Source organism: Methylomonas koyamae, assembly GCF_006483455.1.
Lineage (GTDB): Bacteria > Pseudomonadota > Gammaproteobacteria > Methylococcales > Methylomonadaceae > Methylomonas > Methylomonas koyamae_B.
In genome coordinates this window covers 1-57671 of the sequence record NZ_PPPU01000007.1, presented here as the reverse complement: position 1 = coordinate 57671, position 57671 = coordinate 1, and the positions used below count along the sequence as shown (strand labels likewise).

At 52.9% G+C, this 57671-nt stretch carries 59 protein-coding genes (1 of these 59 running past the window's edge); 27 read left to right on the top strand and 32 right to left on the bottom strand.

What is annotated here, in order from left to right; all coding sequences use genetic code 11:
• The 8 genes in view from C2U68_RS04105 to C2U68_RS04070 are tightly spaced (at most 26 nt apart) and all read left to right on the top strand, a layout consistent with a single transcriptional unit that may run on beyond the window.
• Positions 1–50, top strand: the end of a protein-coding gene (locus C2U68_RS04105; RefSeq protein WP_140911240.1) for a prepilin-type N-terminal cleavage/methylation domain-containing protein. The gene continues 364 nt to the left of window position 1, outside the view; the window shows 50 of its 414 coding nt (coding positions 365–414); its start codon lies beyond the left edge, outside the window; its stop codon occupies positions 48–50.
• On the top strand, positions 50–745 hold the full coding sequence (locus tag C2U68_RS04100) for a prepilin-type N-terminal cleavage/methylation domain-containing protein (protein ID WP_260839204.1): 696 nt from the start codon (positions 50–52) through the stop codon (positions 743–745). Before C2U68_RS04105 ends, C2U68_RS04100 begins: the two co-directional genes overlap by 1 nt.
• A gap of 25 nt (positions 746–770) precedes the next feature.
• Complete coding sequence (locus C2U68_RS04095; protein ID WP_260839203.1) at positions 771–1703, top strand: general secretion pathway protein GspK; 933 nt, start codon at positions 771–773, stop codon at positions 1701–1703.
• Positions 1684–2847: a PilN domain-containing protein gene (locus C2U68_RS04090; RefSeq protein WP_140911238.1), complete on the top strand. Its 1164-nt coding sequence runs from the start codon at positions 1684–1686 to the stop codon at positions 2845–2847. The genes C2U68_RS04095 and C2U68_RS04090 overlap by 20 nt, the downstream gene beginning before the upstream one ends.
• Complete coding sequence (gspM, locus tag C2U68_RS04085) at positions 2840–3418, top strand: type II secretion system protein GspM (RefSeq protein ID WP_140911237.1); 579 nt, start codon at positions 2840–2842, stop codon at positions 3416–3418. The genes C2U68_RS04090 and gspM overlap by 8 nt, the downstream gene beginning before the upstream one ends.
• Positions 3415–4026: a hypothetical protein gene (locus C2U68_RS04080; RefSeq protein WP_140911236.1), complete on the top strand. Its 612-nt coding sequence runs from the start codon at positions 3415–3417 to the stop codon at positions 4024–4026. The genes gspM and C2U68_RS04080 overlap by 4 nt, the downstream gene beginning before the upstream one ends.
• On the top strand, positions 4016–6304 hold the full coding sequence (gene gspD / locus C2U68_RS04075) for a type II secretion system secretin GspD (RefSeq protein ID WP_140911235.1): 2289 nt from the start codon (positions 4016–4018) through the stop codon (positions 6302–6304). The genes C2U68_RS04080 and gspD overlap by 11 nt, the downstream gene beginning before the upstream one ends.
• Positions 6305–6330: 26 nt before the next feature.
• Positions 6331–7077, top strand: a complete 747-nt coding sequence (locus tag C2U68_RS04070; protein WP_140911234.1) for an MgtC/SapB family protein — start codon at positions 6331–6333, stop codon at positions 7075–7077.
• Positions 7078–7116: 39 nt separating this feature from the next.
• On the opposite strand, the gene C2U68_RS04065 is transcribed toward C2U68_RS04070, so the two are convergent.
• The 3 genes from C2U68_RS04065 to C2U68_RS04055 form a co-directional block, all read right to left on the bottom strand.
• A complete protein-coding gene (locus C2U68_RS04065; protein WP_140911233.1) occupies positions 7117–7326 on the bottom strand; it encodes a hypothetical protein in 210 nt (69 codons plus the stop codon).
• A 176-nt stretch (positions 7327–7502) separates the two neighbouring features.
• Positions 7503–8744 carry a M20 aminoacylase family protein gene (locus C2U68_RS04060; RefSeq protein WP_140911232.1) on the bottom strand — a complete coding sequence of 414 codons (1242 nt, stop codon included), beginning with the start codon at positions 8742–8744 and terminating at the stop codon, positions 7503–7505.
• Between the two features lie 102 nt (positions 8745–8846).
• Positions 8847–10259, bottom strand: a complete 1413-nt coding sequence (locus tag C2U68_RS04055; RefSeq protein ID WP_140911231.1) for a sigma-54 dependent transcriptional regulator — start codon at positions 10257–10259, stop codon at positions 8847–8849.
• Positions 10260–10495: 236 nt separating this feature from the next.
• Here C2U68_RS04055 and C2U68_RS04050 point away from each other — a divergent pair, with 236 nt between their 5' ends.
• Positions 10496–11746, top strand: a complete 1251-nt coding sequence (locus C2U68_RS04050; protein ID WP_140911230.1) for an HlyC/CorC family transporter — start codon at positions 10496–10498, stop codon at positions 11744–11746.
• A 200-nt stretch (positions 11747–11946) separates the two neighbouring features.
• Here the strand turns inward: C2U68_RS04050 and corA are convergent, their stop codons facing one another.
• The 3 genes from corA to xrtA form a co-directional block, all read right to left on the bottom strand.
• The gene (gene corA / locus C2U68_RS04045; RefSeq protein WP_140911229.1) at positions 11947–13224 is read right to left on the bottom strand and encodes a magnesium/cobalt transporter CorA; all 1278 of its coding nucleotides are present in this window, start codon (positions 13222–13224) and stop codon (positions 11947–11949) included.
• Positions 13225–13334: 110 nt separating this feature from the next.
• On the bottom strand, positions 13335–14735 hold the full coding sequence (locus C2U68_RS04040) for a mannose-1-phosphate guanylyltransferase/mannose-6-phosphate isomerase (RefSeq protein ID WP_140911228.1): 1401 nt from the start codon (positions 14733–14735) through the stop codon (positions 13335–13337).
• A 115-nt stretch (positions 14736–14850) separates the two neighbouring features.
• Positions 14851–16365 carry an exosortase A gene (xrtA, locus tag C2U68_RS04035; RefSeq protein WP_140911227.1) on the bottom strand — a complete coding sequence of 505 codons (1515 nt, stop codon included), beginning with the start codon at positions 16363–16365 and terminating at the stop codon, positions 14851–14853.
• Positions 16366–16579: 214 nt separating this feature from the next.
• Between xrtA and C2U68_RS04030 the strand changes: the two genes are divergently transcribed.
• From C2U68_RS04030 to C2U68_RS03970, 13 genes are all read left to right on the top strand, one after another.
• Positions 16580–17821, top strand: coding sequence for a hypothetical protein (locus C2U68_RS04030; RefSeq protein ID WP_140911226.1), 1242 nt, complete (start codon positions 16580–16582; stop codon positions 17819–17821).
• A gap of 18 nt (positions 17822–17839) precedes the next feature.
• Entirely contained in the window at positions 17840–18787 is a 948-nt protein-coding gene (locus C2U68_RS04025; protein WP_140911225.1) for a glycosyltransferase family 2 protein, read from the top strand.
• Positions 18788–18835: 48 nt separating this feature from the next.
• On the top strand, positions 18836–20065 hold the full coding sequence (locus C2U68_RS04020) for a glycosyltransferase family 4 protein (protein ID WP_140911224.1): 1230 nt from the start codon (positions 18836–18838) through the stop codon (positions 20063–20065).
• A gap of 31 nt (positions 20066–20096) precedes the next feature.
• Positions 20097–20708, top strand: a complete 612-nt coding sequence (locus C2U68_RS04015) for a tetratricopeptide repeat protein (RefSeq protein WP_140911223.1) — start codon at positions 20097–20099, stop codon at positions 20706–20708.
• Positions 20709–20735: 27 nt separating this feature from the next.
• Positions 20736–21554, top strand: coding sequence for an ABC transporter permease (locus tag C2U68_RS04010; protein WP_140911222.1), 819 nt, complete (start codon positions 20736–20738; stop codon positions 21552–21554).
• A 44-nt stretch (positions 21555–21598) separates the two neighbouring features.
• Entirely contained in the window at positions 21599–22840 is a 1242-nt protein-coding gene (locus tag C2U68_RS04005; protein ID WP_140911221.1) for an ABC transporter ATP-binding protein, read from the top strand.
• A gap of 5 nt (positions 22841–22845) precedes the next feature.
• Positions 22846–23508 carry a class I SAM-dependent methyltransferase gene (locus tag C2U68_RS04000; protein ID WP_140911220.1) on the top strand — a complete coding sequence of 221 codons (663 nt, stop codon included), beginning with the start codon at positions 22846–22848 and terminating at the stop codon, positions 23506–23508.
• 7 nt (positions 23509–23515) lie between these two features.
• Entirely contained in the window at positions 23516–24391 is an 876-nt protein-coding gene (locus C2U68_RS03995) for a glycosyltransferase family 2 protein (protein ID WP_140911219.1), read from the top strand.
• A 57-nt stretch (positions 24392–24448) separates the two neighbouring features.
• A complete protein-coding gene (locus C2U68_RS03990; RefSeq protein ID WP_140911218.1) occupies positions 24449–25657 on the top strand; it encodes a glycosyltransferase family 4 protein in 1209 nt (402 codons plus the stop codon).
• Between the two features lie 5 nt (positions 25658–25662).
• On the top strand, positions 25663–27000 hold the full coding sequence (locus tag C2U68_RS03985) for a glycosyltransferase family 4 protein (RefSeq protein WP_140911217.1): 1338 nt from the start codon (positions 25663–25665) through the stop codon (positions 26998–27000).
• A 144-nt stretch (positions 27001–27144) separates the two neighbouring features.
• Positions 27145–28116, top strand: a complete 972-nt coding sequence (locus tag C2U68_RS03980; RefSeq protein ID WP_222101862.1) for a glycosyltransferase — start codon at positions 27145–27147, stop codon at positions 28114–28116.
• Positions 28117–28122: 6 nt separating this feature from the next.
• Entirely contained in the window at positions 28123–29211 is a 1089-nt protein-coding gene (locus tag C2U68_RS03975) for a glycoside hydrolase family 99-like domain-containing protein (RefSeq protein ID WP_140911215.1), read from the top strand.
• 30 nt (positions 29212–29241) lie between these two features.
• Positions 29242–30210, top strand: coding sequence for a glycosyltransferase family 2 protein (locus C2U68_RS03970; RefSeq protein WP_260839202.1), 969 nt, complete (start codon positions 29242–29244; stop codon positions 30208–30210).
• A gap of 235 nt (positions 30211–30445) precedes the next feature.
• On the opposite strand, the gene C2U68_RS03965 is transcribed toward C2U68_RS03970, so the two are convergent.
• From C2U68_RS03965 to C2U68_RS03915, 11 genes are all read right to left on the bottom strand, one after another.
• A complete protein-coding gene (locus C2U68_RS03965) occupies positions 30446–31261 on the bottom strand; it encodes a GlcG/HbpS family heme-binding protein (RefSeq protein ID WP_140911214.1) in 816 nt (271 codons plus the stop codon).
• Between the two features lie 193 nt (positions 31262–31454).
• Positions 31455–31952, bottom strand: a complete 498-nt coding sequence (locus C2U68_RS03960) for a phosphatidylglycerophosphatase A (RefSeq protein WP_140911308.1) — start codon at positions 31950–31952, stop codon at positions 31455–31457.
• Positions 31936–32871, bottom strand: a complete 936-nt coding sequence (thiL, locus tag C2U68_RS03955) for a thiamine-phosphate kinase (protein WP_140911213.1) — start codon at positions 32869–32871, stop codon at positions 31936–31938. Before thiL ends, C2U68_RS03960 begins: the two co-directional genes overlap by 17 nt.
• Positions 32871–33317, bottom strand: a complete 447-nt coding sequence (nusB, locus tag C2U68_RS03950; RefSeq protein WP_140911212.1) for a transcription antitermination factor NusB — start codon at positions 33315–33317, stop codon at positions 32871–32873. The genes thiL and nusB overlap by 1 nt, the downstream gene beginning before the upstream one ends.
• Positions 33317–33805 carry a 6,7-dimethyl-8-ribityllumazine synthase gene (gene ribE / locus C2U68_RS03945; RefSeq protein ID WP_140911211.1) on the bottom strand — a complete coding sequence of 163 codons (489 nt, stop codon included), beginning with the start codon at positions 33803–33805 and terminating at the stop codon, positions 33317–33319. Before ribE ends, nusB begins: the two co-directional genes overlap by 1 nt.
• A 38-nt stretch (positions 33806–33843) precedes the next feature.
• Positions 33844–34956 carry a bifunctional 3,4-dihydroxy-2-butanone-4-phosphate synthase/GTP cyclohydrolase II gene (ribBA, locus tag C2U68_RS03940; RefSeq protein ID WP_140911210.1) on the bottom strand — a complete coding sequence of 371 codons (1113 nt, stop codon included), beginning with the start codon at positions 34954–34956 and terminating at the stop codon, positions 33844–33846.
• Positions 34953–35609, bottom strand: coding sequence for a riboflavin synthase (locus tag C2U68_RS03935; RefSeq protein WP_140911209.1), 657 nt, complete (start codon positions 35607–35609; stop codon positions 34953–34955). The genes ribBA and C2U68_RS03935 overlap by 4 nt, the downstream gene beginning before the upstream one ends.
• 35 nt (positions 35610–35644) lie before the next feature.
• On the bottom strand, positions 35645–35899 hold the full coding sequence (locus tag C2U68_RS03930; protein WP_140911208.1) for a hypothetical protein: 255 nt from the start codon (positions 35897–35899) through the stop codon (positions 35645–35647).
• An 11-nt stretch (positions 35900–35910) separates the two neighbouring features.
• Positions 35911–37008: a bifunctional diaminohydroxyphosphoribosylaminopyrimidine deaminase/5-amino-6-(5-phosphoribosylamino)uracil reductase RibD gene (ribD, locus tag C2U68_RS03925; protein ID WP_140911207.1), complete on the bottom strand. Its 1098-nt coding sequence runs from the start codon at positions 37006–37008 to the stop codon at positions 35911–35913.
• A complete protein-coding gene (gene nrdR / locus C2U68_RS03920; RefSeq protein ID WP_140911206.1) occupies positions 36998–37456 on the bottom strand; it encodes a transcriptional regulator NrdR in 459 nt (152 codons plus the stop codon). Before nrdR ends, ribD begins: the two co-directional genes overlap by 11 nt.
• Before the next feature lie 66 nt (positions 37457–37522).
• Positions 37523–40903, bottom strand: a complete 3381-nt coding sequence (locus C2U68_RS03915) for a mechanosensitive ion channel domain-containing protein (RefSeq protein WP_140911205.1) — start codon at positions 40901–40903, stop codon at positions 37523–37525.
• Positions 40904–40949: 46 nt separating this feature from the next.
• Here C2U68_RS03915 and C2U68_RS03910 point away from each other — a divergent pair, with 46 nt between their 5' ends.
• Both C2U68_RS03910 and grxC read left to right on the top strand, forming a co-directional pair.
• Positions 40950–41603, top strand: coding sequence for a class II aldolase/adducin family protein (locus C2U68_RS03910; RefSeq protein ID WP_140911204.1), 654 nt, complete (start codon positions 40950–40952; stop codon positions 41601–41603).
• Positions 41604–41638: 35 nt separating this feature from the next.
• Positions 41639–41893 (top strand): glutaredoxin 3, encoded by a 255-nt coding sequence (gene grxC, locus C2U68_RS03905; RefSeq protein WP_140911203.1) that lies wholly within the window; start codon positions 41639–41641, stop codon positions 41891–41893.
• A gap of 32 nt (positions 41894–41925) precedes the next feature.
• Here grxC and C2U68_RS03900 read toward each other — a convergent pair whose 3' ends face one another.
• From C2U68_RS03900 to smpB, 14 genes are all read right to left on the bottom strand, one after another.
• Positions 41926–42504, bottom strand: a complete 579-nt coding sequence (locus C2U68_RS03900) for a PilZ domain-containing protein (RefSeq protein ID WP_140911202.1) — start codon at positions 42502–42504, stop codon at positions 41926–41928.
• Between the two features lie 75 nt (positions 42505–42579).
• Positions 42580–43770, bottom strand: a complete 1191-nt coding sequence (locus C2U68_RS03895) for an O-succinylhomoserine sulfhydrylase (protein WP_140911201.1) — start codon at positions 43768–43770, stop codon at positions 42580–42582.
• A gap of 1 nt (position 43771) precedes the next feature.
• A complete protein-coding gene (gene purF, locus C2U68_RS03890; RefSeq protein ID WP_140911200.1) occupies positions 43772–45280 on the bottom strand; it encodes an amidophosphoribosyltransferase in 1509 nt (502 codons plus the stop codon).
• A gap of 12 nt (positions 45281–45292) precedes the next feature.
• Complete coding sequence (locus C2U68_RS03885) at positions 45293–45811, bottom strand: CvpA family protein (RefSeq protein ID WP_140911199.1); 519 nt, start codon at positions 45809–45811, stop codon at positions 45293–45295.
• 32 nt (positions 45812–45843) lie between these two features.
• Entirely contained in the window at positions 45844–46644 is an 801-nt protein-coding gene (locus C2U68_RS21715) for an SPOR domain-containing protein (protein WP_140911198.1), read from the bottom strand.
• Between the two features lie 11 nt (positions 46645–46655).
• Positions 46656–47921 carry a bifunctional tetrahydrofolate synthase/dihydrofolate synthase gene (gene folC, locus C2U68_RS03875; RefSeq protein WP_140911197.1) on the bottom strand — a complete coding sequence of 422 codons (1266 nt, stop codon included), beginning with the start codon at positions 47919–47921 and terminating at the stop codon, positions 46656–46658.
• An 11-nt stretch (positions 47922–47932) separates the two neighbouring features.
• On the bottom strand, positions 47933–48865 hold the full coding sequence (gene accD / locus C2U68_RS03870) for an acetyl-CoA carboxylase, carboxyltransferase subunit beta (protein WP_140911196.1): 933 nt from the start codon (positions 48863–48865) through the stop codon (positions 47933–47935).
• A 24-nt stretch (positions 48866–48889) separates the two neighbouring features.
• Positions 48890–49693: a tryptophan synthase subunit alpha gene (gene trpA, locus C2U68_RS03865; RefSeq protein ID WP_140911195.1), complete on the bottom strand. Its 804-nt coding sequence runs from the start codon at positions 49691–49693 to the stop codon at positions 48890–48892.
• Positions 49690–50910 (bottom strand): tryptophan synthase subunit beta, encoded by a 1221-nt coding sequence (trpB, locus tag C2U68_RS03860; protein ID WP_313901397.1) that lies wholly within the window; start codon positions 50908–50910, stop codon positions 49690–49692. Before trpB ends, trpA begins: the two co-directional genes overlap by 4 nt.
• Before the next feature lie 5 nt (positions 50911–50915).
• Complete coding sequence (locus tag C2U68_RS03855) at positions 50916–51536, bottom strand: phosphoribosylanthranilate isomerase (RefSeq protein ID WP_140911194.1); 621 nt, start codon at positions 51534–51536, stop codon at positions 50916–50918.
• 114 nt (positions 51537–51650) lie between these two features.
• On the bottom strand, positions 51651–52439 hold the full coding sequence (locus C2U68_RS03850) for a DUF2231 domain-containing protein (protein ID WP_140911193.1): 789 nt from the start codon (positions 52437–52439) through the stop codon (positions 51651–51653).
• Between the two features lie 33 nt (positions 52440–52472).
• Positions 52473–53501 (bottom strand): FAD:protein FMN transferase, encoded by a 1029-nt coding sequence (locus C2U68_RS03845; RefSeq protein WP_140911192.1) that lies wholly within the window; start codon positions 53499–53501, stop codon positions 52473–52475.
• A gap of 21 nt (positions 53502–53522) precedes the next feature.
• Complete coding sequence (locus C2U68_RS03840) at positions 53523–54089, bottom strand: hydrolase (RefSeq protein ID WP_140911191.1); 567 nt, start codon at positions 54087–54089, stop codon at positions 53523–53525.
• A gap of 3 nt (positions 54090–54092) precedes the next feature.
• Positions 54093–54578, bottom strand: a complete 486-nt coding sequence (smpB, locus tag C2U68_RS03835; protein ID WP_140911190.1) for an SsrA-binding protein SmpB — start codon at positions 54576–54578, stop codon at positions 54093–54095.
• A gap of 98 nt (positions 54579–54676) precedes the next feature.
• On the opposite strand from smpB, the gene C2U68_RS03830 reads away from it, so the two are divergent.
• Genes C2U68_RS03830 through C2U68_RS03820 form a run of 3 tightly spaced genes read left to right on the top strand, consistent with a single transcriptional unit; the run spans position 54677 to position 56744 of the window.
• On the top strand, positions 54677–56035 hold the full coding sequence (locus tag C2U68_RS03830; protein ID WP_140911189.1) for a sodium-dependent transporter: 1359 nt from the start codon (positions 54677–54679) through the stop codon (positions 56033–56035).
• Positions 56036–56473, top strand: a complete 438-nt coding sequence (locus C2U68_RS03825; RefSeq protein ID WP_222101861.1) for a type II toxin-antitoxin system RatA family toxin — start codon at positions 56036–56038, stop codon at positions 56471–56473.
• The gene (locus C2U68_RS03820) at positions 56463–56744 is read left to right on the top strand and encodes an RnfH family protein (RefSeq protein ID WP_140911188.1); all 282 of its coding nucleotides are present in this window, start codon (positions 56463–56465) and stop codon (positions 56742–56744) included. Before C2U68_RS03825 ends, C2U68_RS03820 begins: the two co-directional genes overlap by 11 nt.
• A gap of 229 nt (positions 56745–56973) precedes the next feature.
• On the opposite strand, the gene C2U68_RS03815 is transcribed toward C2U68_RS03820, so the two are convergent.
• Positions 56974–57639, bottom strand: a complete 666-nt coding sequence (locus C2U68_RS03815) for a hypothetical protein (protein WP_140911187.1) — start codon at positions 57637–57639, stop codon at positions 56974–56976.
• Positions 57640–57671 lie beyond the last annotated feature (32 nt).

Genomic DNA, 57671 nt, shown 5'->3' with positions numbered 1-57671 from the left:
GCCGTAGCGTGGAATTGACAACATTAAAACTGCAGCAAGGCCAGGGATAGTGTTTCCCCGCCAATCTAACGGCTTTACCTTGATCGAAATGCTGATCGCGATCACGCTGCTCGGCGTGATGGTGACCTTGCTGTTCGCCAGTTTGCGGATTGCGGCGCAGAGTTGGCATAGCGGCGAAACCAAAATCGACCAAGTCAACCGTAAAGCCGTGGTCTACCAATTTTTCAAACACCATTTGAGTGCGGCCCGGCCGTTGCCTGAGTTCGTCGCTGCCGAGCGCGACGACCTTCAAGCCACCCCCGAGCCGGAACTGCCCAAACTTAGTTTTCAGGGCCTGCCGCAAAGCTTGCGCTTCGTTGCCGCGCTGCCGGCCGCTTCGGCGCGTAAAGGTCTGCAAATCTTCAGCATCGAACCGGCCCGCGATCGGACGTCTACATTGAACGTCACCTTGACTCCCTACCGGCGGCAAGTGGATGCCGAGCCGGAGCCGGTGGTGTTGCTGGAGGACGTCCGCAGCTTCCGCATCAGTTACTTCGGCGCCAAGAGTCCGAACGCTGGCGACGCTCCGGTCTGGCAGGACGACTGGCTGGACGCCGAAAGTTTACCGAGCCTGGTCAAAATCCATATTGCGCTCAATGACGACAGCTTTTGGCCGGATATGATCTTTCCGCTGCGGATCGACGCCGCCGCCCCGGCCGGCGATAACATCGGCCAGCAAACCTCGCTGCCCCCCGATGCCGAGTAATCCGTCCCGGCCACGCCAAACCGGAATGGCGCTGGTGATCGTCATTTGGATTTTGACGCTGCTCAGCGTGATGGCGGGCAGTTTTACGCTGACCATGCGGCGGGAAAGCGGCGTTAGTTCGGCTATGGTCGGCAACGCCCGCGCCTCGGCGCTGGCGGAATCCGGTTTGAATTTGGCCGCACAGGGCCTGCGTCAACCCGATCCGGAACAACGCTGGCGGGTCGACGGCGCGATTTACCGGTTGGCTGGCGCCGATAGCGAACTGCGAATTCGGGTTTTGGCCGAATCGGGCAAGGTCGATATCAATGCAGCCGGCGAAGAATTACTGCTGGCGGTACTGTCCTATGCCGTCGAAGATGATAACCGGCGGCAACAACTGATGGATGCGATCATCGATTGGCGCGACGCCGACGACGAACCGCGGCCGAACGGCGCCGAAAAGAAACACTACCGCCAGGCGGGCAGATCATACCCTCCGGGCAATGCCCCCTTTCAATCGCTGGAAGAGTTGCAAATGGTACTGGGCATGGACGAAGCCATATTCGAACGGATCCGGCCCTGGATCACGGTCTATTCCGGTCAGCCCGAGCCGAACAAAAGCCTGGCGCCGCCCGAGTTGCTGCGCATCATCGATGCCCGGCTGAAGACACAAAATATTCATGATGTATACTTGGAGCGACGTCTGGCCAAACAAACCGGCGATAACGCGCCGGACGGCAATCAAACCGAGGCCGGCTTGGCGGATCAGGAACAAACCTTTACCATTAGCTGCGAAACACTGCTGGCGGACCAGTCAACCGCGTCGATTACGGCCGTGGTGAAGTTTGAAAACCAAGATATCGGACAAGCGCCCTACCGCATCCTGGATTGGCAGCAGGGTCGACAAGAATCGTCGTTATTCGACCCGGAAAAGGAACCCCAGTTAATCACTGTGCAAGATGAGCTTACTAACAACTAACGACGTCGATCTGAAGCGGTTTTGGCAATGGTGGAGCGGAGAGCTGGCTGCTCTGCTGCCGACCGGCCTGAAACGGCTGCTCAGCGACCGCAGCGGCGTCGCCATCTTCAGCCCCGACCACAGCAATTTCCGAATCGATTTTCATCGGGAAACTGCAAGCGAAAACACCGTAATCTGGCAACTCGATTCCAATGCCGCGGACGCGTACCGGAACCTGAAAAATCTGAATCCCGAACTGGACAAGGCCGAGTGCCTGCTGCGGTTAAACCCGGGCCAAGCCTTGCAAAAACGATTGTTTCTGCCTGCCGCCGCCCAAGAAAATCTGCAACAAGTCGTCGGCTTCGAACTGGACCGCTACACCCCGTTCAGCACCGAGCAGGTTTATTTTGCCGCCAACGTGCTAGGCAAAACCGAATTCGGCCAAATCGAAGTGTTGTTGGTGTTAACACCGAAACCGCTGCTGGACGATTGCCTGGCCCGGCTGCAGGCGCTTGGCGTACAACCGGCCGCAGTCGATTTCAGTCCGGCGGCGACGGTTTATCCCGCTAACGTCCCGCGTTACACCTTGTTGCCGGAACAATACCGGCCCCGGCCAAATAACTGGGTGCGCACGGTACATTGGAGCCTGAATGCCTTGTTACTCCTGTTGCTGGTCGCCGCCTTGGCTTGGCCGGTCTGGCAGGAAGGCGAAGCCGTCGATACCTTGAAACGCCAACTGAAGACATTGGAGAAAGAAACCACTCTGATCGAAGCCCAGCAAAGCGAAATAGACGCGCTCCGCGAGCAGACCCAACGTCTGATCGGCATTAAATCCGATTCGCCATCGCTCGTTGCGGTTTTAAACGAACTCAGCGTCTTGTTAAAAGACGATACGTGGTTAACCCACTACCAATACGCCGAAAAACGTTTACAAATACAAGGCCAGTCGCCGGCCGCATCGTCGCTGATCGGGGTACTGGAAGCCTCGCCCTACTTCAGTAACGTCAGTTTTGTCTCGCCGTTGACGCAAGACAAGGCAACCGGCCGCGAACGGTTTCAAATCAGCATGGATGTCGCCGTGCCGAAGCCGGAAGACACGGCAGCAGACGCGGAAACGCCCGCCGCCGCGGAGGGCGACAACTCCGAGGAGCCACAGCATGAATGAAGCCCGCTATCAGCGTTGGCTGGCGTTGGGCCTGTTGGCTGCAGTGGTGCTGGTTGTGGTGTTGGCCGCCCTGTTGCCGCTGTTCAACACCTGGCTGGATTACCGGGAGCAGAAGGAAACCTTGTTATTCCGCCTGCAACGCCAGCAAACCATTGCTGCCCGCCGCGACAGCGTGGCTCAAAACCTGGATTTTCTGCATCAACAGTTTCAACAGCAAGGCTATTTGAGCGATAGCGATACCGAATCGCTGGCATCGGCGGAATTGCAAAACATCATCAAAACTGCCGTAACCGACGCCGGCGGCCAATTGACCAGCACTCAGGGATTACCTGGCAAAACTGAAGACGGTTTCATGCGGATCCTGGTCAAAGTCCGCATGAGCTGCAGCATGGAGGCCTTACGCGCCGTGTTATACGCGTTGGAAACCAACGTCCCGCTGTTATTGGTCGACCAGCTGGACATTTCGCCGGTACGCGGCGCGCGCAACCGCAGCAATAACAAGCTGGAGCCGAGCTCGCAATTGAATGTCAGCTTTCAAGTCGTCAGCTTTATGCGGGCCAAGGCGTCATGAATCGTAAGTTGTTACGCTTGCAATTGCTGACTTGCGCCGCACTCGGCACCGGCCTCGGCGGCGAGTGGCTTGTCAGCCGTTATGCGGCGCAGGAACTCGACGGCCAGCTGGCGGCCCGAGACCAAATCGGATTCGAGGCCGAACAACTACCCGCTATCGCTGATGCCCCGCGCCCTATCGACAGTTACAACGATATCGTCGAGCGGCCGATTTTTATCGAGGGGCGCCGGCCGCTGGTCGAAACCAAAGCCAACGACCCCATGCAGAACAGCGACACCAGCCAGATCGACGACTGGTCGCTGATCGGTATTTACGATAAGGGCGGCAAACCGACCGCGCTGTTCAGCAAGCGTAACGAAGCGCGGAAATTCCTGAAGATCGGCGAAGAACAAAGTATATCCGGCTGGCAATTGAAACAGATTCTGGCCGACCGGGTCATCCTGCAACAAGCCGGCCAGGACAAGCCGGTCATGTTGCGCAAACCGCGAGCACAAATCAAACCGCCGCCCGGTAAACCCGCGCCCCGGCCCCCGGCGCCGGCCAACGTCAATGCCAGACCGATTGAACAAGCACCCAATGAAATACCCGAGACACTCAATGACAACTAACAAAATTGGCGTTCCCCCGATGTTGGTGTTGGCGCTGTCCATGGCCGGCTGCGAGTATATCGGCCCGCAGTTGCACCAAAAATTGCCGATTGCCGACAACCAGCGGATCGGCGACGACCAGCCCATTCCGGAACTGGCGAATGCGGATAAATCGGCCGAGAACCGGACCACCAAAGTCGAATTGTTCCCGAACGGTGAAGCCAGCATTACCGCCCACAATACGCCCAGTACCGCCGCCAAATCCGGCACCAAAGGCGAATACAGCCTGAATTTCGACGATGCCGACCTCGGCGAAGTCGCCAAGGTGATCCTGAGCGACATCATGGGCCGCAATTACACGATCAGCCCGCAAGTCACCGGCAAGGTCACTCTGCAAACCTCGAAGCCGCTGACCAAGGACGAGCTGCTGCCGACTCTGGACATGCTGCTGGGTTTGAATAACGCCGCGTTGACCGAGCAAGGCGGAATGTATCTGATCAAACCGGCCAACGAGGCCTTGTACAGCAGTTCGATCAACTCGCTGACCAGCGCCAAGATGCCGAACGGCTATCAGGTACGCATCATCCCGGTGAAAAACGTGGCCGCGACCGAGCTGTCCGAGATCCTGAAGCCGCTGATGCCGGAAAAGTCGGTTCTGCATGTCGACCCGAGCCGCAATATTTTATTGGTGGCCGGTTCCGGTAACGAAGTCGCCCGTGCCATGGAAGTGGTCAATACTTTCGATATCGATATCATGAAAGGCCGCTCCTTTGCATTATTCACCCCGGCCAATGTCAGCGCCGGCAAGATTATCGAAGAACTGGAACAGATTTTTAACAACAAAAAAGCCAAGGACGAAGAAGCCAGTTTCTTCCGTTTCATCGAAATCGAACGCCTGAACGCGGTATTGGCTATCACTCATCAAGCCAATTACCTGAAAGACATTGAAAACTGGGTGTTGCGGCTGGACCGGATCAATCCGGCTGCGGCCGGCGGCGTCAACGTCTACCGTTGCCAGCACGTCAGCGCCGGCGATCTGGCCGACACCTTGAGCGGCATTTTCGGTAGCGGCGTGCAACGCAGCAGCAAAGCCTCGATCGCTTCGGGCCGCAAATCCCTGTCGGCGACCAACAAAAGCTCCAGCGGTACCTCGTCCAGCACCAGCAGCATGGGCGGCAGCACCGGCACTAACCGGCAACAGGATTCCGCCAGCGAACGAACCTTGAGCGACCGCACCGACCGTTCCGCCAACCGCAGCTCCGGCGCACTCGGCGGCAGTTTGAGCGGCGGCAGCGGCAGTGGCGGCGGCAACAATAACGATATGCCCAACGTCAAAATCCTGGCCGACGAAGGCAATAACGCGTTGATTATCGTCGCTACGGCGCAGGAATATGCCGTGATTCAGCGTGTGTTGAAGCAACTGGACGTGTTGCCGTTGCAGGTGATGATTGATGCGACAATTGTGGAGGTAACTCTCAACGATCACCTGAAGTACGGCCTCCAATGGTATTTCAGTCACGATAACGGTGGAACCAATGTAATAACTGGAGGAGCCGACAACGGGCTGAATCTAACACAATTAGCAAAAGATGCAGCTGAGGGAGTAGCCACGGGAGGTTTTTCTTATGCCTTTTCAAGCAATTCTAAAGATATTAACGCGGTACTGAGCGCTAGCGCCACAAAAGGAAACATTAATGTTATTTCTTCCCCTTCATTGATGGTGTTGAACAATCAGGAAGCATCAATAAAAGTCGGGGATTCGGTACCGATTCGCTCTTCAGTTTCCACCAATTTAACAGCTGGCGGAGCCAATAGCACCCCGATTCAGACCAGCTCAATTCAGATGATCGATACTGGAGTCAACCTTTCAGTGAGGCCAAGGGTTAATTCCAGCGGATTAGTACTAATGGATATTTTACAAAGTGTTAATGAAGCCACGGAAACAACCACGAGCAAAAACATCGATTCTCCAACTATTCAGAAAAGAGAAATTGAAAGTAGCGTTGCAATTCAGAGCGGTGAAACAATTGTTCTAGGCGGGCTTATCAAAGATAAAAACAACTATTCACGTGATGGAGTCCCTTTTTTTCACGAGCTACCGTTGATTGGCCCACTATTCGGAGGCACGTTAAGAAATAACGACAAAACAGAACTGGTGGTACTGCTTACTCCTAGAGTCATGAAAAGCCGCCAGGACGCACAAGATATTACGCAAGAATTCAAACGCAAGTTGTCAGGCATTTATTTCGAAAAACCTTTCGAAGCTGAGGTCGAGAAAGTCGAGCCCAGTGAGCAATAACGCTACCGCATAGCGGCAATCGCTTTATGAATCCGATCTCTGCCGACCGCTTGATCTCGTTTTGGTCTGCCGCCCAGCTCGAGGCCAGCGCAGTGATACTGATGAACATCGTCGGCGCGCTGTTGTTGGGCATGGTGGTCGGTTACGAACGCTCCTACCACGGCCGCGCTGCCGGCATGCGCACCTACGGCTTGGTCTGTATGGCCTCGGCGGCGGTTACCGTCATCGTCGGTTACCCGCAATTCTGGTTCGGCGGCTTATTGCCGCTGACGGCGACGGCCGATCCGACTCGGGTGATTCAAGGCATCGTCACCGGTATCGGCTTTCTCGGCGCCGGCGTCATCATGAAGGAAGGCCTGAATATCAGCGGGCTGACCACCGCAGCGTCGATTTGGGCCTCATCGGCGATCGGCATCCTATGCGGCGCCGGCTTTTATCTGGCAGCGATCCTACTGGCCTTGATCGCGTCGGCGACGATGATCTGGGGTGGCTGGATCGAAACCGTACTCCCCTCCAAGCACGCCATTGCGGTTTTGCTACGTTTCAAACCCGGCCACCGCCCGCGGCAAACCGATTTGGAACAGTTGGCCCAGACCATGGGTTACCGGCTGGCGGAAGGGTCGATTTCGATGAGCAAAGACCTGCACGGTGAAGAATGGCATTTGGTGCTGATTGCCACCGACAACCGAAAGGTATCGATTCCCGCAATCAGCGAGACGCTGGAGCAACAGGTGTTTCTGGCCGGTTACCAGTTGTCTTTTGCCCGCAACTGATTTGCTAGAGCAGCTGCGGCCAACACCACGCTGCGATTTTTACTTCAGTACGTCTTTCACGCATTGCCTGATGAAGGCTTCTATCGGCAGATTGTCGTTGACATAATTGTTGAACAAACCGCTGACATCGACCGGATCCAAGTAGGCGTAGACGCCGCAGCCGGTGGCGGCAATAAATTGGTGGCTGAGGTTTTCAATGAACATGGTCCGGGCATAGCCAAGTTCGGTCATTTCGTTCAATGCTTGCATGGCGCTCACCGTTGGGTTGATGGAACTCACCAACGCTGCAGCATAGGCTGGGCCAAACGCTCAAGTTTTATTGGCTTTCAACCATTTGCAGCCGGTCTGACGCGCCGAAGAGACCGCAGTTCTTCGAGACTCCTGCCACAATTGTCAGACAGCTTACACACTGTGGCAGCCAACTGTCAGGCGAACGCCAAGCAGGTTTCGGCCAATCTGACCCAGTAACTGGCGCCCAACGCCAAAATGGCGTCGTTAAAATCGTAACTGGGATTGTGCAACGTACACGGACCGGCGCCGTGGTCCGCTAACCGGTGACCGCCGTCGCCGTTGCCGATGAAGCAGTAACTGCCGGGTACGCGTTGCAGCATGAAGGCAAAGTCCTCGGCCCCCATGGTGGGCTGTTGTTCGAAAACCTGTTCTTCGCCAACGATGCCAGCCATGACTTGCCGGGAAATTACGACTTGCTCTGCATGATTTACCGTTGGCGGATAGCTGCGGGTTAATTCGAAATCGCCGGTCATGCCGTGCGCCAAACAGGTATGGTGGACGATTTCGGCCATGCGCGCTTCTATCATATCCAGCAGTTCGGCGGAAAACGTCCGCACCGTACCGGCCAGTTCACAACGTTCGGCAATCACGTTGGTAGCTTCGCCGATGTGCATCATAGTCACCGAAATCAGCCCCGCCGCCAACGGATTGGTGTTACGCGTCAGAATAGTTTGCAGCGCTAAAATAATTTGCGCGGCAACCGGTGTCGGGTCCAGACCCAAATGCGGCAGCGCGGCGTGGCAACCTTTGCCATTTATCGTGATCCGGAAGGTATTTAATGAGGCCATCACCGGCCCCGGGCTGACGGCAAAACTGCCGGCCGGCAAACCCGGCCAATTGTGCATGCCGAACACGGCCTGCATCGGGAAACGCTCGAACAAGCCGTCGCGGATCATGGCGTCGCCGCCACCGCCGCCCTCCTCTGCCGGTTGAAAAATCAGATACACGGTGCCGTCGAAGTTGCGCTGCTTGGCCAAATAGCGTGCGGCGGCCAGCAGCATTGCGGTATGGCCGTCGTGGCCGCAGGCGTGCATTTTGCCGGGATAAACCGAGGCATGGGCGAAGCGGTTTTGTTCCTGGATCGGCAATGCGTCCATATCGGCTCGCAGGCCTATCGCATTTTCCGAAAGACCGGACTTGACGATGCCGACTACACCGGTTTTACCCAAGCCGCGGTGGATGGGTATCCCCCATTCCGTTAATTTTTCTGCGACGAAATCGGCAGTGCCAAACTCCTGAAAGCAAAGTTCAGGATGAGCATGGATACGCTGCCGCCAAACGCTGATTTCGCCGGCATAGTCGAAGATTTCGGCAACGGCACCGCCATATCGGCCGTTTCCGTTACTTGGATGGGTCGAGTTATTCGATTCTGGCATGGTTATGAAGGCTGCTGCAGTGGCAAAGCCTTAGTCTAACACTTGGCCGGGGTTGGATTGCTACCGCACAAATCTGGCGGCCGGACAAAAAACCGCCGCCGCTTAGGCGGCATCCACTTTGCGCAGTTTTTCCACTAACGTGGTCCTGCGCATGTTCAGCAATTTGGCGGCATGGGCGACCACGCCATTGCACTCTTCCAAGGCTTGGCGGATCAGTTCGTTTTCCAAGTCGGTCAAGTATTCTTTTAAATCGATGCCTTGCTCCGGCAATTGCACCGCGGCCGCGCCCTGTATCGGCTTGGCCAGCGCTTCGCGTGCGGCTGGACGGACCACATGGATATCAGGTTCCGGCAGCTGCAATTGAACCGTGTCGGGCACTTCGTACGCTTGGAATTTTTCCGGTAAGTCGCCGGCATCCACGGGTGAATCCGGGCTGATGATCGCCAAGCGTTCGATCAAATTCGACAACTCGCGCACGTTGCCCGGCCAACTGTGTTGCATCAGGACGGCAACCGCCCGCGGCGTTAAGCTGACGCTGCCACGGTTCGCCGCTTCCATGCGGGCAATCAAATCGTTGATCAGATACGGGATGTCTTCAGCCCGCTCCCGCAACGCCGGCACTTCAATCGGAAATACGTTCAGCCGGTAGAACAAATCCTCCCGAAAACGTTTTTCGATAATCTCCTGTTCCAGATGGCGGTGGGTGGCGGCGACGATACGGACGTCACAGCGGATGGTTTTATTGCTGCCGACCCGTTCGAAGGTCCGTTCCTGCAATACGCGCAAAAGCTTGACCTGCATCGGCATCGGCATGTCGCCGATCTCGTCGAGAAATAAGGTACCGCCCTCGGCCATCTCGAATCGGCCCTGGCGCGATGTCAAGGCTCCGGTAAACGCCCCTTTTTCATGGCCAAACAGTTCGCTTTCCAACAGTTCGCCCGGAATCGCTCCGCAATTGACTGGCACAAACGGCTTGTCCCTGCGGGCGGATGCCCGATGCAGGGCTTGGGCGACAACTTCCTTACCGGTCCCCGACTCGCCGAGAATGAGTACGGTCGCATCGGATTTGGCGACTTGATCGATCAGTTCGCGGGTTTTCTGTACTGCTTTACTGATTCCGGCCAAGCCTTTATTGGTTTGCGGCTTGTGCGCAGTCGATTCTGGTTTGGGCAATTCGTCCAATATGTCGATGAGTGTCGGATAGACCGTCGGCCATTCCACGACTTTACTGACCAATTGTTGAATAGTACTCAGCAACTGCTGCCCGTTACCGGGCTCCGCTAGCAGAATGATCGGCGTATCCCCCGTCGCGTCGGCTATCGCTTTAATCAGGCTGGCTTGGCGATCGCCACTACCGACAAACACCGCGCCGAAAGCATCTTGCCCGGCCAATACCGATTCGTACTGATTGCCGCTGACCGTAATCACCCGGTATTCCAAAAACCGGAGCACCGTTTCGACTTGTTGTGCGCGATTAAGGTTATCGTCAACCAGCAAAATTTCCGGCAATGCCATGCGTGTGTTCTCTGAAACTACTTGGATACGAAGGGAGGGAACAATCGAATTTCAAGTTAAGCATCGAAGTCCGGGATTGTCAAAATCGCCGGATTTCAGCCGATTGCGCCGTCTAGTTGATGTAGTTTAGTTCAATCTCCGGCAAATGCTTCGGATCGGCACGCGGTTTTCAGCTTGACAAATTTTGCCCAGCATAGAAACTAAGCTCTTGTTACACAACCCAGAGTACGTTTGTTTTGAACGAAATTTCCCTAAGTATACTATTCGGTATACTGGCGGTATTATTGTTGATATCCGCATTTTTCTCGGGCTCTGAAACAGCGTTGATGACGCTTAACCGCTATCGGTTGCAGCATCTCGTCAAAAAAAAACATAAAAGCGCCGTTAAAACCCATCGCCTGCTAAAACGGCCGGAACGCGTGCTTGGCCTGATTTTAATCGGTAACAATTTCGTCAATATTCTGGCTGCTGCGCTGACGACGGTGATTGCAATCCGGATCGGCGGTAATCAGGCCATTCCTGCCGCGATGGGACTATTGACCGTCGCCATTTTAGTATTCTCCGAGGTTACCCCGAAAACTCTGGGCACACTAAAGCCGGAATTGCTGGCATTCGTTTCGGCATGGATTTATCCCCCGTTATTGAAACTGTTTTACCCGGTGGTATGGACCATCAATTTGATATCGAGCGGCCTGTTACGCATTTTCGGGATCAAACGTAAAAAATTGGGCGAAGTTGCCGAGCCTTTGAATAAGGACGAGTTGAAAAGCCTAGTGTCTCAAGCCAACCACCAACTGCCGGCCCGCTACCGCAATATGCTGATGAGTATTCTGGATCTGGAATCCGCCAGCGTGACCGATATCATGACCCACCGTAACGAGATCGTCGGTATCGATTTGGAAGAATCGATCGAAGATATCATTCGCCAGCTCCAAGCCAGTCCACATACCCGTCTGCCGGTTTACAAAAAGAATATCGACCGGGTGATCGGATTTTTGCATATTCGCACCGCCCTATCCCGCATTAGCCACGCCGATTTAGACAAGCAAAGCATTGTCAACAGTTTGGCCAAGCCGTTTTTTATTCCGGCCAGCACGTCGATTCATAAGCAAATGCAGATTTTCAAGGCGGAAAAATTGCGGATCGGCTTGGTAGTCGACGAATATGGGGACGTATTGGGACTGGTTACGCTCGACGATCTGTTGCAGGAGATCGTCGGCGAGTTGGCGATAGAAGAACCGGATATTAAAGCGCAAAAAGACGGTAGTTACTTGGTCGATGCCGGTGTTAGCATCCGTGAGCTAAACCGCGTCACTCAATGGGATTTGCCGACCGAAGGTCCAAAAACCCTCAACGGCTTAATTATCGAATATATGGAAACCATCCCCGAGCCCGGCACCAGCATTAAGCTCCACGGCCACGTCATTGAGATCGTCAAGCGCGACGATAATGCAATCAAGTCGGTAAAATTCAAACCGGTCAGTTAATTTCTTCGGGCAAAAAAAAGGCGATTACCAGTGGATAATCGCCTCAGAGCAATAGGAAGAAATATAACGCAACTTTTAGCTGTCAAACCAAACCGAAAAAGTTAGGTTAATGATAGTTGGCGAATTGTCGATTTTAAATGTGACATATTGTCGCAGTTTGTGGTTTTGAGCCAACAAACTGTGACGCACTCCGTGATTTTTTATCTAAGCCAGCCTTTGCGTTTGAAATATACGTAAGGCAATAGCACAGAAACAGTCATCAACCCCAACGCAAACGGGTAACCCAACATCCATTTCAATTCGGGCATATACTCGAAATTCATACCGTAAATGCTGGCGATCAAGGTAGGCGGCAACATTGCCACCGAAGCGACCGAAAAGATTTTAATAACCTTGTTTTGGTTGATATTAATAAAACCGACGGTTGCGTCCATCAAGAAATTGATTTTGTCGAACAAAAATGCCGTATGGCTATTCAAGGACTCGATATCGCGCAAGATTTGCTGTGCATCTTCCAACTGGGTCGGATTCAACAATTTACGCCGGATCAAAAACGACACGGCGCGTTGGGTATCCAGCATATTGCGGCGGATACGGCCATTCAAATCCTCTTCTTCGGCAATATCGGTCAATATCTCGGCAGCTTCTTCGTCGCTGATATCCTGGCTTAATACTTTTTTACTGACGCTCTCCAGTTGCTCGTAAATATTTTCCAGCGCGTCGGCCGAATATTCAGCCTCGGCACCGTACAAATCCAGCAGCATATCCTTGGAATCCGTGACAAAACCGGGCTGAGTTCTCGCCCTTAAGCGCTGGAGCCGAAACACCGGCAACTCCTCGTTGCGTACCGAGAACAGCATGTCGCCCGACAAAACGAAGGCTACCGGCACGCTGCGCGACTTCCCCTCCCTGTCCAACAGAAAATCCGAATGGATATGGATTTCATGCTGGTCTTCGACATAGAACCGGGCGCTAGCCTCAAGATCGGTCAAATCCAGCGGATCGGGCAATTCCAAGCCGAAATGCTGGCCGATCAGTTGGCGCTGGGCCTTGGTCGGCGCCAATAAGTCGATCCAGATCGGTTTGATTTCGTACAAATCGTGGCGACAGGTGATGGCCACTTTGGATAACCGGCCCTCGACCAGTTCGAATGCGCTCATTTGGCCGACGCCGCAATGCGGCTCTCGGTCGCCGACCAATTGTTCGCGTAAGGTATCGGAAAGCTCCCACAACACGTCATCCTGCCGGTTATCCTCCACCTGCTCCCAGACCAGGCGGGCATCCTCCAATTCCAAGGCGTGCAAGATCTGGCCGATTTCGAGTGCCGTGAGCCGCGCCAACAGGCTGCGCAATTCGACCATGTGCTGCTTTTGCACCAGCGCAGTGATCAACTTGCGCCGCGGCATCGGCTGGTTATGCAACATGCCCTCGACGAGCTTGTGTTTTTTCAAAAGGTCGTTGACCGTTTGCAGAGACAAGGGCAACTCCGGGGAAACGATTACCGAATGTTATCGGATGTTAGGCAGGTCGCCGCGCCAAGCCGGCGCGGCGTTGATCGGAAGTTTAGCGTGACTATTACCGAATGGCGCTAGATCCGCCCGTACTGATCTTCGTAGCGCACAATATCGTCTTCGCCCAGATAGCTGCCGGATTGGACTTCGACCATTTCCAGCGGAATCACGCCCGGATTCTCCAAACTGTGAATCACGCCGAGCGGGATGTAAATCGATTCGTTTTCCGACACCAGAACTTTTTCGCCATTTTTCTCGACCCAGGCGGTCCCTTTCACCACCACCCAATGCTCGGCGCGATGGTGATGTTTCTGCACCGACAATTTTGCACCGGGCTTGACCACGATGCGTTTGGTTTGGTGCCGGTCGCCGCTGTCGACCAGGTCGTAGTGACCCCAAGGCCGATAAACCTTGCGGTGCACGTTGGCTTCACTGCGTTTGGCTTTTTTCAGTTGGTCGACGACATCCTTGACGTCTTGCACCCGGTCTTTGGCGGCAATCATCACTGCGTCGTCGGTTTCGACCACGATCAGATTATCGACGCCGATCACTGCCACCAATTTGTTGCCGGAATGGATGTAGGAATTACGGGTATCGACAGTCAAGACGTCGCCTTTGATGGCATTGCCGGTTTCGTCCTTGGCGGTGACATCCCATAGTGCCGACCAGGAACCGACGTCGTTCCAGCCCGCGTCCAACGGAATCACCGCGGCTTTGTCGGTTTTTTCCATCACCGCGTAGTCGATCGAATCGGAAGGGCATGTCGCAAATATTTCCTTATCCAACCGCACAAAGTCCAGGTCCGGTTTGGCCGCTTTCAATGCTTCCCGGCAGACTGTCAACATTTGCGGATTGAATTTTTCCAGTTCGCGCAAGAAACAACCGGCTTTGAACGCGAACATGCCGCTGTTCCAAAAATACTCGCCACTTTCCAGATAGCGTTGCGCGGTCTGCAAATCCGGCTTCTCGACAAATGCATCGACTTTATAGGCCTCGCCGTAACGCACCTCACCGCGCTTGATATAACCGTAACCGGTCTCGGGTTCGCTGGCGACAATACCGAAGGTGACCAACAAGTCCTGCTTCGCCAGTTGCTCAGCCTGCACCACCGCACGATGGAACGACTGCCGGTCGGCCACGACGTGATCCGCCGGCAAGATCAGCAAGATGTCGTCCTCGGAACCGGCACTCAACGCCGCCATTGCTACCGCCGGCGCGGTATTCTTGCCTACCGGCTCCAATATAATCGCCGCCGGCTTGATACCGATCTCCCGCATTTGCTCCGCCATCATGAAGCGGTGATCTTCGTTACACACCGCGATCGGCGGCTGCAAACCGGCCAACCCGTCCAGCCTGAGCATGGTTTCCTGGATCATGGTTGCACCGGAAACCAAAGGCAAAAATTGTTTGGGATATTGGCCGCGCGACAATGGCCAAAGCCGGGTTCCAGAACCGCCTGACAAAATTACCGGTATCATAAGTTTTCCTTCACAAAGTTTTAAATAAGGGTGTTGCTAGTCTAACATCCGCGCGGCCTGCAGCGTCAAGCGGAGTACTGACGCGGGTCGACTGTGTCGATCCCGTTCGCCCTAATCAGCTGCAGCACGCCACGGCTATTTGTTTTAACTTATCCCGCGCCGTATCCAATTCTTGATTAGCTAGTTCTGTGTAAACCACAACCAGCAATTCCGGCGCCGAATCGCCGGTTAAGCGCTTGAGCAGTTGCCACCACTTTGCCAAATAGGCATTGTCGGTATTTTTATCGCCGATGCGATACCAGCGCCATACCAATAATTCGCGCTGGCTACTGTTCAAGACCGCTTCCTCGACAACGATTGAGTAGCCGGAGCCCCAATCGACCGGATAGTCATTGTCGCGCAGCATCCGCCAAATCTTATGTTTTTGCGGGACCAAATAGTTCTGCGAGTTTACCAATTCGCCGCCTTGGCTTTCGTCGCCGAAGTTAGCGAAATAGAGGCCGACGACGGCTTGCTCGTCTTTTAAAAATGTTCTGGATTCGGCGACCACACCTTTGAAGTTCGGCTCCCACCCCCAATCCGGCGGATCAGCCGGTAGCCAAGTATCAAGCGCGGGATGACTGAACCTCTCCGGCACCACTACATTGCTATTTTGCAAGCCGGACAGACCATGAGAAATCGGCGGCCAAATTATCAGACACACCAAGATTGCCGCGAAACCGAACCACTGATAACGGGGCTCTGAAGCCACTTCGGCATCGAACGCCCCTTCTTCTTTCACGCTGATTTCGGAGCTGTTTGGGGGGTCGTGCCAAAACGAACCAATGTAAAACAGCGCGAACATGACGATTCCGAAAAATACCCAGCCATAAACGATGTGATCCACGCCGGTCGCGAGTTTCATGCTGCTTAAATGGCCGATCATGACGATCATATAAGCGCGGAATCCGTTTGCGATGATAGGTGCCAGAAAAGAAACCGCGATAAACACTGCGCGTTTTTTATAACTGGTGTAATTCAGATAGGCGTAAACGGTTCCCAGAGTAAAAGACGATATCAGATAGCGTAAACCGCTACAGCCCTCAACCACAGACCAATTCCCGGAGGTTAGCGTAAAGAATAAGCCTTCCCGGTAAACGCTAATCCCGGTCAAACGCAGTAACGTGACGACAAAGGTCGCGGTGTAGTCCATCAGCGGCGGAATAAAGGCTTCGCCGAAAGGTACCATCAGAAACAAGAACAGAATGGGAAAAAGCATACTCGATATCACGCCGGTTCCCAACACCGCCCACAGACTGCTGATCAGGATTCCAACCACCGCCCATTGCTGTACTACCAAGACGTGGACCAAGTCTGCCACCAACCACATAAAGCCACCCGCGATGGACAAAATCAGGCCAAACCAACTGAATTCCGCCCGCAAATCGCGGTATTGCCGCCGCCGCAGCCAGATCAGCCATAAACTCGTCGGCGCTACTAAATAGCCATGGGTAAAGGTCTCTGAACGCGACCAAATTGCAACGATAGATGCCCATGTATCCGCGAACACTCCCAGCGTAACCAGCGTAACCACCAGCACTCCTGCCAACGGTCTACGCCAATGTTGCGGTAAACCTGACGTATCGGTCATAAAAAATTCTCCGCTTTTACCCGATCTAAACCACTGTTTTTGCGCATCATCACCCCGTACTGAACAAATAGACGATTCATAACACTAAAATTGGCCGCACAATGCATCCGGAATCCTTCCCGAGGCTATCACGGTTCCGCGAGACCATGAATCTCTGCTAGGATGAAAGTGTAGCCCGTTAGCTACCGCGGCACTTTAATTATCGATTGAAAATATGGCAATTCTGTTTATTTTAGGTTTCTGGTCGGTCTGCATCGCCTGCTTATGGGTTTGGAAAAAGGATCTGTTTGTTGCAACCTGGAACGAAGCCTATTTCGCCGACACGCCGGTATTGATTGAGAGCGACGATTGGGGGCCAGGCGGCGAGTTTCATGCCGACCGGCTCAACCAATTGCTAAATATGCTGGATCAGCATAAAGACGCGGTAGGACGCAATCCTGTCCTGACTGCCGACATGGTGTTGGCGGTTCCCGACATAGAAAAAATAGCCGTTGACGGTGAATATCACCGAAAAATGCTGGATGCCGATTTTCCGGCAATCTACCAAGCACTGAAAGATGGCATCGCTCGGGATCTATTGACTCCGCAATTACACGGTCTGGAACACCTGAACGGAGCCGGTTTTGCCAGATTATGCCAGCAAAACGACCCGCGCTTAACCGCGGCCAAATCCACCTCCGACTGGTGGGACTGGGAATCACTGGATTCGCCGCTACAAGGCCATTACGTGGACGGCAGCGCATTACCGACGTCATCGGTCGACTCGGCCGAGGCGCAAAACATCATAGAACTTGCCACCGCCAGCTTCCAGCGTATGTTCGGTGCACCCAGCGTGACTACTGTCGCGCCCTGCTATCTATGGAACGACCTTATCGAACAACAGTGGCGCGATCGCAATATCATTGCAATTCAAACCGCAGGCTACCGTTGCACCGGCCGCGACCAATCCGGCCGATATCGACAGGATCCGCCGATTATCCGGGTCGGGAACAAAACCCGTTTCGGCCAATTTTATCTGGTCCGCAACGTCATGTACGAACCGGTTGACGGTAAAAACACCTTAGCGAGCGCTGTGGCTGAGGCTGAAATCGCTTATCGGCAAGCAGCGCCGATCAGTATCTCGACTCATCGTTACAACTTCACTCGTTCCGAAACAGAATGCAAGGATGCGATTGCCGGGCTGGATCAGCTGATGTCGGTTATTACCGGGATGCTTCCGCGAGTCCGCTTTCTGTCCTCGGCCGAACTCGGGGAATCGCTAGTCGATCCTTCGCCTGAAATTACCAACCGTTTTAACGGCAAGCGGTGGCCCGGCCTGAAGATGGCGAGCGGTCACCGAAAATTGGGCGCATTCTTATATCGTCTATACTATCGTCATCGAAAATTGGCCTTGATCGGATACGTCACGGGACTAAGCCTTCCTGCTTGGGTAATCTGTAAAACTGGACTCAAATAAGGGTAACCAAGAAAACTAATGAAAATCAGCGCAGTCATCCCGGCATACAACAGCGCCAAGTTCATCAGTGCCGCCGTCGCCAGTATTCAGGCCCAGACCGAACCCGTAGCGGAAATCGTTATTGTCGACGACGGTTCGACCGACGAAACTGAAGCAATCGTGAGAGCGTTGCCCGGAAACATTATCTACTACAAACAAAAAAACCAGGGTCCATCCGCCGCCAGGAACAAAGGCATTGAACTGGCAAGTGGAGACTGGATCGCATTTTTGGACGCCGACGATCAATGGGTCCCCAACAAAATTGCGCTGCAAAAACAGATTCTGATCGCAAATCCAGAATTGAAACTAGTAGCCGGCGATATGGCTGAGATCGATATTGACGACAACATTACGGTCAAATCGGTACTAGCCAAGCACCAACTGTTTGATTATTTTCATCACTTGGCGGGTTGCCCAATACCAAACGCATTGGCCAAACTTGTCGAAAAAAATTTCATTCCGACAGGTACCGTCCTGATTGACCGTGAAACTATCATCTCATCCGGGCGATTCAATCAAGAAATTCGTTTTGGCGAAGACTTGGAGATGTGGGCAAAAATTGCTGCCGTTCATGCTATCAGCTGTGTGCCCGAAGTACTGATGCTACGCCGCCAACACGGCAACAATGCTACCCAAGCAAACCGGCCTATGTTGGCAGACCTAATCAAAGTCATGAACTCGATCCGCGAATTTGCTGGGCCGCAATTGAGCGCTCAGGGAATAGACGCTAATTTAATGGTAGCTAACGCGTACTGGTCGCTAGGGTATTGGTCTTTTATCAACTTCGAACACGACCAAGCCCGAGTGAATTTTTTAATAAGTATGAAACAAAAATTCACGCTCCGCTCTCTGAAGTATTTAACGTTAAGTAACCTACCCAAAGACTTGATAATAAAATTACGTAGTTTAAAACAAGTACTAAATTAACCCTTAAATTACATTTTAATTATAACAGCCATAGGACATTCCGGTTAAATGAACGGTGCAGTCAAACCGAAACGCATATTATTCGTTGAAAATGGCATTGGCTATGGTGGTGCCGTAATTTGTCTTCGCCATTTAGTGAGATGTCTTGATCGTAGCCAATTCTATCCGATCGTTGTTACTGGACGCGCAACTGCTCAATACCAAGAAATAGCAAGCGAGGCTGTTTGGAAACATATAAAAGACCGCCATTTCGACATTACCGCATGGCGTGCTTTAGTAAAACGCAAACCAGTGTTTGCAAGCAACCGATATTTAAGATTTATCGCCACGCAAATCATCGCTCGCGCTGATGATTTGCTCAATTTTATGCCGTTTTTTTTGCAACTTCTCTGGATTGCCTGGAAATTTGAAGCAGACTTGATTCACGCCAACAATGACCCAGTTTGCAACCGCGCCGCTTTACTGGCCGCTAAAATTTTGCATAAACCGTGTGTTTGCCATGTGCGCGAAAACCCTAGCTATTCCAAATTGGCGGGCTACCTTTACAAAATTCCGGACCACTTTGTATCTGTTTCTAATTGGGTCGCTGACAGAATGACTTCTGAACTAATGGTTGCCCGGGAAAAAATAACCGTAGTTTATGATGGGATAGAATTACAAAAACTCGATTTGAAGGCTGACGGCAACACATTCCGTAAACAATTTGATATACACACCAATGATTTTGTAGTGGGACTGGTAGGATTACTGATCCCCTGGAAAGGCCAGGAGTTATTTTTGGATGCTGCCAAAGAGCTATCTGATAAAATTCCAAATTTAAAAATGGTAATTATTGGCGGCACGCCGGAAGAATGCTCTAATTATGAAGAAATGTTGAAAAATAGAGTCAATAACGAAAACTTAAAAAATTTTGTTATTTTCACCGGCCATATCGGGCAGATGGAAAGCGTATACAACGGTTTAAATGTGGTCGTGTCGGCATCGACAGCGCCTGAACCGTTAGGCACAGTAGTTATCGAGTCCATGGCAATGGGCAGACCTTTAATCGGCCCGAACCACGGTGGCGGCGCGGAAATGCTGGACAACGGAGAAACGGGGTTGTTATTTAGCGCCGGTGACTCCGAAAGCTTTCGTAATGCCGTACTTGAACTTTACCAAAAACCTGACTTAGCCGAACGGCTTGGGGAAAACGCGCAAGAAAAGGCCATTAAATTATTCTCTATAAAAACTCATACAACAAGTATAGAGTCAATTTACTTTAAATTACTAAAACAGTAGTTATTTTTACAACTTATAAAGCTTATACATAATGAGAATTATAAAGTTTGCCAAAAAATCATTAAAAACATTTATGCTGTGTATCGGACTTTTACCGATCATTGCTAAAGCAGAATTTCCTCAAACAGATCTAGACTATATGGGGCTGCCTATTTTCTGCAAAGAAATGCATCAGGAAGGTGCACAAGGCACGCCAAGAGCCTTGATGTGGGAAAAAAGGCTGGCAGGCAACGGCGGTATTCACCATTATTGTGCAGGATTATTTACCTATAACCTGGCCTGGAAAACCAACAACCGTGCGGAAAGAGTCAGTTATCTGAAACAGGCCATCAACGAAATGGTTTTTCCGTTTAAGCACGGTATGGTGTCGGATTTTGTATTGATCCCTAAAATGTACTACGACATCGGCAAAGCATACGAAGGATTGGAGGACTACAAAGCGGCTATCGACAACTATCACAAAAGTATCGAGCGTAGCCCGAAAACCTGGATGCCTTATGCAGCGCTAGGCGATATATATATCAAATTGAACAGACCTAACGAAGCGATCAATATACTGGAACAAGGCTTAGAAAAGAAACCGGATTCTAAGCCTCTATTGAAACGTCTTTCTAAACTGAAAAAAACCCAAAAAGCTGATTAATATACCTTATAGCGCATACCATTCGAGATGTTCAGAATAATCAAAAACCTTTATAACTATAGAGAGCTAATAGCCGCTCTAACTTACAAAAATATAGTTATTCGCTACAAACAGGCTTACCTTGGCATTTTATGGGCGGTACTAAAACCAGTTATGCTGATGTTGGTATTCACGCTAGTCAAGGGTTTCGTAGGTATTGAGACAGGTGGATTACCTTACCCTTTAATTACCTTTGCGGCATTAATACCTTGGGTCTTTTTTCAGGAATCCGTTTCCGAAGGTGTAAACAGCGTCACCTCGAACGCAGCCTTAATTAAAAAAATATATTTCCCAAGGGAAATTTTTCCGTTGACAGCAATGGTGACCAAACTAGTAGAACTAGTTGTTAGTTTTGTAATACTGGCCGGAATGATGATCTATTACAAAATTTTGCCTACTATATATGCTTTCTGGCTGCCGGTTTTTGTGCTGTATACCATGGTAGTGGCTTTGACGATCAGTTTTTTCGGCGCAGCGATGAATGTCTACTACCGCGATATCGCGCAAGCCATACCAATCGGCCTATCGTTATTGATGTACGGCTCACCGGTGATTTATCCCTTAAGCCTGGTTAAAAAGAAACTACTTATAGAGCAGGCAGCCGGAGAGTGGTCGGAGAAGTTGTATACCCTTTACACTATAAATCCATTAGTTGGAATAATCGATAGTTTTCAGCGCACACTAATTGGAGCATCTGACCCGGATTTTCAAGCACTTTACCCAGGTTTGATATTAACTTTGTCTGTGCTTCCTTTTAGCTATTGGTTTTTTAAGCGGGCTGAAAATTGGTTTGCAGACGTTATCTAATAGGTCGATAACTTACTAGAATCGAAATACTCAAATTCCACTATATGGCCATTATAGAAGTCAATCATCTGACCAAAGAATATCAACTCGGACACCTTACCAGTTTGAAAGAAACTGCCGTCAACGCAATACGACGCCTAAGTTTTCAGCCTACAATTAGTCGCGAGCGGTTTAAAGCCCTCGACAATGTGAACTTTGCTATTGATGAAGGTGAAGTCGTTGGCATTATCGGACACAACGGCGCCGGAAAAAGCACTCTACTCAAACACCTCGCCAATATTAGCAAGCCTACAAAGGGCAATGTTGTGGTAAGAGGTAGTATCGCCCCGCTTATCGAAGTGGGCGCAGGCGTAAATCCAGAATTAACCGGCAGGGAAAATATTTTCCTGAATGGTTCTATTTTGGGTATTCCGAAAAAAGTCATTCAACAAAAATTGGACGAAATCATTAATTTTTCCGAATTGGAAAAATTTATTGACACCCCTGTAAAACGATACAGCTCCGGCATGACCGTAAAGCTGGGATTTTCCATCGCCACCAGTCTGGATGCGGATATTCTAATTATCGATGAAGTTTTAGCAGTCGGCGACTTAGCGTTTCAACGGAAATGCTTCAATAAGATGGAAGACATGATAATTCATCAAGGAAAAACAGTTTTACTTGTCAGCCACAACATTCGACAAATCGAACGCATATGCAAGCGAGTGCTCCTCATGGATCACGGTAAAATTGTCGCGGATGGAAACCCGGCGGAAATATGTGGCCTTTTTTATGCGCAAAACGACGAGAAAATAAAAGAGCAAAGCCACCATTCATCAAGCAGAGCTCGAAAAGAGCTTTCTGGGGATATCGAACTAAATGCCGTTGAAATAATTAACGATCGCGGTGAAAAAATTGAAAGCATCTATACCAATGAAAATATAACATTTCGTTTGAATTTTAAAGTCAACAAAACACTTGAAAACCCAAACTTCGGGTTTGGAATTCATACCACAGACTTTCTTTATCTTGCCACAGAAATCACCGAGTCTCAATTTAAAAACAAAATACTGTATCCAGGTCAATATATATTGGCCATTGAAATACCATCCTTTCCTCTATTGCCCGGTGTTTTTTCAATTCGTATCGGCATTGAGGCCGGAAAAATAGCGCGTAATATCTTCTATGAAGAAGGCGTAATTAACTTCCAAGTTAAAAGCTCAAATATCGAAAGAACTCAAAGCATGACGGAAGGTTTTATCAGTTTAAACGGAAAATGGAAATTTCTTGACAACAATGGACAATAAATAAAATGCATTGGCGAATCGAAAGACTTAAAAATATAATTGGATCAAAATTTCACAATATTGCCAACTTCGCTCGACAATCACTCTGGCTTGCAAGAGAAAAGAAATACCCGAGAACGCAAGACGGAGAATTACTTTTACACATTGGCTGCGGCGAGATAAACGCCCCAGACTTTATCAATATTGATGCTAGAAAATATCGTCATGTCCATATAGTGACTCGCAATATTTTCCGCCTATGGATGATTCCGGATAATACTGTCGATCTCATCTACATGTGCCACGTATTGGAGCACGTCCCTAGGAAAAATATATCATTAGTCCTCAAAGAAATGCATCGCATATTAAAACCCAAAGGAAAATTAAGAATATCCGTACCGGATTTGGATCACATCATTGCCATTTATAACGATACAAATCACCAAATAGAATACATATCGCCCTCTCTTATGGGCGGACAAGATTACCCAGAAAATTTTCACCATGAAGTCTACAACAAAAAATATTTAAGTAACCTATTATTTTCACATAATTTTGGAGACATAACGGAATGGAATCCGCATGAAAGTCAATTTCATAATTTTGAAGACTGGGCATCAAAGAAGCTATCGTTTAATAACAAAGAATACCTAATTAGCCTTAACTTAGAGGCTTCAAAGGTTCAATAGTAAAAAAATGAATAAATCACCAAGAATAACGATAGTAACTCCCACCTTTAACCAAGGTAAATTTATTGAGAAAACTATACAATCTGTAATATCACAAGATTATCACAATCTGGAGTTTATAATAATTGATGGTGGAAGTACCGATAACACAATTGAGGTCATAAAAAAATACGAGCACTATTTAGCGTATTGGGTTAGCGAGCCTGATAGAGGTCAAAGCCATGCTATAAACAAAGGCATGGCAAAAGCCACCGGCGACATACTTACTTGGCTAAATTCGGATGATTGGTACCTGCCTGGCACTCTTGAATATTTCTCTAAGACATTCCAGAACAATCCGGAAATTGGAATGGTCGTTGGCTCAGGAAGAATTGTTGATTTGTCTGGCAACGAAATTTATTACATTGAACCAAATCCAACAATCGATCTGAATAGCCTATATAGCTGGATGAATGGCGGCAATTTTTTGCAACCGTCTAGTGCATTTTCTCGCGCGGCTTGGGAGCAGGTTGGTCCGATTGATGAATCTATCCACATCGCGATGGATCTGGATTTATGGTTGCGAATGGCGGAAAATGGAATTAAATTTATCAGCACTGACAGCCTTCTTTCTGAAGCTTTAAGTCATCCTAATGCCAAAACAACAGCTTTTGAGAAACTTATGCTTTTAGATTGTGCGATGGTTATCATTCAACATGGTGGTAAAAAGCATGTCGAAAAACAACTAACAGATATAATCAATAAATACTGCTGGTACGAGAAAAATTACCAGGCAATTATCCAGAATCCTGTTATTAGATTTCTCAGACCGATTATCAAGCGATTGGCAAAGAACGAGGATCAATACTGGAGCGAATTCATACCGCCATGGGTAAAACATTAAGTTTAGTTGCCGGATCGATATCTCAACAAATATAGTCTTTACCGAGTCATTTAACGCATGAAAATACTGATCGTCTCAGACTCCTACCCAGCATTCGACCGTTCCTCATACGAACTCAGGTTTTCTCGCTTGATTCAAATACTGACGGAGTCTCACCAAGTATCGCTTTGCCCGTTGGATGTCCCCTACATGGTCAACGAATTAGGAGAGTCCGCGGTGTCGCTTTATCGACAAACTTTGGTGTCTCAAGGTGTCGGTATTTGCGATAACGGATTGGTGCCGGCCTTACAGGCTGAAAATTACGATTCGGTGGTATTCGTTCTCTATGTACTGGCGACCCCGAAAAATATTCAAGCAGTAAGAGATTGGGCGCCGACAGCGAAATTGATTATAGACTCTGTAGACGTTCAGTTCGGCCGATATATGTCACGTGCCCGATTGACTAAACAACAGAGCGATATAGATTTCGCCAATAAAGTTAAGCGGGAAGAAATTGCCACCTATAGGAAAGCTGATTTCATTATTGTCGTTTCTGAACAGGAGCGTCAGTTATTAGCACCAGAACTCCCCGCCAATAAACTCGCTATCATTCCAAATATTCATCCTATGGGTGAATATATTCCTACTGCGGCGCGAGATAAAAACGTATTGATGTTTGTAGGCTGGGGCCAGTATGAGCCTAATAGTGACGCAGTGTTATATTTTGCCAACGAGGTCTTGCCGCTAATATTAGAACAAGCCCCTCAGGTTCGTTTTAAAGTAATCGGCGAAGGCTACCCGGAGACGGTGAAAAATCTTCACGGCGGGCCCATCGAGATTTTGGGCCACGTGCCGTCCATGCACCCTTATTTGACAGAGTCCTATATCTCGGTAGCACCTTTGCGTTACGGGAGCGGTGTAAAGGGCAAAATTGGCGAAGCGCTGTCCTTCGGCCTCCCAGTCGTCACGACCTCGATTGGGCTGGAAGGCTTCGGGCTTACTCCAGGCAAGGAAATATTGATTGGCGATACACCCAGAGAGTTTGCCGATCACGTATTAAGTTTACTCAACGATCCGGGGCGGCATAGCGAAATCGGCTTATCCGGCAGAAATTTTCTGGAAAATAATTTTTCAGAAGCGGTGGTGAAAGTCAAAATTAATCAGGTATTCAGCCAGATCGATCAAACCCAGGTACCATGGTTAAAACTCAAAAGCCGCATTCTTCGTAGCTGGTTTTATCACACTCTCAATCGTTATGTGCTATGGCGATTCAATAAAACAAATTAACTCAGATGAACGGTAATTTTGGCATCAACGTTATCGGCTACGTCAGCAGTAACGTAAGCTTGGGAATAACTGCCAGGCATTTTGTAAAACTATTTTTAAATCGGCAAATTCCAGTATCGATTTTTGATATAGATTACAAGCGCGCTCCCAATGCCCGGGTGCATGAGTACCAGGATCTTACAGTTGACGACCCGATACAACTGCCCTACTCGATCAATTTGTTCTTTCTATCGATGGGACAATTGCCAAACCTGTTTCTGCATCCCCCGAAAGGCTTGTTTGCCGCCAATCGTCTCAATGTAGGATTGATCTGGTGTGAAGAAACCGTGTTACCTAAACGTTTCCGCGAAGCGCTACGTTTATTTGATGTGGTACTGGCCGGATCGCACTTTGTTAAACATGTATTTGATACTAATTTATCGGATGTATTTACGCTCGACTGCATACACCCGCTTTTCCTGCCTGACGGAATTTACGCAGACCGCGCTAAATTTGAACTGCCTCACGATAAGCTTCTGTTTGTATCAAGTTTCGATCCGCATCATGACCCGGCCCGCAAGAACCCATTTGGTGCTGTCGATGCTTTCCTGCAGGCGTTTCCCGGCAACTCCGAAGCTTCGTACGCGCCGCATTTAGTCGTGAAATTAAATAACGCGGAAGTCACTACGCCGGGTTGCAACCCCATGCGATTGGTAGAGGAACTAAAATCACGATGTGCTGGTAATCCCCGTGTTCATTTTATCCCCAAGTCGCTGAGCTACCCGGATGTGTTAAGCCTGTATGCCAGCTGTGACGTATTTGTCTCTATGCACCGTGCGGAAGGACTGGGACTCGGACCATTAGAATGTATGGCGTTAGGCAAGCCTGTGATAGCAACCGCCTGGTCGGGTAACATGTCGTTCATGCGGCACACGAATTCATGTCTGGTAGGATTTGATTTGGTGCCTTATACCGGCATGGCCGCCAATGGCCCTGACCGGCTCGGCAAACGCGCAGTATGGGCAGAACCCCATATCGATGAGGCCGCCGACTGGATGAAAAAATTAGCCGCCGATCCGGGACTTCGCGAAAAAATCGGCCGCCAAGCGACGGCTGATGCTCGAGCCTATCACGCCGCGTCGGAGCAAATCGAATTTATGAACGATTTGGCGTTAATTCTGGAAGAAAAATCGTTTTTATCACGGCGGCAACACAGCAAGCTTAGCGATACCAAGGCATTAAAAAACGCCGAAATGCAATTTAACTATTTCGGACTCCCTGGTTTTAAAAGACGATGCATCGACATGTTGGACAAACATGTAATGTGGCGTTTCAAGCAAACCCACTCAAATGGATCGGCATAACCATCTTAACAGCCAGAGCGAGCCGCTGGTTTTGCTCACGCTAACACTCGAAATTGAGCTAACTTCGTGACTATCTATTATCTTTGTCCGGAACATAACACTCCCGTAGGGGGGGTAAGAGTCATATATCAGCATGTCGACGTATTGAACCGTAACGGCATCCCGGCCTATGTCGTGCATAACAATCCCGGATTTCGAGTATCGTGGTTCGAAAATAAAACGCCAATTGTGTATTGGCGGGGCTCGATCATCGATCGTCTTCACGGCAAGGTAAAACGCCGTTTCCAGCCGGATCAGGTCGTTGAGTTGCACATCAAAGGCGGCAAAAGTCGCACGATCGGCTCAGACGACATTATTGCTATACCGGAATTGTACGGACCGGATTTGGCGTGGGCGTACGGCAAAGGCATAAAAAAAGTCGTACTAAACCAGAACTGTTATCTGACCTTTAACGGTTACTCGTTGAACAAAGATCGCCTGATAAGCCCATATCACGACCCCGATACGCTTGCCACGCTGGTGAATTCGAAGGACGGCGAAGATTATTTACGCCATGCTTTTCCGGAACTATCGCTCTACCGGTTTAGACTCTCTATCGATCCTAATACCTTTTATTATCAAGAGAAAAAGAAAAAGCAATTGTGTTTTTCCCGCATCAAAAATCAGCAAGATGCGATGCAAGTGATTAACATTCTGAAGTTTCGCGGCGCGCTTGAAGACTTCGAGATCGTCCCTTTCATTAACTTGCCTCAAGCAGAAGTTGCAAGAATTTATCGCGACTCGGCCGTCTTTTTGAGTTTCGGTTATCCCGAAGGCTTCGGCTTACCTGCAGCAGAGGCTATGGCATCGGGTTGTGTCGTGATCGGCTTCCACGGCGGCGGCGGCCGGGAGTTTTTCAACCCTGAATTTTCTTATCCTATCGAGCAAGGCGATATAGTAGGCTTTGCGAAAACTGTCGAACACGTCATACAAACCTACCGGCAGGCCCCCGAAACCATGGCGCAGAAAGGTCGGCTGGCGGCTGATTTTATTCGCGAGACTTATTCATTGGCGCTTGAAGAACAAGAAATCGTGTCAGCCTGGCGAGCCATACTTGCAAAATTCAACTCTGTTTAACATTTTATGAAGACCAGTCCACGCCTTATCGCTTTTCATTTACCTCAATTTCATCCTACCCCGGAAAACGACGAGTGGTGGGGCAAAGGGTTCACAGAATGGACCAACGTCGCTAAAGCCAAGCCGCTATACCCCGGCCATTACCAACCCCATGTGCCGGCCGACCTCGGATTCTACGACCTACGTTTACCCGAAGCGCGCCACGCTCAAGCCGAACTTGCCAAAGAATACGGAATTGAGGGGTTTTGCTACTACCACTACTGGTTCGGCGACGGCCGACGTATCCTTGAGCGGCCGGTCAACGAGATCCTCGCCAGCGGCGAACCCGATTTCCCATTTTGCTTGTGTTGGGCAAATCATAGTTGGAACAACATCTGGCAAGGCACCGCTGATCGAACTTTAATCGAGCAGACCTACCCAGGCATGGAAGACCATAAGCAGCACTTTGAATGGTTACTTAATGCCTTCAAAGACCCACGTTACATCACGGTCGAAGGCAGACCGCTGTTTTTGATTTTTAGTCCGATGGACGTGCCCGATCTGCAAAACGTAATTGCGTACTGGCGAGAATTAGCCGCCGCCGCCGGATTGGCTGGTCTGTATCTGGTTGGAGTGAATTATCGAATGCGCCAGGACTGGGACCCGACCAGCGTCGGGCTCGATGCTTCGACGTGGCAGCCTTTGCCGCCAAAAGATGGTCATTTACCCACCCGATATATCATGCGTAAAATCTTGCGGTTTATTGCGGGAAAAAAATCCTCGCTGACCGTATACGACTATGCGGAGGTGATGGATAACCTGATTCGCAAATCGGCACCAAGCTTTCCGGACTATCCGACCGTATTACCAAACTGGGATAACACTCCGCGATCCAACGAAAACGGCTTAGTACTGCATGGATCGACACCCGAGCTATTCAGGAAGCTATTACGCCAAGCGTTTGGATTAATTGCCAAAAATCCCCCCGAAAAACGCATTGTTTTTGTCAAAGCCTGGAATGAATGGGCTGAAGGCAATTATCTGGAGCCAGATCAACTACATGGCCTGAGTTATCTGAATATTGTCAAAGAAGAACTCACCGATTACGAAAACTAGTCAAGTTATAGAGTTGCCGAGTTAAACGCCGTGGCAGTAAATAACAACTCAAAAACAGGGGATACTTTTGTCTCCATAGTAATGCCATGTTTCAACTCGGCTCTCACGATCAAAAACTCCGTTGCTTCCGTTTACAACCAAACTTTTAAGAATTTCGAGTTAATTATCGTTGACGACGGCTCAACAGATAACTCCAGACAAGTCATCAACGAATTGGAAGCTACTTATCCCAATATTAAGTCGATATTCAAATCCAACTCCGGCCCGGCGCAAAGTCGTAACGTCGGAATTCAAGCGGCCTCTGGCCAATTTATTGCTTTTCTAGACTCCGATGACACTTGGCACCCGGAGTTTTTAGAAAAACTTCTCGGCTGCCTAGAACAAAATCCAGATTGCAAACTTGCCTATTGCGGCTGGCAGAATATCGGCTTAGCAGCTGACCGCTGCAAGCCCTATATTCCGCCGGACTACGAAACGTCTGATAAGGCGAGTATTCTGTTAAAAAGCTGCCCTTGGCCGATCCACGCCGTCATTGCCCGCAAACAAGAGATAGACCGCGTCAAAGGTTTTAACGATGCCTGGTTTACCGCAGAGGATTTTGACATGTGGTTGAGAATCGCGTTATTCGGCAAAATTGTCCGGGTTCCGGAAGTTCTTTCTTACTATCACCATAAACAAGGCGAACAGATTACCCGTAATCGCTTGCGCGCAATATTGAATCATCTTGGCGTACAAAAAGCCTTTTTAAAAGACTTTCCACGCATCGAAAAATCCATTGGGAAGCAGAACTGCAATAAATTGATTTATGAGCAGATTTTATATCAAGCGTATGAATTATACTGGGCCGGCGAATTGGGCGGAGCCCAAATATTATTTAGAAAAGCTTTTATATCCGGCCAGTTTAAACCTACTGATCTGAAATATATTATTCCCGCTTGGTTACCGTCCGGTATTTATTTAAATTTTATTGGCGCGTTTAGAAAACAGGCCAATCACTAAAACATTTATACCCTGGATTTTGGTCGCCCAGCTTTCGCGACCACAATCGGCTGGTTTTTACTTCAATAGCAAAATGAACCGGATTGCCGGAATGTATATTGAGCAAAAAAAACCAGACCAAACCAATACCGAAACCATTTCCGGGATGTAAGAAAGGTGCCGCTTTCCACGGCACCTTCACGGCCCATGCGATTGACCGCTATAGGCCCGTAACCATTTCTGGCTGGGATCCCCCCTATGGAATGACTGCCGGCAATTCCGAAGGGTTAGAGACGTTTATACAAGTCGGATGACCAAAGCCACCGGCGCTCTTACCGTCGGCCCCGATGTCGTAAACGATATTATCCGGGCGCTGCCCATCGCCGCTGACGCCGTTTACGCCCTGAAGGTGATCCAAACCTAAATTATTTCTGACTCGCCAAGCGATATTGTGGTCGGCACACGATGTGTCGCCGCTCAAACCGATACCGCCAATCAAGGCTTGTCCGGTCGCATATAAACCAAGACCGCCGCCAAACACATTGACACCGCCGATTTTTCTGCCGACCATCGGGTCGACCGGCGTGCCGTAAAGGCCTGAGTTACCGCCATAAGCCACTTCCGCATTCACCGGATTACTTTCCTGTAGTCCAAACAGACTACCACCAGGCTGCACCGCAGAGTATAAATTTGCGGTGGACAACGCCAGCCCCAACTGTCTGCCCGAGCCGGCCGAAGCCGAGGTAGAATCCAGGCTCAAGGAATTGGCGGTATTGGCTTTTTGGGCCGAAATCACCCGACTGGCAGGCCATTGCGCGGCTCGGTTGCCACCGGAATAAGCCACGGCACAAACTACACCGTCTCGGTTGACGATAGTGGCCCACATATGCAGATTCAAACCGCTGCTTTCGGTGCTGACGGCCTGATTCAATGCAGCTTTTAACGCAGCGTGGCTGGGCAAGCCTTTACAAGCTGCGCCAATACCTTTGCCGCCAAAATCCCAATCTGCGAATGCGTTACCCGTATTCAACAGGGCGGCGACAGTCGCCGCAAATACTAACTTCGAATTCATAATTTCCCCTCGTTATTTTTGTTGTTGACCATGCGTTCGATAGCTCGCTCGCGCAGCCGATGGTAGCCGCGGCTCGCTCTTATGACTGGCCGCGATTTTGGATTCTAGATTGGCAAGGGCTAAGGGTCAACCGTCCGCAGGGAGGGTAGTTAGCGCGTGCGGCTATTGCAGCGGGCGGCAGCCAGAAAACGCACTAAAACCAGTAATGTAAAATCAGACAGGCAATCGCGCCGGCGGCGATATCGTCAAGCATGATACCGAGACCGCCGTCGACGTTTCGATCGAACCATTTGATCGGCCAAGGTTTCAGGATATCCAACAGCCTGAACAGGACGAATCCGGCCAACAAACTCTGCCAGGATAAAGCAACACCGAGCATGGTCACCAAGAAACCGGCGATTTCGTCCCAGACGATGCCGCCGAAATCATGTACTTGCAGTTTGTCCGCGGCGCGGCGGCAAATCGCCACTCCAGCGACGATTGCTACCAGCGTCGCCAAGCTATAAACGACGCTGCCGGTTTGGACCAATAACAGATACAGCGGAATCGCGGCGGCAGTACCGAACGTGCCCGGCATGAACTTGGAAAGGCCGGAGCCGAAACCGAACGCCAAAAACAACACCGGGTCGCTGAGGATTTGCCGGGGGCTTAACCGGCTGTTACCGTAATATTCTCTAAGCAAAGTGTTGATAACCCCTGGCTGGAATGTTTTCGATACGCCCTGCCCGGCGGATGCGTAAACCGGACTCGACCTCGACGACGCCGACGCAGTGGCAACCGGCCGGTACCTTTGCCGCCAATGGCGCCGGCACCGTGAAGCACAGTTCATAGTCGTCACCAGCGCTCAAGGGCAACGTCCAATCCGAACTGGTTGCGATATACTCGCCCACCGCAGTCGACAACGGCAGTTTGTCCCAATCGAGCACCGCACCGACGCCGCTTTGCTGCAGAATATGGCCCAGGTCGGCAGCCAAGCCGTCGGAAATATCGATGCAGGCGCTGGCGACGCCGCGCAACGCCAGACCGGTCTCGATTCGCGGTAGCGGCCGGTCGAACCTTTGCAAAGGTTGTTCGTTATCGAAGACCGGCAAACCTTGTTTGATCTTGAGTCCCAAGCCGGCATCGCCGATGGGGCCGCTGACGAAAATCAAGTCGCCGGGCCTGGCGCCGGAACGCAACAAGGCCTGGCCGAGCGGCACTGCACCCATGGCCTGTACCGTCAAGCTCAGCGGTCCGGAGGTGGTGTCGCCACCGACCAGATCCACCCGACATTGCCGAGCCAGGGCCAGAAAACCATCGGCAAAAGCTTGCAACCAGGATTCGTCGACTTGCGGCAAGGTCAACGCCAGCGTCACCGCGAACGGCTCCGCGCCCATCGCCGCCAAATCGCTGAGGTTTACCGCCAAGACTTTGTGCCCCAAGGCATTCGGATCGACATCGGCAAAAAAATGCACTTTTTCGACCATGGTGTCGGCGGTCACGGCGATCTGGTAGGTGTCCGGCAGATTCAGCAAGGCGCAATCGTCGCCGATGCCGAGTTGATTGAACGGATGTTGCAGCGCCGATCCGGCAAAGAAGCGCCGGATCAGGTCGAATTCGCCCAGCGCCATCAGTCGCCGGTTTTATGGCGTTGTTTGGCGGCGATTTCCATTGCCCGCTGCTTCTGTGCCACTTTATCCAGAATACCGTTGACGTATTTGTGGCTGCCGTCGGCGCCGAAATCCTTGGCCAGATTGACGCCCTCGTTGATGATGACCTTGTACGGGGTTTCCAGACGGTTGATCAATTCATAGGCACCGATGCGCAGAATCGCCCGCTCCACCGGATCGATTTTCTCCACTGGCCGGTCGACGAATTCGGCCAACGCGGCGTCGATCACGTCCAGTTGTTTCGGCACGCCGTGGAACAGTTCGCTGAAATAAGTTTTCTGGGCGCCTTTCAAATGTTCTTCTTCCAGAAAATAAGTCTCGATCCGGGTCAGACTGTCGCCCGACATCTGCCATTGGTACAAGGCCTGCACCGCACATTTTCTGGCGTTGGTTTTTGCCTGGCTCATTAATTGCCCTGGTTGGCGTTCAGGGCCTTGAACAGGCTGACCATTTCGATCGCGGACAGAGCGGCCTCGGCGCCTTTGTTGCCGGCCTTGGTGCCGGCACGTTCGATCGCCTGCTCGATGCTGTCGACCGTCAACACACCGAATGCAACCGGAATATCGTGTTGCAATGCGACTTGAGCAATGCCTTTGACGCATTCGCCGGCCACGTATTCGAAGTGCGGCGTGCCGCCGCGAATCACAGCGCCCAAGGCGATGATCGCATCGTACTTTTTACTGGCGGCGATGCGTTGCACCACCATCGGCAATTCGAAGGCGCCCGGCGCCTTGACCAGCGTAATATCGTTGCGGTCGGCACCGTGGCGGACCAATGCATCGATCGCGCCGCCTTCCAATTGTTCGACGATAAAGCTGTTGAAGCGCGAAGAGACGAGACAAAACTTGCCGCCTTGCGCGGAGAAATTGCCTTCTACGGTAGTGACTGTTGCCATGTATTTACCTGATGAGTGAGAGATTGAGGTTGTTGCGGTCAATTGCCGGCATCGATATGTTCGACCACTTCCAGATCGAAACCGGACAAGCCGATGTATTTTTTTTGCGCGCCCATCACCTTGAGCCGGCGCACACCCAGATCGGACAAAATCCGCGAGCCGGCGCCGGTGGTGCGCCAATCGGCGTCGGCGCTGAGATCGCGACTGTGTTTGACGCCGTGGTCCTGCATTTGGTAGCTATGGATCAATTCGACCAGATCCTTGTTGTTTTCTTTCTGCCGGATCAGCACCAGCACACCGCGGCCGGCCTCGGCGATATTTTTCAACGCCTCCCGCACCGGCAGACTGCAATCGCTGCGTTTGGAGAACAGCAAATCGTCGATCACGTTACGCGCATGCACTCGCACCAAAACCGGCTCGTCGCCGGCCACATCGCCCATGACCAAAGCCAGATGGACGTTGTCGTCGTTACAATCCTGGTAGGCATATAACCGAAAATCGCCGAACTCGGTCGGATAGGCGCATTCGCTGATGCGTTCCAACGTGTTCTCGTGCTTGATCCGGTAATGGATCAAATCGGCAATCGTGCCGATTTTCAGATTATGGCGTTCGGCAAACGCCTCCAAGTCGGGACGGCGGGCCATAGAGCCGTCGTCGTTCAGAATTTCGACGATTACCGCGGCCGGCTCGACACCGGCCAAGCGAGCCAGATCGCAACCGGCTTCGGTATGCCCGGCCCGGTTCAGCACGCCGCCGGCCTGAGCCATCAGCGGAAAAATATGGCCCGGCTGGACCAAATCGCTGGGCTGAGCCTGTTTGGCAACGGCGGCTTGCACCGTCAACGCCCGGTCCGCCGCAGAAATGCCGGTGGTAACGCCCTCGGCCGCTTCGATCGACACGGTGAAATTGGTGGTATAGGGGGTGCGGTTGTCGTTGACCATCAGCGGCAGCCGCAGTTGCTGGCAACGTTCGCGGGTCAAGGTCAAACAAATCAGGCCGCGGCCGTACTTGGCCATGAAATTGATGTCTTCCGGGCGGACGAATTCGGCCGCCATCAACAAATCGCCTTCGTTCTCGCGGTCTTCATCGTCCATGATGATGACCATCTTGCCTTGGCGCAGATCGCCGATGATTTCTTCTATGCTGTTCATTGGATAAAGCCTGCGTCGTAAAGTAGCGCCTCGGTAATGGTCCCCCGGCCGCGGGCCGCAGCATCGCCTTGCATCAGGCGTTCCAGATAGCGGGCCAACAGATCGACTTCCAGATTGACCCGGTCGCCGACTTCGGCCTGGCCGAGCGTGGTTTCCTGCAAAGTGTGCGGCACGATATTTACGGCAAAGGTGGCGCCGTCGACGCTGTTGACCGTCAGGCTGATGCCGTCGATGCAAATCGAACCTTTTTCGGCGATGTATTTGGCCAGTGGGTCCGGCGCTTTAAACTTGAAGCGCCAGGAACGGCCGTCCGCGCGTTTTTCCAGAATTTGGCCGATACCGTCGACATGGCCACTGACGATATGCCCGCCCAACCGGCTGCTTGGAGTCAGCGCCAACTCCAGATTGACCGGCATACCCGGTTTGGCCTGGCTTAAGGTCGTGCGCGACAAGGTCTCGTTAGATACGTCGGCACTGAAGCGATGCTCGGCCAATTCGACCGCGGTCAGGCAGACACCGTTGACGGCAATGCTGTCGCCGAGCGCGCAGTCTCGCAGCGACAGTTTGCCGGTTTCGATACTCAAGCGGCAATCTCCGCCCCTGGGTTGAACGGCCGCGATTTGGCCGACGGCTAAAACAATTCCGGTAAACATGATATTCGCTCGATGATTCGGGTTATGTTGGACCGTCAACGTTTTTGCGGCTGTTCCGCCGGCTGCGCAGCGGAGTCCTGAGTTTTTTCGGTTTTGTGCGGTTTACGGTAAACGGTTACCGATTGGTAGACGCCGCTATGATAATCGTAAATTTCGATATCGCGCTCTTCACCGACGTATTTGCCGCCTTCGATTTTAACGGTTTTCGAGCTTTTCGATTCGTCGTCCTCGGCGCCCGCCCAGCCCGGCAACAACGATAATGACAACGTAAAAATGATGACAGTCCTCATAACGCCTAGCCCTAATCGGAAATTGTTTGCGGGCGGTACAGCAACCGTAAATCCGGGCCTACTTGCCGCACTTCCGCCAAAGTAAGTTTTTTCTTATCTTGCAGGCGCTGCAACTCCGGCATCCGGAACAGGCCGCGTCCGCTGTCGCCCAAAACGCATGGCGCCATATAAATCAACCACTCATCGACCAGGCCGCTATTCAGTAAAGCGCCGTTCAAGGTCGCGCCGGCCTCGATCCAGACCGTGTTGATCTGCCGCTCTGCCAGCAATCTGCACACCTGGTGCAAATCGGTTCGCCCGGCTGTCGCATCGACCTGAAACACCTTGTAGCCGGCATCCAGCAGACGCTGTCGTTTTACCGAATCGCTGCTGGAAGTGACGATCCAGACTTCCGCAGAATCCTGCAACATCCGCGCAGCGAGCGGCATGCGCAAATGACTGTCCAATACCACTTTCACCGGCTGGACCACATCGAAATCGACTCGCGCGCTCAATGAAGGATCGTCTGCCAACACCGTGTCGATTCCGGTCAAAACGGCACTGCTGGCGGCTCGCCAACGTTGGACATCCTGCCGAGACAGCGGCGAGGTGATCCACTGGCTTTCTCCGCCAGCCATCGCCGTGCGCCCGTCCAGACTCATGGCCAATTTGCTGCGAATCCACGGCAAACCTTGGCTCATCCGTTTGAAAAAGCCGCGGTTCAAATTTTCCGCTTCGCTTTGCAACACACCGCAAACCGCTTCGACCCCGGCCGCGGCAAGCTGCTGCAAGCCACGGCCCGATACCAGCGGATTCGGATCTTGCATCGCGGCGACCACCCGTGTCACACCTGCTGCAATCAATGCCTCGGTGCAGGGCCCGGTCTTGCCTTGATGACTGCAAGGTTCCAGCGTGACGTAGGCCGTGGCGCCGCGGGCGTCACCGGCCCGACTCAACGCGTCGACTTCGGCATGAGCGTAACCGGCGCGCTGGGTCCAACCCTCGGCAATGATTTCGCCATGTTTGACCAAGACGCAACCGACGTGGGGATTGGGATCGGTCGTGTAAAGGCCGTTTTGCGCCAGTTTCAAAGCCCGCGCCATAAAGGCGGCGTCTTGGCTAGGCGTCATGCTTCTGCAGATTTTCGATCACTGCGGTGAAATCGGACACATCCTGGAAACTGCGGTAAACCGAGGCGAAACGCACGAAAGCCACGTGATCAAGCGCTTTCAGTTCGTTCATCACCATCTCGCCCAGCTCGCGCGCCGGGATTTCCCGCTCACCCTTAGCCGTCAGCGCCTTTTTGATCCGGCTCAACGCGGCTTCGACGGCATCGACCTGCACCGGCCGTTTTTCCAGCGCCCGTTGCATGCCGGCCCGCAGTTTTTGTTCGTCGAAACTTTGCCGGGCGCCGCTACGTTTGATAATCCGCGGCAGGGTCAATTCGACCACTTCGAACGTGGTAAAGCGCTCTTTGCAGGCGACGCACTCCCGCCGACGCTTGACTTGGTCGCCGTCGTCGGCCAGACGGGTGTCGATCACCCGCGTGTCTTGTGCAGCGCAAAACGGACAACGCATGTTAAAAATCGAAACTGGGTTTAAAGGGGTGCATTTTATTACAGAACCCAGTGATATTGAAATCGGCTAATAACTGGCACCGCCCTCGTTCAACACGCCTTTCGCGACCGACCGGATATGCACGTCGCGTTGCGGATACGGGATTTCGATATGGTGGGCCTGTAACGCTTCGTAGATCTGAATATGCAATTTGTGGGTAGCGACCGCGCGGTCGCTCAGCTCGCGCACGAACACATTGACTTTGAATTCCAATGCGCTTTCGCCGAAACCGACGAAACTGATCACCGGTTCCGGATCGGCCAGAACTTGTTCGGTGTTTTTTACCGCTTCGCTCAGGATCTGTTCCACCAACTCGATATCGGAGCCGTAGGACACGCTGACCGGTACCACTACCCGGGTTACGGTATCGGACAAGGTCCAGTTGATCAGCTGGTCGGTAATGAAGGTCTTATTCGGCACCACCAACTCCTTGCGGTCCCAATCGACGATGTGGGTGGCCCGCATTTGAATCCGGCTGACCCGGCCGGTAACGTCGCCCACGGTAACGGTATCACCGACCCGAATTGGCCGTTCGAACAACAGGATAATGCCCGACACCATATTGGCGAAGATCTCCTGCAAACCGAAACCCAAACCCACGCTGAGCGCCGCTACCAACCATTGCACCTGCGACCAGCTGCCGCCAAGCTCGTTGGCGACAGCCAAAAAGGCAATCGAAACCAAACTGTAACGCACCAACTGAATCAGGGCGTAGCGGCCGCCGGCGGTCATGGCGAATTTACCGGCTGTAGCCAAGTCGACCAAGGTTGGAAAATTGCCGACGAACAAAAACGCCAGTCCGATATACAGCAAACACAGCAGGAGATTGATCAACGTGATCGGCTGCAGAGCCTCCTTGCCGTCGACGATTTGGGCGTGCTGCCACAACACGATTTGGTCGAACACCGAAAATGCCGGCAGGATATCGCTCCAGATCAGCCAAGCACCAACCACGAGCAACACGCCGGTTATCGTGGTCAAAAATTTATGGCCCTGCTGGTTGATTTTGGAGATGTCCAACAATTCATCTTCCAACGGAATCGCCGGCTCGGTGCCGGTCGCGGCTGCCGCCTGTTCGGTCTGTTTGCGCTTTTGGCGGGCATTTTGCAGCGCCAGACGCCGCTCGGTATTTCGCAACCAACGTAACACCAAAGCCTGGAACAATGAGACGAAAAACACCAATCGCAGACTGTCGATCAGCTTTTGTTCCAACTCCAACGCACTTTGGAAATAGCCAGCCACCGCGAAGCCGATAATCGCCAGCGGCGTCAGTACCGCAATCGCATACCAGACGTAACGCAACCGACTGACCCAACCCTCCGAGTGTTGGTAAAAATAGCGACCCAGCCCGGTTTGCGGCTGCGTCAAACGGTGAAAGACGTAGCTAAAGGTCAGCATCATCGCAATCAGCGCGCTACGCCCCAAGGCATAGCTGTGTTCGGAAAACAAGTCGCTCCCGGTCATCGACATAATGAATATGGCTGGCAGCAACAAAAACCGGGCCCATTTCATTTGGCCGTAAAGCAGACTGGTGGCATGCTCCGGCCAATGGAAAAGGGTTTCGGCGATACCGCCGGGTTTGAACAGGCGAAAGAAAAACTGTACGACAAACAACGATACGGCTGTAACGACCATCCCCTCGGCGAAGGCGTGGCTGAAAAAATCGGCGCGGGCGTTCAATAACAATACGCCACCGATCCAGGCCATTAATAACCCGCCGTATAAAGACAGCAGCATCAAATATCCCATGCCGGATAGAATCTCGCCGAAACTATGGCCTATCGGATTTTTGACCAGCAAGCGCCCCAGCTTGAGTTTAAGATTCAAGCGAAAACGCCAATGCAGGACCACTATCCCCAAACCGACCAGCGCTAACATCGGATAATTCGCGATGCTCTCGGCAAAATCGGCGGCCACCCGCAGCCAATTGCCCGGATTCAGAAACCAGGTCAACGACGAGATAATATCCTTCAAATAATGCTTGTCGATCACCGGCGCGCTGGGCACCCACAGCAAGCGCTGGTCGAGATAGGCACTGAATTTGTCGGCCACGCCCAGCATTTGTTGCAAACTGAAATCGACGTCGCCGAGTAAGCGGCCGTAGTCGTTATAACTGGCGGCCAGCCGCATCACCAAATCTTTGCGGTCGTTCAACAACATGCGCAATTCGGTACGAATCCGCAATTTCTCCGCGTCGTCCGTCTCCGCCGGCAACTGGCCGATTTGATCCAGTAACACTTGGTTGACATCGGCCAACGCTTTCTTCGCCTCATCCAGTTTGAACATTTCCAAACTCGCCAGCGCAATTTGCGCCTGGATATCGTCGTTCAAATGGGCAAACTGCTTTCGCTGCGGCACGTTACGACGCTGTTCCCGCAGCAGGTTGCCCAAGGCCGGACTCAAACCGGCGAGATTGATTTTTTGCTCGGCGCTTTGAAAGTCTTTTTCCAGTTGTTTGCCGCGGGTATCGATCTCGGTTTTTTGCAGCAGGTACTGCTCCATGTTTTTATTGATGTCCTGCAGCTTGCGGTTGTATTGCATGTTCTGCTTGGTTGCAGCTCTAATCAGCGGATGCTTGCTTTCGGCTTCTCTCTCCGCCTGCGCCAATTCGGCCTGCTCCTTGTCAATTTGCTGCTGGCGCCGATCCAATAAAAAATTATCCAGATCGGCAATGGTCAGAGCTTCCAACTCCCGTTGCAACGACGCCAGATGCATCCGGTCCTTTTCGACCTGCAACCGGAGCGGGCTGCTGATGTTTTCCAGCTCCAGCGTTTTCAAACTGCTGTTCAACAGGCGAATCCGGGTATCCAGTTGGATTTGGCGGGCTTCGCGCTCGTAGAGACTGTCGGCGGCGCGCGCGACCAAACTTTGTTGCTCCTGTAAACTGGATGCCTGCTTGTTTTTGATTTCGGCAATTTTTTCCCGAATCAGTTGCGGCCGGCTATTTAGTTCGCCGATTTGCGCTTCGATCCGGCTGATTTCGGCATCCAGATCGCTGAGACGGGTCTTTTCGATAATTAAGCGCTGCTCCAGTTCGTCGGTCGGAAATAGCGCCAACTTTTCCGCTTTGCGATTTTTTAAGTTGTTTTCCGCTTCGGCAATCTGGCCGGCGATTTGTTTGGCAACGACCGGATACAAACTCAACGCCTGCTTGAAGGAATCGGCTTGGGCATCCTGAGCTTCGGCCTCGCTCAAATTGTCGTCGCTTTCGCGGTAGGCGGCCAAAATCCGGTTCTTGATCTCTTCGGCCAGATTTTGCTTGTCCTTGATCGATTGCACCCGCTGCTGAATATCGGCCCGGGTCACGGCTTTGATGGCCGTAGCCGGCGCAGCTGCGGCCGAAAAGGCATCGCCCGCCAACAACATCAATAAAAAAAACAGGCTATGCAGCAAAAAATTGAAGTTCATGAGTTAGTGTAATCAGCGTAAAACAAAATAGCCGGCTGGAGTTCCTATGCTTAACGATCGCGAAGGCGTGATCAAATACCGTCTCGACCACCAATACCAAGCACTGCCCGCAGACAGCGATCTGCCCGCGATCAATGCTTGGCGCGACATTATGTATCGCCTCGGTTTGATAGGTCGCATCGCCGGCAAATACGATGGCCTCGGTTTCGGCAACATCAGTAGCCGTCGGGTTCCCGGCGAGAACGGCTTTTTGGTATCCGCCACCCAGACCGGCGATCTGCCCCAGCTCGGCCCGGAACATTACGCCTGGGTCATGGCGGCGTCGCCACAGCAGAATCGGCTGCAGTCTTTAGGCCCGGCCCAACCCTCTTCGGAAGCTTTGACTCACGCGGTGATCTACCAGCTGTTGCCGCGGGTGCAGGCCGTCATCCACGTGCATTGCCCGGAAATTTGGCACAATACCGCAAATTTGCAGCTGGCGCATACCGCCGCGCAGGTACCCTACGGTACCCCGGAGATGGCCGACGCCGTGGCAACCCTATTGCGGAATTCTGGGAGCGTCGACCACGGCATATTTGCCATGCTCGGGCACCTGGACGGCGTCGTCGCCTACGGCGCCTCCCTGCAGCAAGCAGCAGAGTTATTGATTGCTCGGCTGGCCATGGCCTTAGCGCTTGAGCAAAACCAGTCGGGCCGCTAGAATGCCAGCTTTATTAGCATTTATTAATTTTTATCATGCCGGAAATCATCATCTACACCACCAAAATTTGTCCTTATTGCACGATGGCGAAACGCTTGCTGGAGCGTAAAGGAGCCGGTTACACCGAAATTAACGTCGATGCCGAGCCGGGCTTGAGAGAACAGATGATCGAGAAAACCCAACGCCGCACGGTGCCGCAGATATTCATCGGCAATCGCCACATCGGCGGATTTGACGACTTGCAAGCGCTGGACAAAAATCAGGAGCTGGATCCGCTACTGCGGGATTGAAACTAAAGCGAGCCCTGTTCGGGCCGGGCATTTTAGCGGATAGTGACTAACTGCAGACCGATGCGGGTGCTGATTTCGTTACTGTCGTACCAGACGATTTTGCCCAACGCGCTCAAGCCCAACTCTGGACACTGCACTTTGACCGGAGCGTTGATTTTGATGGCTGGCGAATTGCCGGCCAGTTTCAGACACATGCCTTCCACCGAGCGGTCTAGCCCTTCCACCAAAAAACGTTCCTTGTCGACGAATAACTCCGCCTTAAAATGTTCGGCCTTGCGGTATCCGCGGCGCTTGCGCCACAGTTTTTGGGCGTTGTGTACTACGTCGCGAAACTCCAGACCCATCATTATGCGGTTGCGATCGCGCTTGACCCAGACAATGTCAACCTCACCGGCCAACTGCAACTCGGCGACAAAAATTTCCGCGCGCCGGCTTTGTTCCAACAGAACTTCGAAATCCCGAATAGTCGTCAACAAATCGCCAGGCGCAACCTCAAGCATCGCGCCGTTCAGCGAAACATCGTAGCAATTGATCTGCAGCGTCTCGCCGCCCACGTACAGCCTACCTTCGGCATTAAAGTTTTTTCGGTATTCTTTTCTATCCTGAAACATGCTCGAAATCTCTAAGGAATGTCCGACAAAGATAGCTTATTTTTGGCTCAACGTTCGCCCGCCCGGCCCCGTGTTTCAGACCAAACCCAAACCGACCGCCAAATCGGCCTTGATGTCGTCGAGATTTTCCAGACCGACCGAGATCCGCACCAGACTGTCCTTAATCCCCGCTTCGGCGCGGGCCTCCGGCGATAGCCGGCCGTGAGTGGTCGTAGCCGGATGCGTAATTGTGGTTTTGACGTCGCCCAGATTAGCCGTTATCGACAGCATCCGCGTCGCATCAATCAAACGCCAGGCTTCTGCCTTGCCGCCCTTTAGTTCGAAACTGACTACCGCGCCGAAATGGCTTTGCTGACGCTTGGCCAGTTCGTGCTGGGCGTGAGACGCCAACCCCGGATAATGCACCTTGGCGACGGCGTCCTGCTGTTCCAGCCATTGGGCCAGGGCAAAGGCGCTGTCGCAATGCGCTTTCATCCGAATCGCCAGCGTTTCCAAACCGCCCAAAAACACCCAGGCGTTGAACGGACTCAGCGTTGCGCCGCCGGTACGCAGATAGGGGTAGACCTGCTTTTCGATGATCTCGTTGTTGGCGACCACCGCGCCGCCAACGCAGCGTCCCTGACCGTCAATATACTTGGTCGTCGAATGCACCACGATATCTGCGCCCAACGCCAGCGGCTGCTGCAAAATCGGCGTGCAAAACACGTTGTCCACCACCAACAGACAACCGTGTCGATGGGCGATATCGGCCAAAGCCCGGATATCGGCAATTTCGATCAGCGGATTCGACGGCGTTTCCAGAAACAGAAACCGGGTATTGGGCTTGATGGCCGCTTCCCAAGCGGCAGGATCGGTCAAACTGACGAAATCGGTCTCGACTCCGAATTTGCCGAAATAATTTTGAAAAGCCAGGACCGTGTTACCGAATACGCTACGCGAACACACCACATGGTCGCCGGCCTTCAATAAAGCCATCCCTACCGCCATGATCGCCGCCATTCCTGACGCAAACGCCAGACAGCGCTCGCCTTTTTCCATTAGCGCCAGACGCTCCTGGAAGGCCGCGACTGTCGGGTTGGTAAAGCGCGAATAAATGTTGCCGGGCAACTGGCCGGTGAATTTGAGCGACGCTTCCTCGGCCGAGCCGAACACATAGCTGGAGGTCGCAAAAATCGGCATGCTGTGCTCAGCCTCGTGAGTCCGATGCTGGCCGGCGCGTATGGCTTGGGTTTCTGCGGCAAAATCCTGCCAATCCGGTTGACTCATATTATTTCGCCACCTGCATTTCGATGATAAAACTGCTGCTGTTGCGTTGCTCCTGGGCGTGGTCGTTGCGCAAGGCTTCGATTCTCGCCAAGTAGGCGTCGTCTATGTCGCCAGTGACATAATCGTGGCTGAAGCAAGAGGTATCGAAATGTTTGATCTTAGGATTACCGCGACCTACCGCTTCGATCAAATCGTCGAGATCCTGGTAAATCAGTTTATCGGCACCCAGTGCTTTGCACACCTCGGCTTCACTTCGGTCGTGGGCAATCAACTCATGCGCGGCCGGCATATCGATGCCGTAGACGTTCGGATAACGCACCGGCGGCGCCGCGGAGGCAAAATACACCTTTTTGGCACCGGCGTCGCGCGCCATCTGAATAATCTGCTCCGAGGTGGTGCCGCGCACAATGGAGTCGTCCACCAACAACACGTTTTTACCGTCGAATTCCAACGAAATCGCGTTCAGCTTTTGTTTTACCGACTTTTTGCGCAGCTTCTGGCCGGGCATGATGAAGGTGCGGCCGATGTAACGATTTTTCATAAAGCCTTCGCGAAACTTCACACCCAAGTCATGGGCGATTTGCGAAGCGGCGGTACGACTGGTGTCCGGAATCGGAATCACCACGTCGATATCGTGGTCCGGCCATTCGCGCAGAATTTTTAACGCCAATTTTTTGCCCATCCGCATCCTTGCCTTATAAACCGAAATGTTGTCGATGATCGAATCCGGCCGAGCGAAATAGACATATTCGAAGATACACGGGCAATGATCAGTGACCTCGGCACACTGGCGGGTATGCAATGTGCCGGAAGCCTCGATGAACACGGCTTCGCCCGGTGCCAAATCGCGGATCAAACGAAAATCCAATACATCCAGTGCGACGCTCTCCGAGGCAATCATGTAATCGACGCCATCCTCGGTTTTGCGTTCGCCGAACACGATCGGTCTGATGCCGTGCGGATCGCGAAAACCCAATACGCCGAAGCCGGCAATCATCACCACCACCGCATAAGCGCCGCGGCAACGTTTATGCACGGCGCTAACGGCTTGAAACACATCCTCTACCGTCAAGCGCAATTTGCCGAACTGCTGCAATTCGTGAGCGAACACATTCAGTAACACTTCCGAATCGGAATCGGTATTGATATGGCGCTGGTCGTCGACGAACACTTGGCGCTTCAGTTCTTCGGTATTGGTCAGATTGCCGTTGTGGGCCAAGGTCAGGCCGAACGGCGAATTGACGTAAAACGGTTGCGCCTCGGCCGAACTGGTGCAACCGGCGGTCGGATAACGCACGTGCGCAATGCCCATGTTGCCTTTCAACTTCATCATTTGTTCGGTTGAAAACACGTCTCTGGCCAAACCGTTGTCTTTGCGCAGATGCAAACGGCCGCCTTCGCAGGTGACTATACCGGCAGCATCCTGGCCGCGGTGCTGCAACACCGTCAGCGCATCGTACAGGTCCTGGTTAACACTTTGATTGGAAACAATAGCGGCAATACCACACATAGCTGATCCGGATTATCGATAATGAATGTAATCCGCCAAGCCCGCCGGCATCTGGGTTTTCAACCAGACCGCCAAGGCTTGAAACGGAGGAATGAGAACGGATTGTTTCCACCACGGATCTTCCGGCAATGGTGTGACCCCGGCCAGAATCACCAGAATGGAAACCAGCACGGCCCCGCGGGCAATGCCGAACAACATGCCGAGCAGGCGGTCGCTGCCGCTCAAGCCGGTTTTTTCGATCAATTGGCTCAACAGAAAACTGATCAGGCTGCCCAATATTAAAGTCGCGAAAAACAGCAAGCCGAAACTCGCGGCGATGCGGGCCGACGGATAGGTGATTGTGGTTTGCAGCAACACCGCAAGCTCACGGCTGTAATGGGTCGCCACCCACACCGCCGCAATCCACAGCACCAACGCGAAAGCTTCCTTGATAAAACCGCGCACCAAACCCATCACCGCCGACATCGATATGATGGCGATAATGGTGTAATCAACCCACAGCAGCTTGTCCCAAGCAACCAAGTCCGGCATCGTTCAGAGATCTATCGATCCGTACGCAAAATTTACTCGTCGGCGGAGACAAAGCTGTTGACGTTGATCTGCGCCAACTTGGCTTTGACGGCCTGGGCTTTGGCTTTGTCGACGATGGGCCCGATCCGAACTTTAAATACCGTGCCTTTATCGCCGGCGGCTTCTTTGACCGTCGCGGCAAAACCCTGCTGCTTCAAACTCTCTTGCAAACTGGCGGCGTTGGCTCTTTGACTGAAGGTACCGACCTGCAAATACCAGCGATTGGTTTCCTCGGCCGGAGCGGCGGGCTTGATCGCTGGCGGCGCTACCGGCGCCTGCGTTTGCAGTTCCGGTTTCGCTTCGGCTGGTTTTGCCAGAGGCTTCAAAGGTTTCGGCACCGGTGCAACCCCTGGCAACGGTTGAACCGGGGCAACAGGTTTTGTGGTTTTTGGCGCTATCGGCAAATCTTCAGCCTCAGCCGGTTCTTCTTCGACAGGCGCTAATGCCCGCGGCGGCGGCGCGGCCGGCGTTATCGGCGCGGTATCCCGCGCGCCTAGTTTCAGTTGCGGTTTCGGCGCCTCGAATTCGGCCTCGGCTTCGCCTTCCTCAACGAACTTGGGTACGGGCTTTCCGGTACTGGCCGGAGCCGGCGCTTCAGCGACATCTTCCGTTTTTTCCGGAAGCGGCATGATTTCCACATCCTGGGTCTTGGCAGGCAGCTCGGGAATTTTCAGTTCGCTGATATTTTTGCCGGTTTCGTCGATCGGGTCGTCGAACAACATCGGTACGAAAATCGCGGCCAATGCAGTGATTACCGCCGCCCCAATCAATCGCTGTTTCAATTCTTGATCCATTACGATCCCCTCTAGGAAAATTTAGCCAAATATTCGGATACCAGAAAAAACGAGCCGAACACCAGAACCAGCTCGTCCGGTCCGGCCGCGGCCCGCGCCGCTTCAAATGCGGCCGAAAAATCGGCGAAGCCGCTTTCGAAGTTCGCCATCTGCAACTGGCGGAAATGGGATTCGATCAATTCGGGCGTGGCGGCGCGCGGATTGTCGAGCGGAGCCAGATACCACTTGGCCACCCTAGCCCGCATCATTTTCAACACGCTGCCGATGTCTTTATCGCGCATCATGGCAAATACGGCATGAATTCTGGTTTCGGGAAAATAGTCGCTCAGGTAATCGATCAAGGTACCGACCGCTTGCGGATTGTGGCCGACATCCAGCAACACCTGCGGCGCCCCCTGAATCAACTGAAACCGACCCTGCAGTTTGGCCGCGTTCAAACCGGCACGGATCGCCGCCTCGTCCACCGGCAAGTTCTCCTGCAACGCCGAAACCGCCATCAGCACCGCCGCCGCATTCCGGTATTGGTGTTCACCTTTAAAAGCCGGAGCCGGCAAACCGGCGTAGACTCGATCGCCTGCACGCCAAGTCCAGGTTTCACCGTATTTTTGGTAAGCAAAGGCTTCGTCCAATTGATAAACCTCGGCACCGATCTGCTCGGCCACCTGCCGTAACGAAGCCGGTGCCGCGGCATCGCCAATCACGGCTGGCACCGATTGCCGAAAAATGCCGGCTTTTTCCCGGCCTATCGCTTCGACGGTATTGCCCAACCAATCGACATGGTCCAAGGCGATGGTGGTCACCAGAGCAACATCCGGATCGACGATGTTAACCGCATCCAGCCTGCCGCCCAAACCCACTTCCAATAACTGTACATCCAGATCGACTTCGGCGAACAAACACAAGGCCGCCAGTGTGCCGAATTCGAAATAGCTCAGACTGGTTTCGCCGCGGGCCATATCGATTCGGGAAAATACCCGGCAGATGTCGGCATCGTCAACTGCACGGCCGTCTATACGGATCCGTTCGTTGTAGCGCAGGATGTGGGGCGATGTGTAGGCACCGACTTTATAGCCCTGGGCTCGGTAGATTGCTTCCAGATATGCCACGCAGGAGCCCTTGCCGTTGGTGCCGCCGACCGTGACGGTCAAGGGTTTACGCCTGGTCGGATTGAGCTGCCGGTATACGCCGGCAACTCGTGCCAAGCCTAAATCGATCGAGCGCGGATGTAATTGTTCCTGCCAGGCCAGCCAAGCTTGCAGTGAATCGAAACGCGCCATTTCGACCGGTTTTAGTCTGTTATCGGCAAGGTTTCGCTGACTGAGCCTGGATTCGAATCGGCCGTTTCGCTCGTTGCCGCAACGGCGGTTGCGGCTTCGCGTAAAATCGCCAGAATGCTGGCTATTTTATCGCGCATCTCCCGGCGATCAATGATCATATCGATCGCGCCGTGCTCCTGCAAAAACTCGCTACGCTGAAAACCTTCCGGCAACTTTTCCCGCACCGTCTGTTCGATCACGCGCGGCCCGGCGAATCCGATCAACGCGTCGGGCTCGGCCACATTGATGTCGCCCAACATCGCCAAACTGGCCGATACCCCGCCCATTGTCGGGTCCGTCATAAAGGAGATATAAGGAATGCCGGCCTCAGCCAGTTTTGTTAGTGCTGCGCTGGTTTTGGTCATCTGAAACAAGGAAAACAACGACTCCTGCATCCTGGCGCCGCCGCTGGCGGTGAAGACAATGAACGGGGCGCCGCTACGCAGGCTTTCGTTGACGCCGCGCACGAAACGCTCGCCCACTACCGAGCCCATCGAGCCGCCCATAAAGCCGAAATCGAAGGCCGCCGCCACAATCGGATAGCCTTTCAAAGTGCCCTTCATTACAACCAGGGCGTCGTTTTCGTTGCTTTGTTTTTGCGCCTGACTGATCCGGTCCTTGTACCGCTTGCTATCCTTGAATTTCAGCGGATCGGCCGGTTTCAGACCGGCACCGATTTCCTGGCGATTGTCTTCGTCCAGAAACATGTTCAGCCGCTTGCGTGCGGAAATCCGCAAATGGTGTTCGCACTTGGGGCACACGCTGAAGTTTTTTTCCAGTTCGGCATTGAACAGTATCGCGTCGCAACGCGGACACTTGTTCCACAAGCCTTCCGGTACCGTGGTGCGTTTTTGCGACGATTCGGTTCGTATTGCAGACGGAACCAGTTTCTCAAACCAACTCATTCGGGGTGTTCTCCGCTATGTAGCTCAGTGGTCCATCGCTTGGCGCATGGACTTTAACAATTCGATAATTTCACGTTTGGCCTGCTCGGGATCGTCAAGATTGGCCTCAACCTTACTAATCAGCGCACTGCCCACCACGACGCCGTCGGCAATGGCGGCAATCGTCCGCGCCGTATCGGCATCCTTGACGCCGAAACCGACCCCGACCGGCAAATCAGTGTTGGCCTTGATCATTTGCAACTTGTCTTCGACGTCGGCAGTATCCAAATGACCGGCACCGGTGACGCCTTTCAACGACACATAATAAAGGTAACCGCTGCCGACCTCGTGCATTTTGCGGATCCGATCCGGCGTGGTATTCGGCGCCAACAGAAAGATCTGGTCGATGCCGCGCTCGCGCAGCAATTTGACGCAATCCTCCGATTCTTCCGGCGGTAAATCGACCGTCAACACCCCGTCGACGTCGGCACGCTGTACCGCATTGGCAAAACCTTCGTAGCCCATGATTTCGATCGGGTTCAGGTAACCCATCAACACCAGCGGCGTAGTTTGATCGGTTTTGCGAAATTCCATCGCCATCGTCAGCACTTTGCGCAGCCCGACATGGTGGGCCAAGGCGCGCTCGCTGGCGCGTTGAATCACCGGACCGTCGGCCATCGGATCGGAAAACGGCACGCCCAGTTCGATCACGTCGGCACCGGCCTTGACCATTTCGTGCAGCATCGGCACGGTGAATTCCGGATACGGGTCGCCGGCGGTAATGAACGGAATCAAAGCCTTGCGCCCGGAAGCTTTCAATTCGGCGAATTTGGCGGCTAGACGGCTCATAGGCTGATTCCCTCGCGTTGCATGATGGTGTGCATGTCCTTGTCGCCGCGGCCGGACAGGTTAACGACAATGACTTGATCTTTGCGCATCGTCGGCGCCAATTTCATCGTGTAGGCCATAGCATGGCTGGATTCCAGCGCCGGAATGATGCCTTCCATCTTGGTCAGCGCGTGGAAGCCCTGCAAGGCCTCGTCGTCGGTGATATTGGGGTACTCGGCCCGGCCGATGTCTTTCAGCCAGGCATGTTCCGGACCGACGCCGGGATAATCCAGACCGGCGGAAATGGAATGGGTTTCGATGATTTCGCCATCGTCGTCCGCCATCAGATAGGTGCGGTTGCCGTGCAGTACACCGGGGCGGCCGGCGGACAGCGGCGCGGAATGGCGGCCGCTGGCGATACCGTCGCCGGCCGCTTCGACACCATACATTTTGACGCCGGCGTCGTCGATGAACGGATAAAACAGGCCAATGGCATTGGAACCGCCACCGACGCAGGCGACCAACGCATCCGGCAATTTACCGGCTTGGTCCAAGCATTGTTGGCGGGCTTCGCGGCCGATCACCGCTTGGAAATCGCGCACCATCGCCGGATAAGGATGCGGACCGGCCACGGTACCGATGATATAAAAGGTGTTGTCGATATTGGTCACCCAATCGCGTAGTGCTTCGTTCAACGCGTCCTTCAGGGTTTTGGAGCCGGATTCGACCGGCACCACAGTGGCGCCCAACAGTTTCATCCGGTACACATTTAACGCCTGGCGGGCGACATCGACCGCCCCCATGTAAACCACGCATTCCAATCCCAGCCGCGCCGCGACGGTTGCGGTGGCGACGCCGTGCTGGCCGGCGCCGGTTTCGGCGATGATGCGGGTCTTGCCCATCCGTTTGGCCAGCAAGGCCTGACCGACGGTATTATTCACTTTATGGGCGCCGGTGTGGTTCAGGTCTTCCCGCTTCAGATAAATTTGCGCGCCGCCCAGGTGATCGCTCCAACGTTGAGCGTGGTACAACGGCGACGGCCGACCGACATAATCGCGCAGATCCGCGTCCAGTTCGGCAATGAAATCCGGATCGTCGATATAACGCTGGTAGGCTGCGTTGAGTTCGGTAATCGCCGGCATCAGCGTCTCGGCTACAAAGATGCCGCCATAAGGACCGAAATGCCCCCTGGCGTCCGGCATATCGTACTTGTCACCCAAAGGGTATGTGTCAGTCATAATTCTCAAGTCGCTTGATTAGTTATTCTTATGAATTCGGCCATTTTCGCCGCATCCTTGATGCCCTTCCCGGCCTCAACACCGCTGCTGACATCCAACGCATACGGCTTTACCGCAATCACCGCCGCACCGGCGTTCTCCGCTGTCAAACCACCCGCCAATATCAACGGCAGCGATCGTCTTTGCGGAATCAAATCCCAGTCAAAACCGCTACCGCTTCCCCCCGGCAGGCCCGGATGGTAGGCGTCCAGTAACAATCCGGCGGCATCGGCATATCGGCTTTCCAACTGCGCTACGTCAATACCAGGCCGCATCCGGACGGCCTTGATATACGATTTGCGATAGATCCGACAGGCTTCCGCCGGCTCTTCGCCGTGGAATTGCAGACAATCCACCCGCACTTTGTCCAATACTTCCCAAATCATGCCCGGCTCGGCATCGACGAACAAGGCTACCACGCTGACGAACGCCGGCAAGGCTTCGCTGATCGCCGCCGCTTGTTCGATTTCGACATGACGCGGACTGGGCGGGTAAAACACCAACCCAATCGCATCGGCACCCAGCCGACCGGCCTGCACCGCATCGTCGACATTGGTAAAGCCGCATATTTTAACGCGGGTACGCATAGCCAAGCTCATAAAAAATGGCGGCGTAGGATACCACAGCTAAACCGGAAATCATGCCCGCACCCAACAAAAAAGGCCGGACGAACCAGCCTTTGCCGCGCCTTCAGCGACAGCTTAGTGCGCATGTTTGTGGTTATGCTGGTGCGGGTGGCTTGCAGCTGCCGGGGCAGGATCGACTTGTGAATGCTGCGCGCCGTCCTGATGGATGGCGCTGCCTAAGCCCAATTGCTGCTTCACCACCGGCTCGTCGTGATCGACCGGTTGGTCGAAATCGGTAGTGCCATGTTCATGTTCCTGCGCCGCAGCCTGATTCGCATCGGCGGCCGCCTCGACCGCGACGCCGTATTTGTAAACCATCAGGCCACCCAAATCGGCTGTAAACATCAGCAAGCCGGCCAGCACTCCGGCCAGCAGCAAGTAAAACGCGTTGGCCGGACCGGCCGGATGGGTTTTGCCGATTCCGCGCCATACCGCCAGAAATGCGGCCAGACCGAATACGGATATCGCCAAATGCTCGTGGCTTTCCATGATCTCGTGGACATCGCCGCCGTGGGCGACCGTATCCGCCGCAATAAAACCGAAGGTCGCGGTAATCCCGGCAAAGGCGACGCCAAGATACAACAGCCAGCCGGCGACCCGGCGCCACTCGGCGCGACCGGCCAGGGTGCCGGCCAGATCCACTGCAAAAAACAGACTCAACAAGGCGATCGGAAAATGCACGAATAACGGGTGCAAATTCTGCAATGCCGCGATTCCCGGCATTAAATCGTGGAAGGTTTCGGCCGGCGATTGCCGGACTGCGGTCTCCAAAAACGCCAGCAGACTATCGACGCCGCCGGCCACGCCGCCGCTGTCGGCACCGCCATGTATCGAAAATCGGATTTGACTGTCTAGTCCCAACATGAATCCCCCTGGTTTCGGCGCTCCGGCCTTGGCTTAATTGATTGTGACTGCGGTCGAGGTCGTCAGCGCCCGAGTCTTGCTTTCGACGAATTCGCTGCCGCGCTGCTGAATGAATAAAGCCTGCAGTTTCTCGTTATCCGCCAACTTCATACCCTCTTCCTGACCCAGACAAAGCAAGGCCGTCGACCAAGCATCGGCCACCGTCGGATTTTCGTGGAAAACCGTCACCGCCACCAAATCATGCCCCACCGGCCTGCCGTTGCGCGCATCCAGAATGTGGCTGTAGCGCTGGCCTTTCAGATCGAAATAGTGGCGATAAGTGCCGCTGGTCATCACCGCCATCGGCGCATCCTTCGGCAAAGTCACCGTCTTATGCATCATTCTTTCGCCGGGCAAGGGTTTTTCGACGGCGATGACCCAGGCTTTGCCGTCGGGTTTATGGCCATTCGATTTCAGTTCCCCGCCGATTTCGACCAGATAATTTTCTATGCCCAAGTGTTCCATGGCTCCGGCAACTTTGCCAACACTGTAACCCTGGGCGATGGAGGACAAATCGACGCGAAGACTAGGTAACTTCTTCAACAAATGCACATCGTCGACGATTTCCAGTTTAGACATGCCGACATTAGCCAACGCGGCATCGATAGCGGCCTGGTCCGGCACGTGCAATTCGTCGTTTTGAAAACCCCAAAGTTCGAATATAGGCTTGACGGTCAGATCGTAACAACCGGAACTGAGCTGACTGACCGTTTGCGCTACTTTGACCAGGGCAACGATTTGCGCGTCCACGGTCTGGCCGACCGTCGCGGCAGACACATTGAATTGCTCGATTGCGGAATCGGCCCGGTAGTTCGACAACAATTTATCCAGCTCCGCCAACGTCCTGTCGACTTCGGCTTGCACTTGCTTGCCATCGACAACCTGCTCCGACCAATAGCTGACATGGTAGGTGGTGCCTTGGGCGAAGCCCTCGAATTTCTGCACCGGCACCGGCGGTTCACCGCCGCAAGCCACCAGCAATAACGCTCCCAGTATCGGTCCGATCCATGTCGTCCGTATCATTTATCCCCCACGATGGTGTATTTAACGCAATAAACCGGAAATAGCCTTAAACCGTTCATGCTTGGCATCGCGCAACCATTCGAACAATACCGATTCGTGGCAGCTCAGCGTCACACCCTGCTGCTGCATGCGCTGCAAAGCGAAGGCCTTATGTTCGGCGTGCCGGGAGCAGACGGCGTCGGTAAGCACATGTATCTGGTAACCCCGATGCTGCAATTCAAGCGCAGTCTGCAGGACGCACACATGGGTTTCTTGGCCGGCCAGCACTATCTGCTTGCGTCCCAGTGCCGCCAACGTGCCGTCAAAGCCTTCCGCCGCGCAGCAGGAAAACCCGGTTTTGGCGAACACCTGCGCCGCGGCCGGCAATCGCTCCAACAAATTGGCTTGAGTCGGCCCCAGCCCTTGCGGGTACTGTTCGGTCACGATGACCGGCACATCCAGCAAAGCCGCCGCTTGCAGCAGGCGCTCGCAGTGGTGTGACATCTGTTGCGATTCGGCTGCCGCCATCGCCGCACTGAGGCGGGTTTGAATATCCACCAGCAGCAGGACGCTGTTATTTGCGTCGAGTAAATTGGGATGAGAAGACATGGCTTAGCCGTGTTTCATGATGCGCGCCTTGTCGCGTTGCCAATCCTTGTCCTTGGCCGCGGCACGCTTATCGTGCAGTTTTTTACCTTTAGCCAAGCCGATTTTCAGTTTGGCCCGGCCTTTAATCCAATACATGGACAGTGGGATCAGAGTGTAGCCTTTGCGTTCCACCGAGCCGATCAACCTGTTCAGTTCGCGCCGGTGCAATAGCAGCTTCTTGCGCCGCACCGCGTCCGGATTGACGTGGGTCGAGGCCGACAGCAACGGCGAAACGTGGGCGCCGCACAACCAGGCTTCGCCGCGTTTGATTTCGACGTAGCTTTCCTTCAACTGCACCCGGCCGTCGCGCAGACTCTTCACTTCCCACCCTTCCAACACCAAACCGGCCTCGAATTGCTCGTCTATCGTGTACTCGTGGGTGGCTTGCCGATTTACCGCAATGGTGTTGTCGTTGGCTTTGGAGTCCTTTTTCGATTTTTTGGCGGCCATCTGGTGCTAGGATTTTTTAGACTGACTGAAAACGGGAATTTTGTTATTTTACTCACACACCCGTTAAATAACGACTTAAAAAACACAGGGCGCAACACATGAGCGATAAAACCCGATCCATTCACGGCGAATGGTCATCCCGCTTTGCATTTATTTTGGCCGCCACCGGATCGGCGGTGGGATTGGGTAATATCTGGAAATTTCCGTACATCACCGGCGAAAACGGCGGCGGTGCCTTCGTGATGGTGTACTTGGCCTGCGTTGCCGCAATCGGCGTGCCGATCATGATCGCCGAGATCATGCTCGGCCGGCGCGGCCGGCAAAGCCCGATCAACACCATGCAAAACCTGAGCGCGGAAGCCGGCGCCGACCCGCGCTGGCATTACCTGGGCTGGCTGGGCATGATCGCCGGCTTTCTGATCCTCTCTTACTACAGCGTAATTGCCGGATGGGCCATGGCCTATATTTTCAAAGCCTTCTTTGGCGGCTTCTTCGGCACCGACGCCGGCGAGGTCAAAGCCATGTTCGACGGCCTGATGGCCAGCCCGATCCAGCAATTGTTCTGGCATACGCTGTTCATGATCATCACGATGCAGGTGGTGATGCGTGGCGTGCAAGGCGGCTTGGAAAAAGCCGTGCGATTTTTGATGCCGGCCTTGTTCGTGATTCTGATGATATTGGTGGCTTATGCGATGTCGTCCGGCGCGTACGAGAGAGGCATCGAATTTCTGTTCAGCCCGGATTTCAGCAAGATCGACGCCGATGCGGTATTGACCGCGATGGGCCACGCCTTCTTCACTCTGAGCCTGGGTATGGGCGCGATCATGGTTTACGGCTCTTACCTGCCCGGCCATGTCTCGATCGCCAAAACCACGTTCTTTATTGCCGGTGCCGACACCATCGTCGCGTTGCTGGCCGGCATCGCAATCTTCCCGCTGGTGTTCGCCAACAACCTGGAAGCGGCAGCCGGACCGGGATTGATTTTTCAAACCCTGCCGCTGGCTTTCGGCCACATGGGCGGTGGCTGGCTGTTCGGCGTGCTGTTTTTCGTTTTGCTGTTTTTTGCGGCACTGACCTCCTCGATTTCATTGATCGAGCCGGCTGTGGCCTGGCTGGTAGAGAATAAAGACATAGAACGCCACCGCGCCTGCGTCTGGGCCGGCAGCGCCTGTTGGGCTCTGGGCGTGACAGTGGTGTTTTCGTTCAACATCTGGTCCGGCCACAAGTGGTTCGATAAAAACCTGTTCGAATTGCTGGACTACCTGACCGCCAACCTGATGTTGCCGATCGGCGGTCTATGCATCGCCCTGTTTGCCGGCTGGACCATGCGCCAGACCGATACCGAGCAGGAATTGGAATTGCCAACACAAGGTTTTCAAGTCTGGCAATTTTTGATCAAATACGTCGCGCCGGCCTCGGTCTTTCTGGTATTCCTGCACGTACTCGGAGTGCTGTAAATGATTACGGTGGTACAAAAAAGCGCGCTGGTGAAATTTTCCGCGCAGCAGATGTTCGATCTGGTCGACGACATCGAATCCTATCCCAAATTTCTGCCATGGTGTTCCGGCAGCCGGGTGCTGCGCCGCGAGGGCGATATCGTCGAAGGCCAGATCGACATCGCCAAAGCCGGTTTTCACAAGTCGTTCACCACCCGCAATAAAATCGACCGCGGTGGCCGGATTCAGATCAGTCTGCTCGACGGGCCGTTCAAATCATTGGAAGGTTTTTGGAGCTTTATGCCGTTGCGCGAGGACGCCAGCAAAATCTCGCTGGATCTCGAGTTCGAAATTTCCAGCGCTTTCGCCAGCCTGGCCTTCGGCCCGGTGTTCAATCAAATCTGCAACACCATGGTCGGTTCCTTCACCCAACGCGCCAAAGCCCTGTATGGCGGCTGATCCGATTCAGGTCGAAGTGGCCTACGCCCTGCCGGAACGGCAAATCCTGATTCCGCTGACGCTGGCGGCCGGCACTACTGCGGTCGAGGCCATATCGGCGTCGAACATCGCCAGCCAACTCCCAGACATCGATCTGGCGCAGCAAACCATCGGCATCTTCGGTGCGGTCTGCACCGCGGATAAAGTTCTGGCCGACGGCGACCGCGTCGAAATCTACCGGCCGCTACGGAAAAATCCGATGGAAGCCAGGCGGGAACGGGTAAAAAAGTGACGGCATCAAAATTGTATGCCTAACATAGTCCTATCCAGATGCTGCGCAGAGCCCAGAGTTTTTATCGACAAATACTCAAACGGGGCCGCAGGAATGTCACACTACTGAGGAGTCGACTGGAAAACCCATTCGAATGCCCCGATACAAAAGCTCCGAAGCGTAGGATCAGAACGCCATGCGCACCGCGTTAATAAAGTCGCAGCGACAGCGCACATTAAGCGATTGAACGTCAATTCTTGATCTGCTCAACTTCAGTGAATCCGCCAGCTTGGGGCATAAATACCCGATTATATTTTCGATGTATGCCTGTTTTGCAGTCTTCCTCTTCGACATTGAATTGAACTCGAACTTTGTCGCTTCCTTCATCGACTATATCAAAGCCGTTAATCGAAGTTGCAATATCGTTTAGTTCAACCCCATCACTATCATGCCCACAAAAACCCGAAACCGGATTTTCTTTCGCAAATAGAAGATCTTTGACGGCAAAGGATTCTATTTTTTTTCCAGGAACTAGATAGAGAATCCTGTAGCCGTATTCCCAATTACCTCGTGATAGATTCGATGTGCTAACCAAAACGAATCGTTTTTGGTTCCCGCCGATAAACTCGCGTTTTATTGAAATTTCCGGCCAATAATGCCCGCCCACGAGCTCGTATGAATTGTCATTTGAGTCATAAAAATACAAACCCTGATCAATACGGACGGCATTGGTTACAGTAACCAAGAACTCGCTTTTGTTCAGTCGAAAACAATCATCTGGACGTGCTTGATTAGGTCGAGAGTCATAAAACAACTTCAACGGCTTAAAGTCGAGAGATTCTAAGACAGAGTCGCAACTCCTAAAATAAGACTCTGATGCGTAAGCAATATCAGAAACAATAAACAGCAAAGCCAATAGCCGCCAGGTGGAGGGTGTCCTGAATTATG

Bases quoted from the DNA above. Each gene is read 5' to 3' on its own strand.
- C2U68_RS04095 (WP_260839203.1), top strand. From the start codon at position 771: ATGGCGCTGGTGATCGTCATTTGGATTTTGACGCTGCTCAGCGTGATG.
- C2U68_RS04090 (WP_140911238.1), top strand. From the start codon at position 1,684: ATGAGCTTACTAACAACTAACGACGTCGATCTGAAGCGGTTTTGGCAA.
- gspM (WP_140911237.1), top strand. From the start codon at position 2,840: ATGAATGAAGCCCGCTATCAGCGTTGGCTGGCGTTGGGCCTGTTGGCT.
- C2U68_RS04080 (WP_140911236.1), top strand. From the start codon at position 3,415: ATGAATCGTAAGTTGTTACGCTTGCAATTGCTGACTTGCGCCGCACTC.
- gspD (WP_140911235.1), top strand. From the start codon at position 4,016: ATGACAACTAACAAAATTGGCGTTCCCCCGATGTTGGTGTTGGCGCTG.
- C2U68_RS04070 (WP_140911234.1), top strand. From the start codon at position 6,331: ATGAATCCGATCTCTGCCGACCGCTTGATCTCGTTTTGGTCTGCCGCC.
- C2U68_RS04065 (WP_140911233.1), bottom strand. From the start codon at position 7,326: ATGCAAGCATTGAACGAAATGACCGAACTTGGCTATGCCCGGACCATG.
- C2U68_RS04060 (WP_140911232.1), bottom strand. From the start codon at position 8,744: ATGCCAGAATCGAATAACTCGACCCATCCAAGTAACGGAAACGGCCGA.
- C2U68_RS04055 (WP_140911231.1), bottom strand. From the start codon at position 10,259: ATGGCATTGCCGGAAATTTTGCTGGTTGACGATAACCTTAATCGCGCA.
- C2U68_RS04040 (WP_140911228.1), bottom strand. From the start codon at position 14,735: ATGATACCGGTAATTTTGTCAGGCGGTTCTGGAACCCGGCTTTGGCCA.
- xrtA (WP_140911227.1), bottom strand. From the start codon at position 16,365: ATGACCGATACGTCAGGTTTACCGCAACATTGGCGTAGACCGTTGGCA.
- C2U68_RS04030 (WP_140911226.1), top strand. From the start codon at position 16,580: ATGGCAATTCTGTTTATTTTAGGTTTCTGGTCGGTCTGCATCGCCTGC.
- C2U68_RS04025 (WP_140911225.1), top strand. From the start codon at position 17,840: ATGAAAATCAGCGCAGTCATCCCGGCATACAACAGCGCCAAGTTCATC.
- C2U68_RS04020 (WP_140911224.1), top strand. From the start codon at position 18,836: ATGAACGGTGCAGTCAAACCGAAACGCATATTATTCGTTGAAAATGGC.
- C2U68_RS04015 (WP_140911223.1), top strand. From the start codon at position 20,097: ATGAGAATTATAAAGTTTGCCAAAAAATCATTAAAAACATTTATGCTG.
- C2U68_RS04010 (WP_140911222.1), top strand. From the start codon at position 20,736: ATGTTCAGAATAATCAAAAACCTTTATAACTATAGAGAGCTAATAGCC.
- C2U68_RS04005 (WP_140911221.1), top strand. From the start codon at position 21,599: ATGGCCATTATAGAAGTCAATCATCTGACCAAAGAATATCAACTCGGA.
- C2U68_RS04000 (WP_140911220.1), top strand. From the start codon at position 22,846: ATGCATTGGCGAATCGAAAGACTTAAAAATATAATTGGATCAAAATTT.
- C2U68_RS03995 (WP_140911219.1), top strand. From the start codon at position 23,516: ATGAATAAATCACCAAGAATAACGATAGTAACTCCCACCTTTAACCAA.
- C2U68_RS03990 (WP_140911218.1), top strand. From the start codon at position 24,449: ATGAAAATACTGATCGTCTCAGACTCCTACCCAGCATTCGACCGTTCC.
- C2U68_RS03985 (WP_140911217.1), top strand. From the start codon at position 25,663: ATGAACGGTAATTTTGGCATCAACGTTATCGGCTACGTCAGCAGTAAC.
- C2U68_RS03975 (WP_140911215.1), top strand. From the start codon at position 28,123: ATGAAGACCAGTCCACGCCTTATCGCTTTTCATTTACCTCAATTTCAT.
- C2U68_RS03965 (WP_140911214.1), bottom strand. From the start codon at position 31,261: ATGAATTCGAAGTTAGTATTTGCGGCGACTGTCGCCGCCCTGTTGAAT.
- thiL (WP_140911213.1), bottom strand. From the start codon at position 32,871: ATGGCGCTGGGCGAATTCGACCTGATCCGGCGCTTCTTTGCCGGATCG.
- nusB (WP_140911212.1), bottom strand. From the start codon at position 33,317: ATGAGCCAGGCAAAAACCAACGCCAGAAAATGTGCGGTGCAGGCCTTG.
- ribE (WP_140911211.1), bottom strand. From the start codon at position 33,805: ATGGCAACAGTCACTACCGTAGAAGGCAATTTCTCCGCGCAAGGCGGC.
- ribBA (WP_140911210.1), bottom strand. From the start codon at position 34,956: ATGAACAGCATAGAAGAAATCATCGGCGATCTGCGCCAAGGCAAGATG.
- C2U68_RS03935 (WP_140911209.1), bottom strand. From the start codon at position 35,609: ATGTTTACCGGAATTGTTTTAGCCGTCGGCCAAATCGCGGCCGTTCAA.
- C2U68_RS03930 (WP_140911208.1), bottom strand. From the start codon at position 35,899: ATGAGGACTGTCATCATTTTTACGTTGTCATTATCGTTGTTGCCGGGC.
- ribD (WP_140911207.1), bottom strand. From the start codon at position 37,008: ATGACGCCTAGCCAAGACGCCGCCTTTATGGCGCGGGCTTTGAAACTG.
- nrdR (WP_140911206.1), bottom strand. From the start codon at position 37,456: ATGCGTTGTCCGTTTTGCGCTGCACAAGACACGCGGGTGATCGACACC.
- C2U68_RS03915 (WP_140911205.1), bottom strand. From the start codon at position 40,903: ATGAACTTCAATTTTTTGCTGCATAGCCTGTTTTTTTTATTGATGTTG.
- C2U68_RS03910 (WP_140911204.1), top strand. From the start codon at position 40,950: ATGCTTAACGATCGCGAAGGCGTGATCAAATACCGTCTCGACCACCAA.
- grxC (WP_140911203.1), top strand. From the start codon at position 41,639: ATGCCGGAAATCATCATCTACACCACCAAAATTTGTCCTTATTGCACG.
- C2U68_RS03900 (WP_140911202.1), bottom strand. From the start codon at position 42,504: ATGTTTCAGGATAGAAAAGAATACCGAAAAAACTTTAATGCCGAAGGT.
- C2U68_RS03895 (WP_140911201.1), bottom strand. From the start codon at position 43,770: ATGAGTCAACCGGATTGGCAGGATTTTGCCGCAGAAACCCAAGCCATA.
- purF (WP_140911200.1), bottom strand. From the start codon at position 45,280: ATGTGTGGTATTGCCGCTATTGTTTCCAATCAAAGTGTTAACCAGGAC.
- C2U68_RS03885 (WP_140911199.1), bottom strand. From the start codon at position 45,811: ATGCCGGACTTGGTTGCTTGGGACAAGCTGCTGTGGGTTGATTACACC.
- C2U68_RS21715 (WP_140911198.1), bottom strand. From the start codon at position 46,644: ATGGATCAAGAATTGAAACAGCGATTGATTGGGGCGGCGGTAATCACT.
- folC (WP_140911197.1), bottom strand. From the start codon at position 47,921: ATGGCGCGTTTCGATTCACTGCAAGCTTGGCTGGCCTGGCAGGAACAA.
- accD (WP_140911196.1), bottom strand. From the start codon at position 48,865: ATGAGTTGGTTTGAGAAACTGGTTCCGTCTGCAATACGAACCGAATCG.
- trpA (WP_140911195.1), bottom strand. From the start codon at position 49,693: ATGAGCCGTCTAGCCGCCAAATTCGCCGAATTGAAAGCTTCCGGGCGC.
- trpB (WP_313901397.1), bottom strand. From the start codon at position 50,910: ATGACTGACACATACCCTTTGGGTGACAAGTACGATATGCCGGACGCC.
- C2U68_RS03855 (WP_140911194.1), bottom strand. From the start codon at position 51,536: ATGCGTACCCGCGTTAAAATATGCGGCTTTACCAATGTCGACGATGCG.
- C2U68_RS03850 (WP_140911193.1), bottom strand. From the start codon at position 52,439: ATGTTGGGACTAGACAGTCAAATCCGATTTTCGATACATGGCGGTGCC.
- C2U68_RS03845 (WP_140911192.1), bottom strand. From the start codon at position 53,501: ATGATACGGACGACATGGATCGGACCGATACTGGGAGCGTTATTGCTG.
- C2U68_RS03840 (WP_140911191.1), bottom strand. From the start codon at position 54,089: ATGTCTTCTCATCCCAATTTACTCGACGCAAATAACAGCGTCCTGCTG.
- smpB (WP_140911190.1), bottom strand. From the start codon at position 54,578: ATGGCCGCCAAAAAATCGAAAAAGGACTCCAAAGCCAACGACAACACC.
- C2U68_RS03830 (WP_140911189.1), top strand. From the start codon at position 54,677: ATGAGCGATAAAACCCGATCCATTCACGGCGAATGGTCATCCCGCTTT.
- C2U68_RS03825 (WP_222101861.1), top strand. From the start codon at position 56,036: ATGATTACGGTGGTACAAAAAAGCGCGCTGGTGAAATTTTCCGCGCAG.
- C2U68_RS03820 (WP_140911188.1), top strand. From the start codon at position 56,463: ATGGCGGCTGATCCGATTCAGGTCGAAGTGGCCTACGCCCTGCCGGAA.